This window comes from Lysobacter concretionis Ko07 = DSM 16239 (assembly GCF_000768345.1).
GTDB lineage: Bacteria > Pseudomonadota > Gammaproteobacteria > Xanthomonadales > Xanthomonadaceae > Novilysobacter > Novilysobacter concretionis.
Map to the genome: position 1 here is coordinate 1 of NZ_AVPS01000008.1, position 57,064 is coordinate 57,064.

General features: G+C 68.3%; 49 protein-coding genes and 1 pseudogene (1 of these 50 cut by a window edge). 30 read left to right on the forward strand and 20 right to left on the reverse strand.

What is annotated here, in order from left to right; translation table 11 throughout:
• Positions 1-90: 90 nt before the first annotated feature.
• The 3 genes and pseudogenes from N792_RS10280 to N792_RS10290 form a co-directional block, all read right to left on the reverse strand.
• On the reverse strand, positions 91-486 hold the full coding sequence (locus N792_RS10280) for an MAPEG family protein (RefSeq protein WP_198025592.1): 396 nt from the start codon (positions 484-486) through the stop codon (positions 91-93).
• Between the two features lie 153 nt (positions 487-639).
• Positions 640-2,337 (reverse strand): annotated as a pseudogene (locus N792_RS10285) (M28 family metallopeptidase); the annotation flags it as partial.
• Positions 2,338-2,462: 125 nt separating this feature from the next.
• On the reverse strand, positions 2,463-3,143 hold the full coding sequence (locus tag N792_RS10290) for a DUF4097 family beta strand repeat-containing protein (RefSeq protein ID WP_036194799.1): 681 nt from the start codon (positions 3,141-3,143) through the stop codon (positions 2,463-2,465).
• Positions 3,144-3,325: 182 nt separating this feature from the next.
• On the opposite strand from N792_RS10290, the gene gpmI reads away from it, so the two are divergent.
• The 3 genes from gpmI to N792_RS10305 all read left to right on the forward strand — a co-directional run bounded on the left by gpmI (position 3,326) and on the right by N792_RS10305 (position 7,763).
• The gene (gpmI, locus tag N792_RS10295) at positions 3,326-4,879 is read left to right on the forward strand and encodes a 2,3-bisphosphoglycerate-independent phosphoglycerate mutase (RefSeq protein ID WP_036194802.1); all 1,554 of its coding nucleotides are present in this window, start codon (positions 3,326-3,328) and stop codon (positions 4,877-4,879) included.
• Positions 4,879-6,150, forward strand: coding sequence for a murein hydrolase activator EnvC family protein (locus N792_RS10300; protein WP_052103955.1), 1,272 nt, complete (start codon positions 4,879-4,881; stop codon positions 6,148-6,150). Before gpmI ends, N792_RS10300 begins: the two co-directional genes overlap by 1 nt.
• Positions 6,151-6,278: 128 nt before the next feature.
• Positions 6,279-7,763: a S41 family peptidase gene (locus tag N792_RS10305; protein ID WP_036194808.1), complete on the forward strand. Its 1,485-nt coding sequence runs from the start codon at positions 6,279-6,281 to the stop codon at positions 7,761-7,763.
• Positions 7,764-7,869: 106 nt separating this feature from the next.
• Here N792_RS10305 and N792_RS10310 read toward each other — a convergent pair whose 3' ends face one another.
• Positions 7,870-8,190, reverse strand: coding sequence for a DUF1820 family protein (locus N792_RS10310; RefSeq protein WP_036194811.1), 321 nt, complete (start codon positions 8,188-8,190; stop codon positions 7,870-7,872).
• 50 nt (positions 8,191-8,240) lie between these two features.
• Complete coding sequence (locus tag N792_RS10315) at positions 8,241-8,933, reverse strand: rhomboid family intramembrane serine protease (RefSeq protein WP_036194814.1); 693 nt, start codon at positions 8,931-8,933, stop codon at positions 8,241-8,243.
• A gap of 228 nt (positions 8,934-9,161) precedes the next feature.
• Between N792_RS10315 and N792_RS10320 the strand changes: the two genes are divergently transcribed.
• Positions 9,162-10,505, forward strand: coding sequence for an OmpP1/FadL family transporter (locus N792_RS10320; protein WP_052103957.1), 1,344 nt, complete (start codon positions 9,162-9,164; stop codon positions 10,503-10,505).
• Positions 10,506-10,613: 108 nt separating this feature from the next.
• Here the strand turns inward: N792_RS10320 and putA are convergent, their stop codons facing one another.
• The gene (gene putA / locus N792_RS10325; protein WP_036194817.1) at positions 10,614-13,841 is read right to left on the reverse strand and encodes a bifunctional proline dehydrogenase/L-glutamate gamma-semialdehyde dehydrogenase PutA; all 3,228 of its coding nucleotides are present in this window, start codon (positions 13,839-13,841) and stop codon (positions 10,614-10,616) included.
• A 417-nt stretch (positions 13,842-14,258) separates the two neighbouring features.
• Between putA and coxB the strand changes: the two genes are divergently transcribed.
• The 5 genes from coxB to N792_RS10345 are packed head-to-tail and all read left to right on the forward strand — an operon-like array spanning position 14,259 to position 18,487.
• A complete protein-coding gene (coxB, locus tag N792_RS10330) occupies positions 14,259-15,140 on the forward strand; it encodes a cytochrome c oxidase subunit II (RefSeq protein WP_084105739.1) in 882 nt (293 codons plus the stop codon).
• A 43-nt stretch (positions 15,141-15,183) separates the two neighbouring features.
• Entirely contained in the window at positions 15,184-16,800 is a 1,617-nt protein-coding gene (ctaD, locus tag N792_RS10335; RefSeq protein ID WP_036194821.1) for a cytochrome c oxidase subunit I, read from the forward strand.
• Between the two features lie 27 nt (positions 16,801-16,827).
• Positions 16,828-16,962, forward strand: a complete 135-nt coding sequence (locus N792_RS14285) for a hypothetical protein (RefSeq protein ID WP_255516693.1) — start codon at positions 16,828-16,830, stop codon at positions 16,960-16,962.
• A complete protein-coding gene (locus N792_RS10340; RefSeq protein ID WP_036194824.1) occupies positions 16,959-17,564 on the forward strand; it encodes a cytochrome c oxidase assembly protein in 606 nt (201 codons plus the stop codon). Before N792_RS14285 ends, N792_RS10340 begins: the two co-directional genes overlap by 4 nt.
• Before the next feature lie 38 nt (positions 17,565-17,602).
• Positions 17,603-18,487, forward strand: a complete 885-nt coding sequence (locus N792_RS10345) for a cytochrome c oxidase subunit 3 (protein WP_036194826.1) — start codon at positions 17,603-17,605, stop codon at positions 18,485-18,487.
• A 189-nt stretch (positions 18,488-18,676) separates the two neighbouring features.
• On the opposite strand, the gene N792_RS10350 is transcribed toward N792_RS10345, so the two are convergent.
• Entirely contained in the window at positions 18,677-18,883 is a 207-nt protein-coding gene (locus tag N792_RS10350; protein ID WP_036194829.1) for a twin transmembrane helix small protein, read from the reverse strand.
• 84 nt (positions 18,884-18,967) lie between these two features.
• Between N792_RS10350 and N792_RS10355 the strand changes: the two genes are divergently transcribed.
• The 5 genes from N792_RS10355 to N792_RS10375 all read left to right on the forward strand — a co-directional run bounded on the left by N792_RS10355 (position 18,968) and on the right by N792_RS10375 (position 23,360).
• Entirely contained in the window at positions 18,968-19,699 is a 732-nt protein-coding gene (locus tag N792_RS10355; protein WP_036194832.1) for an SURF1 family protein, read from the forward strand.
• Positions 19,700-19,712: 13 nt separating this feature from the next.
• The gene (locus tag N792_RS10360) at positions 19,713-20,318 is read left to right on the forward strand and encodes a hypothetical protein (RefSeq protein WP_036194835.1); all 606 of its coding nucleotides are present in this window, start codon (positions 19,713-19,715) and stop codon (positions 20,316-20,318) included.
• A 50-nt stretch (positions 20,319-20,368) separates the two neighbouring features.
• Positions 20,369-21,526, forward strand: coding sequence for a COX15/CtaA family protein (locus N792_RS10365; protein ID WP_036194840.1), 1,158 nt, complete (start codon positions 20,369-20,371; stop codon positions 21,524-21,526).
• Complete coding sequence (gene cyoE, locus N792_RS10370; protein WP_036194844.1) at positions 21,526-22,446, forward strand: heme o synthase; 921 nt, start codon at positions 21,526-21,528, stop codon at positions 22,444-22,446. Before N792_RS10365 ends, cyoE begins: the two co-directional genes overlap by 1 nt.
• A 62-nt stretch (positions 22,447-22,508) precedes the next feature.
• Positions 22,509-23,360, forward strand: coding sequence for a TraB/GumN family protein (locus N792_RS10375; RefSeq protein ID WP_036194847.1), 852 nt, complete (start codon positions 22,509-22,511; stop codon positions 23,358-23,360).
• A gap of 150 nt (positions 23,361-23,510) precedes the next feature.
• On the opposite strand, the gene dnaG is transcribed toward N792_RS10375, so the two are convergent.
• From dnaG to rpsU, 3 genes are all read right to left on the reverse strand, one after another.
• Positions 23,511-25,247, reverse strand: coding sequence for a DNA primase (dnaG, locus tag N792_RS10380; RefSeq protein WP_036194851.1), 1,737 nt, complete (start codon positions 25,245-25,247; stop codon positions 23,511-23,513).
• A gap of 170 nt (positions 25,248-25,417) precedes the next feature.
• Positions 25,418-25,864, reverse strand: coding sequence for a GatB/YqeY domain-containing protein (locus tag N792_RS10385; protein WP_036194854.1), 447 nt, complete (start codon positions 25,862-25,864; stop codon positions 25,418-25,420).
• Between the two features lie 152 nt (positions 25,865-26,016).
• Positions 26,017-26,232, reverse strand: coding sequence for a 30S ribosomal protein S21 (gene rpsU, locus N792_RS10390; protein ID WP_036194857.1), 216 nt, complete (start codon positions 26,230-26,232; stop codon positions 26,017-26,019).
• Between the two features lie 172 nt (positions 26,233-26,404).
• On the opposite strand from rpsU, the gene tsaD reads away from it, so the two are divergent.
• From tsaD to N792_RS10415, 5 genes are all read left to right on the forward strand, one after another.
• A complete protein-coding gene (tsaD, locus tag N792_RS10395) occupies positions 26,405-27,427 on the forward strand; it encodes a tRNA (adenosine(37)-N6)-threonylcarbamoyltransferase complex transferase subunit TsaD (RefSeq protein ID WP_036194860.1) in 1,023 nt (340 codons plus the stop codon).
• 129 nt (positions 27,428-27,556) lie between these two features.
• Entirely contained in the window at positions 27,557-27,922 is a 366-nt protein-coding gene (folB, locus tag N792_RS10400) for a dihydroneopterin aldolase (protein WP_036194863.1), read from the forward strand.
• On the forward strand, positions 27,919-29,238 hold the full coding sequence (locus N792_RS10405; RefSeq protein WP_084105707.1) for a mechanosensitive ion channel family protein: 1,320 nt from the start codon (positions 27,919-27,921) through the stop codon (positions 29,236-29,238). Before folB ends, N792_RS10405 begins: the two co-directional genes overlap by 4 nt.
• Positions 29,235-29,735, forward strand: coding sequence for a 2-amino-4-hydroxy-6-hydroxymethyldihydropteridine diphosphokinase (folK, locus tag N792_RS10410; protein WP_036194865.1), 501 nt, complete (start codon positions 29,235-29,237; stop codon positions 29,733-29,735). The genes N792_RS10405 and folK overlap by 4 nt, the downstream gene beginning before the upstream one ends.
• A 71-nt stretch (positions 29,736-29,806) precedes the next feature.
• Positions 29,807-30,001: a hypothetical protein gene (locus N792_RS10415; protein ID WP_036194868.1), complete on the forward strand. Its 195-nt coding sequence runs from the start codon at positions 29,807-29,809 to the stop codon at positions 29,999-30,001.
• A gap of 232 nt (positions 30,002-30,233) precedes the next feature.
• Here the strand turns inward: N792_RS10415 and N792_RS10420 are convergent, their stop codons facing one another.
• Positions 30,234-30,980 carry a pteridine reductase gene (locus tag N792_RS10420; protein ID WP_036194872.1) on the reverse strand — a complete coding sequence of 249 codons (747 nt, stop codon included), beginning with the start codon at positions 30,978-30,980 and terminating at the stop codon, positions 30,234-30,236.
• 129 nt (positions 30,981-31,109) lie between these two features.
• Between N792_RS10420 and N792_RS10425 the strand changes: the two genes are divergently transcribed.
• Both N792_RS10425 and N792_RS10430 read left to right on the forward strand, forming a co-directional pair.
• Positions 31,110-32,294 (forward strand): class I SAM-dependent methyltransferase, encoded by a 1,185-nt coding sequence (locus tag N792_RS10425; protein ID WP_036194875.1) that lies wholly within the window; start codon positions 31,110-31,112, stop codon positions 32,292-32,294.
• Entirely contained in the window at positions 32,291-32,707 is a 417-nt protein-coding gene (locus tag N792_RS10430) for a VanZ family protein (protein WP_036194877.1), read from the forward strand. The genes N792_RS10425 and N792_RS10430 overlap by 4 nt, the downstream gene beginning before the upstream one ends.
• 531 nt (positions 32,708-33,238) lie before the next feature.
• Here the strand turns inward: N792_RS10430 and N792_RS10435 are convergent.
• Positions 33,239-34,465 (reverse strand): multifunctional CCA addition/repair protein, encoded by a 1,227-nt coding sequence (locus N792_RS10435; RefSeq protein WP_036194880.1) that lies wholly within the window; start codon positions 34,463-34,465, stop codon positions 33,239-33,241.
• Between the two features lie 16 nt (positions 34,466-34,481).
• Positions 34,482-36,530, reverse strand: coding sequence for a lytic transglycosylase domain-containing protein (locus tag N792_RS10440; RefSeq protein WP_052103959.1), 2,049 nt, complete (start codon positions 36,528-36,530; stop codon positions 34,482-34,484).
• A 223-nt stretch (positions 36,531-36,753) separates the two neighbouring features.
• Between N792_RS10440 and N792_RS10445 the strand changes: the two genes are divergently transcribed.
• The 3 genes from N792_RS10445 (at position 36,754) to N792_RS10455 (ending at position 41,306) form a co-directional block, all read left to right on the forward strand.
• Complete coding sequence (locus tag N792_RS10445) at positions 36,754-37,566, forward strand: sulfite exporter TauE/SafE family protein (RefSeq protein WP_036194883.1); 813 nt, start codon at positions 36,754-36,756, stop codon at positions 37,564-37,566.
• A gap of 115 nt (positions 37,567-37,681) precedes the next feature.
• Positions 37,682-38,068 carry a DUF6165 family protein gene (locus tag N792_RS10450; protein ID WP_036194887.1) on the forward strand — a complete coding sequence of 129 codons (387 nt, stop codon included), beginning with the start codon at positions 37,682-37,684 and terminating at the stop codon, positions 38,066-38,068.
• 265 nt (positions 38,069-38,333) lie between these two features.
• Positions 38,334-41,306, forward strand: coding sequence for a TonB-dependent receptor (locus N792_RS10455; protein WP_036194890.1), 2,973 nt, complete (start codon positions 38,334-38,336; stop codon positions 41,304-41,306).
• Positions 41,307-41,411: 105 nt separating this feature from the next.
• On the opposite strand, the gene N792_RS10460 is transcribed toward N792_RS10455, so the two are convergent.
• The 4 genes from N792_RS10460 to N792_RS10475 form a co-directional block, all read right to left on the reverse strand.
• A complete protein-coding gene (locus tag N792_RS10460) occupies positions 41,412-42,149 on the reverse strand; it encodes an endonuclease/exonuclease/phosphatase family protein (RefSeq protein ID WP_036195129.1) in 738 nt (245 codons plus the stop codon).
• A 122-nt stretch (positions 42,150-42,271) separates the two neighbouring features.
• On the reverse strand, positions 42,272-43,108 hold the full coding sequence (locus N792_RS10465; protein ID WP_052104005.1) for a thiol:disulfide interchange protein DsbA/DsbL: 837 nt from the start codon (positions 43,106-43,108) through the stop codon (positions 42,272-42,274).
• A gap of 116 nt (positions 43,109-43,224) precedes the next feature.
• The gene (locus tag N792_RS10470) at positions 43,225-43,992 is read right to left on the reverse strand and encodes a thiol:disulfide interchange protein DsbA/DsbL (protein WP_084105711.1); all 768 of its coding nucleotides are present in this window, start codon (positions 43,990-43,992) and stop codon (positions 43,225-43,227) included.
• Between the two features lie 94 nt (positions 43,993-44,086).
• Positions 44,087-45,016: a c-type cytochrome gene (locus N792_RS10475; protein ID WP_052103962.1), complete on the reverse strand. Its 930-nt coding sequence runs from the start codon at positions 45,014-45,016 to the stop codon at positions 44,087-44,089.
• Positions 45,017-45,272: 256 nt separating this feature from the next.
• Here N792_RS10475 and yihA point away from each other — a divergent pair, with 256 nt between their 5' ends.
• The 3 genes from yihA to ppc all read left to right on the forward strand — a co-directional run bounded on the left by yihA (position 45,273) and on the right by ppc (position 50,422).
• Positions 45,273-45,878 (forward strand): ribosome biogenesis GTP-binding protein YihA/YsxC, encoded by a 606-nt coding sequence (gene yihA, locus N792_RS10480; protein ID WP_036194893.1) that lies wholly within the window; start codon positions 45,273-45,275, stop codon positions 45,876-45,878.
• 180 nt (positions 45,879-46,058) lie between these two features.
• Positions 46,059-47,438 carry a glutamate--cysteine ligase gene (locus N792_RS10485; protein ID WP_036195140.1) on the forward strand — a complete coding sequence of 460 codons (1,380 nt, stop codon included), beginning with the start codon at positions 46,059-46,061 and terminating at the stop codon, positions 47,436-47,438.
• Positions 47,439-47,653: 215 nt separating this feature from the next.
• A complete protein-coding gene (gene ppc / locus N792_RS10490) occupies positions 47,654-50,422 on the forward strand; it encodes a phosphoenolpyruvate carboxylase (RefSeq protein WP_052103964.1) in 2,769 nt (922 codons plus the stop codon).
• Positions 50,423-50,486: 64 nt separating this feature from the next.
• Here the strand turns inward: ppc and N792_RS10495 are convergent, their stop codons facing one another.
• Complete coding sequence (locus N792_RS10495) at positions 50,487-52,766, reverse strand: NADP-dependent malic enzyme (protein ID WP_036194896.1); 2,280 nt, start codon at positions 52,764-52,766, stop codon at positions 50,487-50,489.
• Between the two features lie 77 nt (positions 52,767-52,843).
• On the opposite strand from N792_RS10495, the gene N792_RS10500 reads away from it, so the two are divergent.
• Genes N792_RS10500 through N792_RS10510 form a run of 3 tightly spaced genes read left to right on the forward strand, consistent with a single transcriptional unit; the run spans position 52,844 to position 55,660 of the window.
• Positions 52,844-53,131, forward strand: a complete 288-nt coding sequence (locus tag N792_RS10500; RefSeq protein ID WP_191150480.1) for a hypothetical protein — start codon at positions 52,844-52,846, stop codon at positions 53,129-53,131.
• A 51-nt stretch (positions 53,132-53,182) separates the two neighbouring features.
• Positions 53,183-54,382: a sodium/glutamate symporter gene (gene gltS / locus N792_RS10505; protein WP_036194901.1), complete on the forward strand. Its 1,200-nt coding sequence runs from the start codon at positions 53,183-53,185 to the stop codon at positions 54,380-54,382.
• A gap of 60 nt (positions 54,383-54,442) precedes the next feature.
• Positions 54,443-55,660 carry an FAD-dependent oxidoreductase gene (locus tag N792_RS10510; protein ID WP_036194905.1) on the forward strand — a complete coding sequence of 406 codons (1,218 nt, stop codon included), beginning with the start codon at positions 54,443-54,445 and terminating at the stop codon, positions 55,658-55,660.
• A 36-nt stretch (positions 55,661-55,696) separates the two neighbouring features.
• On the opposite strand, the gene N792_RS10515 is transcribed toward N792_RS10510, so the two are convergent.
• The gene (locus N792_RS10515) at positions 55,697-56,962 is read right to left on the reverse strand and encodes a peptidase MATCAP family protein (RefSeq protein ID WP_036194909.1); all 1,266 of its coding nucleotides are present in this window, start codon (positions 56,960-56,962) and stop codon (positions 55,697-55,699) included.
• On the reverse strand, positions 56,943-57,064 hold the 3' end of the coding sequence (rsgA, locus tag N792_RS10520; RefSeq protein WP_224743880.1) for a ribosome small subunit-dependent GTPase A. 1,069 nt of this gene lie beyond the right edge of the window; only the last 122 of its 1,191 coding nucleotides appear in the window; its start codon lies beyond the right edge, outside the window; its stop codon occupies positions 56,943-56,945. The genes N792_RS10515 and rsgA overlap by 20 nt, the downstream gene beginning before the upstream one ends.

The following is a 57,064-nucleotide window of genomic DNA, read 5'->3' on the forward strand; positions in this document are numbered from 1 at the left end:
CACCACGGCGCCCCGGAACGAGGCGCCTGGTGGTACCGGATTGGAAGATCGAACTTTGCTGGTGGCGGGCACAGCGGGCATGAGCGGCGATCAGTTGGCAAGCAGAGCGGCTTGAACCAGCAAAGCGACGACGCAGACCAACCCGCCGGTCCAGCTCAGGCTGCGGAAGGTGGGCTTGTCGGCAAGGTAAAACACGCCGTGCAGGACCCTGCAGACGATGAAGATGATCGACAGCACGGCGATCGTGTGGTGCTCGACGCCTGCGAGTTGGGCCAGCACGACACCGGCGGCAAACGGTGCGAAGGCTTCGAACGCGTTGAGCTGGGCGGCATTGGCGTGGATCGAGCGGGGGTTTTTCTGGCGGGCCAGCCAGCCGCGCGGGTCGCGGTTGTCGAGTTTCTCGCCGCTCGCTTTCGCAATCACTGCCCACGGATAAGGCAGGAGGGCCGCGATGGCTACACACCAGTAGGCGATGGACAAGGTCATGGCGCGCACTCCGATCGTGAGGAGGCGCCAGGGTAGCGGGAAACGACTACGGCACCCATCAGGTGCCGTAGTCGTGGAGCAAGGCCGGATCTCGCCGGTCCCTGCTGATTTCCGGTGGGCTTGCCGATATTACGGCGTCTTGTCTGCCTTCCCCATCATGTCGTCCCGTGCGGCGCGGAAGGCGTTGCCCGGATACCAGTTCGGCCACTGGTCACTGCCGGCCAGTTCGCGGCCGACGCCATACAGCGCCTGCAGATCCTGCACCACGCCATCGAGCTTCCACGATGGATCGAACTCGTCCCCCGGCTTGTGGTAACGGTGGTCGCGGTAGTCGATTTCCGCTTTCTGGCCGGCGGCCTGACCGCCTTCGATCAGGTCGTTGCCGCCCTTCGCGTAGAGCGCCGGCACGCCGGCCTTGGCGAAGTTGAAGTGGTCGGAGCGGAAATAGAATCCGCTCTCCGGGGTGGATTCCGGCAGCAGTACGCGACCCTGCTGTTCGGCGATCCCGGCCAGGAGATCTTCCAGCTCCGAACTGCCCATGCCGACGACTGTCATGTCGCGCGAGCGGCCGATCACCGACATCGCGTCCAGGTTGATCACCGCGACCGTCTTGTCCAACGGGATGCTGGGATGGGCGACGTAGTACTTGGAACCAAGCAGTCCGGACTCTTCCAGGGTGACCGCGAGGAACAGCACCGAGCGTTCCGGCGCGGGCTGCTGGGTGGCGAATGCCTGCGCGATGCCGAGGATGCCGGCCACGCCGGTCGCGTTGTCGACGGCACCGTTGTAGATGTTGTCGACGGCCGGGCCATCGCCGTTCTGGCCTTCGTGGCCGTGGTCGCCCAGATGGTCCCAGTGCGCCATGTACACCACCGCCTCGTCCGGGCGCGTGGTGCCGGGCAGCAGGGCGACGACGTTGCGCGAGGACTTCTCGGTGATCGTGCTCTTGAGGTCCAGTGACAGCGAGGCGTTCAGCGGGATCGCCTTGAAGCCCGGCTGGTTGGCGGCCTGGTACAGCGTGTCCAGGTTCTGGCCGAGCTCACCAAGTACCTGGCGGGCGACGTCGCCGGTGATCCAGCCCTGCGCGGGCAGGCGCGGCTCCGGATCGTCGGCGACGGCGAGGTCGAACTGCGCGCCCGACCAGGAGTTCTTCACCACGTCCCAGCCATAGGACGCGCCGTCGGTGTCGTGGATGATCAGCGCCGCCGCGGCACCCTGGCGTGCGGCCTCTTCGAATTTGTAGACCCAGCGGCCGTAATAGGTCATCCGCTTGCCTTCGAACAACTCCGCATCCTGCACATGGAAGCCGGGATCGTTGATGAACATCACCACGGTCTTGCCCTTGACGTCGACACCGGCGTAATCGTTCCAGCCCAGCTCCGGTGCGTTGACGCCGTAGCCGACGAACACCAGATCGCTGTCGGCGATCTTGACCTCGGTCTGGCCGCTGCGGGTGCCGATCACCATGTCGTCGCCGAACTTCAGGTCGCGCGGCTTGCCGTCGACGACCAGATGCAGCCGGGTCGATTCGTCGGCGGTCGTTTCCACCATCGGCACGGTCTGGAAGTAGCTGTCGCCGTTGCCCGGCTTCAGGCCGAGGCGCTCGAACTCCGCCTTCAGGTACTCGACGGTCTTCTCCTCGCCGATGCTGCCGGGCGCGCGGCCGGCGAAGTCATCGGAGGCCAGCGTCTTCACCCGTTCGGCGAAGTCGGCGGCGTTGATCGGTGCATCCGATGACGTGGCAGCGATGCCGGATGGGGCGGCCGGCGCATCGGCCGGCTTGTTGCAGGCCGCCAGCACCAGTGCGGCGGCGACCAGCGAGGTGGCGGGCAGGAGCGGAATGCGGGACATGCGTCCTCCAGGGTCAGCGGGGATTGTCGATACTAGCAGCGGCGCATCGGCAACGACCCGGCTTCGCACGCCGCTGCACCTGCGGCCGGTCCGCGCGCCGCCACCGCGCGACCGTACCGTTGTCGTCAGTCGCCGGCGGGCACCTGGGTGCCGGAATACTTCACGGCGGTGGCACCGGTGACAGTCCCGATTCTGGCGCTGTCATGGACATGGAGGGTGACCTTGCGCTCGAACACCAGCGGCCCGTCGACCTGCGCGTTCGGCCCGATCACCACCCGCGGGTCGTGCTTGCGGATGCTGATCCATTGCGGCTTCGACTTCTGGTAATGGATCCCGCCGTGCACATGCGAATCGGCGCCTACGGTGAGGTTGCCGGCGACCATGTCGATATTGCCGTGGATCTGCGTCCCAACGACGCCGACCGCGCCGTTGACGGTGCTGACATCGCCGCGGACCACGCCGCCACGATCGATGAACACCTGGCCGTTGACGGTTTCCACGTCGTCGTTGACCTGCACATTGCGGCCGGCTCGGATGCTGCCGTTGACCGTGGACAGGTCGCCGACCCGTGAGTCGTCGTCGACCTTGATGCTGCCGTTCACCGTTTCCGCATCGCCGGTGACGGCGCGCGCACCGATCGTGATCGAGCCGTTGACGGTGTCCAGATTGCCGACATTCCGGTTGTCGGCGTCGACCTGGATTGCCCCGTTGACCTTGCTGATATCGCCTTCGGCAGCGGATGCCGTGGCGGGAACGAGCAGGGCCAACGCAAGCGGGAGGGCAAGGCTGGTTTGGCGTAGTGTCATGGTGGGGCTCCGGTAATGAGGGGGCGAAGCATCTGGGATGCGGCGCAGGCACGGGAGGTTGAAGCCGCAGGCCCGAACCCGGCCGGCTGCGGTTGCGATCCGCGCCGGGTGGCCTCCCGATACGAGCTTGATACGCCCCTTCGCTACAATCCACCCCTGTCCAAAGTCATCGGGTCCATACCGTGCCAGTTTCCCCGCCGTCCGCCATCCGCCCCGTCGTGCTGTTGATCCTCGATGGCTGGGGACACCGCGAGGAAACCGCCGACAACGCGATCGCGCAAGCACGTTTGCCGAACTGGGATGCGTTGCTGGCGTCCTCGCCGCACACGCTGATCCACACCGAGGGTCGTCATGTGGGCCTGCCCGACGGACAGATGGGCAACTCCGAGGTCGGCCACATGAACCTCGGTGCCGGGCGCATCGTCTACCAGGACCTGACCCGGATCGACGCCGCGGTCGAGGACGGCAGTTTTTTCACCAACCCCGAACTGCGCGCCGCCTGCGCCGCGGTCAAGGCCAACGGCGGCACCCTGCATCTGCTCGGACTGATGTCGCCGGGCGGCGTGCACAGCCACGAAGCCCACATCGCCGCAATGCTGGAGCTGGCACGTCGCGAAGGGGTGGCGAAGGTCGCCGTGCACGCATTCCTGGATGGACGGGACGTGCCGCCACGTTCGGCGCGGCCGAGCCTGCAGAAGTTGCAGCAGGCCTGCGCACAGGCCGGCAACGCGCACATCGCCAGCGTCTGCGGGCGCTATTACGCCATGGATCGCGACCAGCGCTGGGATCGCCTGCGCAAGGCCTGGGACGCGATCGTCGAAGGCCGGGCCGATCATCGTGCCGCCGATGCCTTGACCGCACTGGATGAGGCCTATGCGCGCGGCGAGAACGACGAGTTCGTCGATCCGACCGTGATCGGCGAGTCGTTGCCCATGGCCGATGGCGATGCGGTGGTGTTCATGAATTTCCGCGCCGATCGCGCCCGTCAACTGGCGGCGGCGTTCGTGTCGCCGGCGTTCACCGGGTTCCAGGCGCGGCGGCCGGCGTTGTCGCGCTTCGTGTGCCTGACCGAGTACGACGCCCGCTTGCCGGCCCAGGTCGCGTTCGCCCCGGATGACCTGCGCAACACGCTGGGCGAGGTGTTGTCGGACAACGGCATGCGCCAGCTGCGCATCGCCGAGACCGAGAAATACGCGCACGTGACGTTCTTCTTCAGCGGCGGCCGCGAGGACGCCTATGCCGGCGAGACGCGCATCCTGGTGCCCAGTCCGAACGTCGCCACCTACGACCTGCAGCCGGAAATGAGCTGCCCGGAGGTCACCGAAAAGCTCACCGCCGCGATCCGCTCGGGCGACATCGACGTCGCCATCTGCAACATCGCCAACCCCGACATGGTCGGCCACAGCGGCAATCTGGCAGCGGCGGTGAAGGCGGTCGAGGCGGTCGATATCGCGATCGGCGCGATCGTCGCGGCGGTGCGCGACACCGGCGGCGCGATCCTGGTGACGGCCGACCACGGCAACGTGGAAATGATGCGCGACCCCGTCACCGGGCAACCGCATACCTCGCACACCGTCGGCCCGGTGCCGCTGGTGTATGTCGGTCCGCGCTCCGCGGATCTGCGGGCGGGCGGCTCGCTGCGGGACGTCGCCCCGACCCTGCTCGATCTGCTCGGTCTGCCCAAGCCGGCGGAGATGACCGGCCACAGCCTGCTGCTGGACGGACGCCTCGACTGATGCCCCGCTCGCGCGCAGGCGTCGGCAGTGGGTCCGCGAGGGTCGTGCGGGTTGCCGTCGTGCTGACGGCCGCCTGGCTGGTGGCGACGCCGGTGCACGCGCAGAACAGCCGCGATACCGAGCGCAGGCTGCAGACGATCAAGAAGGAGCTCAAATCGGTCGCCGGGGAGCGCCGGGAGATCGAGACCCGGCGCGGTGCGGCGACCCGGCAATTGCGTCAGGCCGATGAGCGGGTCGCCGGATCCAGCCGCCAGTTGCGTGACGCAGAGCGCGAACTGGCGGCCAGCCAGACGCAGCTGGAGCAGGTACAGCAGCGTCGGGACGGCTTGCAGAAGAACCTCGGCAATCGCCGTGACGAGCTCGCCCGCCTGCTGCGTGCCGCCTACACCCAAGGCGAGGCCGCGCCATTGAAGCTGATGCTGGCGCAGGACCGCGTCGCCGATGCGAACCGCCTGCTGACCTACCACCGTTACCTGCAGGCCGACCGCGCCGGGCGCATCGCGTCCTTGTCCGCCGAACTGGCCGAGGTGGATGCGCTGGAGCAGGAGATCGTCGCCCGCCGCACCGAACTCGACGCGGCCCGCGCGCGCCAGCAGGCCCGGCTGGTGCAGCTGGAGAAAGACCGGAAAGCGCGCCAGCAACTGGTCGCCGAACTCGACCAGCGCTACCAGGACCGGCAGCAACGCGAACAGGCCCTGGGCCGCGATGCCCAGGGGCTGGAACAGGTGCTGAAGAAACTGCGCGCCGCGGCGGCCCGTGCGGCCGCCGAGCGCCGTGCGGCGGCCGCCAAGGCCGAGCGCGAAGCCCGGGCCGCACAAGAGGCGGCCAAGCGCGCCGGGCAACCGCCACCGCGTGCCCCGAGTGCTCCCGCGTCGATCGCCGGCGGCCCCGCGGTCGGCGGCGCCGGCTGGCCCCTGGCCGGCAGCCTGATAGCCGGTTACGGCGCCAAGCTCCCCGACGGTCGGGCCAGCCACGGGCTGCTGATCGGGGCGGCGGCCGGCACCCCGGTCCGCGCCGTCGCCGACGGCAGCGTGGTCTACGCCGAGTGGATGAGTGGCTTCGGCCTGATCCTGATCGTCGATCACGGCAACGGCTACATGAGCCTTTACGCGCACAACGATTCGGTCCTGCACGATGCCGGCGACACCGTCCGGCGTGGCGATCCGGTCGCCACCGTCGGCACGTCCGGCGGTCACGGCCGGCCGGCGCTGTATTTCGAACTGCGCCGCAATGGCGATCCGGTCAATCCGGATGTCTGGCTCAAGCGTTGATGCCCGCGGCTTCACCCGCGATTCGGTGGTCGCGGCTTACCGTGGCGGGCGTCTTTGCCTGCGCGGCCCATGCGCGCGACATAATCGACGTCGCCTGTCCTGACGCCACCCGTCTTCGGAGTTCGCCCATGTCCCTGCGTCGCCTGAGCCCGCTCGCCCTCGCCATTGCGCTGGCATTTTGCCTCCCGATGGCGGTTGCGCAGGAGCGCCAGCCTGCCGCGCCGGTTCCTGCCCTGCCAGCCCCGGAGGCCGCACCGCAAAACACCGGCGAACATCCGTCCGCGTCACCGGTCCAGGGCCATCCCGTGCAGGAGGGTGAGCAGGCCACCCCCGCGGCCAATGAGGAGCCGCCGGCCGGTCAGGACGAGCCCCGCGGTGGACAGCCCAGGACGGACGAGTCGAGCGCCGACAGCCCCGGCAGCAGCGATTCGAATATCCCGCTGGATGAAATCCGCCGCTACGTGGCGGTCTACAAGGCGATCAAGGCCGCTTATGTCGAACCGGTCGGTGACCACAAGCTGATGCAGTCGGCGATCCGCGGCCTGCTGCTCGATCTGGATCCCCACAGCGCCTACCTGGAAGGCGATGCGGCGGTGAACTTCGACGAGCAATCGCGTGGCAACTACGAAGGCATCGGGGTGGAGATCCTGCGCCAGGCGGACGGCACCCTGCGCGTGATCGCGCCGATCGACGACACGCCGGCCGCGCGGGCGGGGATCAAGGCCGGCGACGTGATCGTCGCCGTGGACGGCGTGCCATTGACACCATCGGACGACGACAACTCCGCCTCGTTGCGCGGCAAGGCCGGCACCAAGCTCGAGCTGACGGTCCTGCGCGAAGGCGAGGCGGAGCCGCTGAAGCTGATCGTGGAGCGGCAGACGATCCGCATTGCCAGCGTGCGCGGCCGGATGCTCGAGCCGGGTTACGGCTACATCCGCATCAGCGCTTTCCAGGCCGACACCGCGGCGGATTTCGAGCGCCAGCTGGAGGCGCTCAACCAGCAGGCCGGCGGCCGTCTGCGCGGACTGGTCATGGACCTGCGCAGCAACCCCGGCGGCCTGCTGACCGCGGCGGTGCAGATCGCCGATGCGTTGCTGGACAGCGGCACCATCGTCAGCACCCGCGGTCGCATCCCGATCAGCGACGCGATGTTCAGCGCCACCCCGGGCGACCGCCTGCAGGGTGCGCCGGTGGTGGTGCTGGTGGATGCCGGATCGGCGAGCGCATCGGAAGTGCTCGCCGGCGCCCTGAGCGACAACGGCCGCGCAGTTGTGGTCGGCAGCCGCACCTTCGGCAAGGGTTCGGTGCAGACCGTGCTGCCGCTGGACAACGGCGACTCGGTCAAGCTCACCACCGCGCGCTACTACACGCCCAGTGGCAAGTCGATCCAGGCCCTGGGTGTGGTTCCGGCGGTGCTCCTGCATGCCGACCAGTCCGCCGGTCACGGTGGTCGGATGGGCTATACCGAGGCCAGCCTTCCCGGCCATCTGGATGGCGAGGGTGACCAGCGTTCCGGCGAACAGGCCGGCGAAGTGCTGGAGGGCGACTCCTACATCACCGCCGCGCTGGGGGAGCTGAAGAAACTGGCGACGAAGCCGAAGCCGAAACGCTGATCCCGACGCGGTCCCGGGCGACCGCGGCTTTCTGCGACGGACTCATCCGGCAGAAGAGCACCGGTTTGCGGCTTCGGAAGGCTCGTTGCGCGGTCTTTCCCCGCAATCAGCGCGGCTTGCCCGGCAGCGGGAACGGGGTAACGACCTTCTCCCCGGTGGTCGCGTCGCGGATCGCCGAGGCGCCTTTGCGTTCGACTTCCTCGATGCGCACGATGCTCTGCATCGGCAGGTGCAACACTTTGGTGCCGCCGAATTCATCGCGCAGGCGCTCCTCGGTCGGATCGACCACCAGCCCTTCGTGGACGTCGAACACCAGCTCGGCGACTTCGGTGAATCCCCACAGCGCGCTTGAACCGACCCGCCGGGCATACAGCTCGTACACCTTGCCGGCGTTGAAAAACGTGATCTTGTAAAGCGTCTTGGCCATGCGCGGATTGTACGGTGCGGGTGTGCGGATCGTTGCCGTCCGAGGTGCGGTCAGTACCCGCGCCGGCGGCGCAGGCGGCGGGCGATCCCGGCGCGCGTGAGCAACGCGAACACGCCGCCAAACGCGAAACCGGCCAGGTGGGCCGACCACGCCACCGCACCGAAGGCCGGGCCGATATAGGTGAACACCACCTGCAGCAGCGCCCACACCCCGATCAGCAGCGGCGCAGGTACTTTCACGAACTGCAGGAACAATCCCAGCGGCACCACCACCCCGAGCCGGGCCCCGGGAAACAGCGCCAGATAGGCGCCGATCAATGCCGACACCGCGCCGCTGGCGCCGATGATCAGGCGGTCCGGGGTGGAGATCGCCAGCACCGCGGCGAGGTTGGCCACCGCCCCGCCGAGCAGGAACAGCAGCACGAACCGCCACGGCCCCATGGCGCGCTCGGCCGGCAGGCCGAAGATCAGCAGGAACACCAGGTTGCCCAGCAGATGGGCCCAGTCGGCATGCAGGAACAACGCGCTGACCAGCCGCACCAGGTTGCCGTCCGACAGCGACTGCTGCCAGGCCACCGGCGTGGTCAGGCCGCCCGACAGCGCGCCCCATTCCAGCAGCAGATGGCGCTGCGAGGCCTCGGGCGCCAGCGCCAGCCACGTGAAGCAGATCCACAATGCTGCGAACAGCAGCGGCGTCGCCCAGCGCAGCGGTGCCTTCTGGCGGGATGGAATCGCAATGAACACGTTGCAGGAACCCAGGAGAGGCCGAAGCGGCCTGATGAAACGGGTGGAAAGGGCGACGCGACGAGCGCTGAACCGGTTCAGCGTGGCCGGCAGATTGTTAGCGTGAGGTTAATCGGCAGGCTATAGTGGACACGGTGCCGTATGGCGGCAGCCTCCGGTATCCGCCGGTGACCGGCGAGACCGGCGCTGCAGACCAGATCAAAAACAATGCCATTGGAGATTACACGCATGCAACACGCACATCGCATTACACGCCTGTCCGCCCTTGCCCTGGGTATCACCGGCGCACTGGCGCTGGGGCAGGTCCACGCCTCCGGCTTCCAGCTCAAGGAAAACAGCGTCAAGGGCCTGGGCAGCGCGTTTGCCGGGGCTGGCGTGAAGACCGGCGACACCGCGGTGGTGGTCAACAACCCGGCCACCATGACCCAGTTTGAAGGCACCGCGGCGCAGTTCGACGTCACCATGATCGACCTGAACTACGAGTTCCAGGGCTCCGGCTCTGACGTGCTCGGCCGCCCGCTCAGCGGCGGCGACGGTGGCAACGCCGGCGATTTCACTCCGATCCCCGCGTTCTCGCTGGTGCACAAGTTCGACAACGGTACCGCGATCGGCGCGATGGTCAGTGCCCCGTTCGGCTTGGCGACCAAGTACGACAATGACTGGGTCGGCCGCTACTACGCGGTCGAGTCGGACGTGAAGATCGTCGAACTGGCGCTGTCGGGCGCGGTCGACATCATCCCCGACCGCCTGTCGGTGGGGCTGGGTCTGACCTTCTCCAAGGCCGACGTGACCCTGTCCAAGGGCGTGGATTTCGGCACGGCGCTGATGGGCGCCGGCGTGCCGGGCTTCCTGCCGCAGGGCGCCGACGGTTTTGCCGAGGTGCAGGGCGATGACACCGGCATGGGTTGGATCGCGGGCGTCAATTTCCGCCCGACCGACAAGCTCAGCATCGGCCTCAACCACCGCTCCGAGGTGAAGTACGACCTGAGCGGCAAGGTCGACTGGACGGTGCCGGCCCCGGCCCGCGCCACCTTCGATGCAGTCGGTCGCGGCGCGTTCTTCGTCGACGGCGACGCGTCCGCCAAGCTGACCACCCCGGGCATGACCACCGTCGACGTGAACTACCAGTTCACCGACCGGTTCTCGATGGCCGCGACCTACTCCGAGACCAAATGGGAGTCGCTGCGCGAGGTCCGCATCAACTTCGCCGGTCCGGATCCGGACAGCGTCGAACCGTTCGAGTGGAGCGAGACCCGCTTCGCCTCGATCGGCGGCGAGTACAAGTTCAGCGATGCCTGGACCTTCCGCGCCGGCTACGCGTATGACGAGACCCCGACCACGTTCGCGCACCGCACCCCGCGCCTGCCGGACGAGGATCGCCAGTGGTACTCGGTCGGCGCGACCTGGAACTTCAGCCCGAATCTGGAGTTCAGCCTCGCTTACACCCGGCTGGAGCCGGACACCCCGAAGATCGGCATCATCACCGCGCCGCAGGCCGGTGGCCAGCGCCTGTTCGGCGAGTTCGACGGCGGTGCGGACCTGTACGGCATCTCCGCGCAATACAAGTTCTGATCGCTGGAACAAGGACAAAAAAACCCCGCTTCGGCGGGGTTTTTTTTGGGCGTTGGGTCGGGGCGACCCAGACCACGCCGATGGCGACGTGGCCTGGTCTGGCGGTCGTTACTCGCCCAGGGTCAGCAACGATGCGTTGCCGCCCGACGCGGTGGTGTTGATGGTGATCGTCTTCTCGGTGACGAAGCGCGGCAGGTAGTGCGAGCCGCCGGCCTTCGGGCCGGTGCCGGACAGGCCCTGGCCGCCGAACGGCTGCACGCCGACCACCGCGCCGATCTGGTTGCGGTTGACGTAGCAGTTGCCGACCCGCGTGTTGGCGGCGATCTTTTCCACCGTGGCGTCGATGCGCGAATGCACGCCCAGGGTGAGGCCGTAGCCGGTGGCGTTGATCGCGTCGATGACCTGGTCGAGCTGGCCGCCCTTCCAGCGGATCACGTGCAGGACCGGTCCGAACACTTCCCTGTCGAGCTGGTCGAGCGACTTCAGCGCATACGCGCGCGGGGCGAAGTAGCTGCCGTGGGCGGTGTCGTCATCCATCTCGACGGCCGCGATCAGGGTCGCCTCGCGGTCCATGCGCTCGGCATGCGCCTGCAGCATCTCCAGTGCGTCCTCGTCGATCACCGGACCGACGTCGGTCGACAGCAGGCCGGGGTCGCCGACCTTCAACTCGGCCATCGCGCCGGCCAGCATGGTAGTGACCTTGTCGGCGATGTCTTCCTGCACGAACAGCACGCGCGCGGCCGAGCAGCGCTGGCCGGCCGAGGTGAAGGCCGACGACAGCGCGTCCTTGACCAGCTGCTCGGGCAGGGCGGAGGAGTCGGCGATCAGCGCGTTCTGGCCGCCGGTCTCGGCGATCAGCACGCCGATCGCGCCATCGCGCGAAGCCAGCGAGCGGTTGATCGCCGAGGCGGTCTCGTTGGAACCGGTGAATGCGACGCCGGCCACGCGCGGGTCACGGGTCAGGGCCGCGCCGACGGTAATGCCGTCGCCGGGCACGAACTGCAGCACGTCCTCGGGCACGCCGGCCTCGTGCATCAAGCGGGTCGCGTAGTAGCCGACCAGGTTGGTCTGCTCGGCCGGCTTGGCGATCACGCTGTTGCCGGTCGCCAGGGCGGCGGCGACCTGGCCGATATAGATCGCCAGCGGGAAGTTCCACGGGCTGATGCACACGAACACGCCGCGGCCGTTGAGCTGCAGGACATTGCTCTCGCCGGTCGGTCCCGGCAGGGCCTGCGGGGTGAACATTGTGCGCGCCTGGGCGGCGTAATAACGCAGGAAGTCGACCGCCTCGCGGACCTCGCCGACGCCGTCGGCAATCGTCTTGCCGGCGTCCTTGGTGCACAGCGCGATGAACTGCGCGGTGCGCGATTCCAGCAGGTCGGAGGCGTGTTCGAGGATCGCCGCGCGGCTCGCGGCCGGGGTCGCGTTCCACTTCGGCTGCGCGGCGACGGCGTTCTGCAGCGCCTGCTCCACCACGCCGGCATCGGCCGGCAGCCACTGGCCGACGATCTCGCGGCGATCGGCCGGGTTGGTCACCGGCAGGCGCTCGCCGGTCAGGGTCGCGCCGGGCACCAGCGGTTCGGCCTGCCAGTCGCTGCGCGCGGCGGCATTGATCTGCTCGGCCAGCGTGCGCAGCTGGTTGTCGTCGGCAAGGTTGACGCCCATCGAATTGCTCCTGTCGCAGTATTTCATCGTGTCCGCATGGCTCCGGAACAGCTCGACCGGCAGCGGGATGCGGGGGTGCGGAATGGTCTGGAAATCGGCTACGGTCTGCAGCGGGTCGCGGACGAGGTCGTCGATGGCGACGTCCTCGTCGGTGATGCTGTTGACGAAGCTGGAGTTGGCGCCGTTTTCCAGCAGGCGGCGCACCAGGTACGGCAGCAGGTCCTCGTGGCTGCCGACCGGCGCATACACGCGGCACGGCACGTCCAGGCGGTCGGCGGGGATCACCTCGGCATACAGGTCGTCGCCCATGCCGTGCAGCTTCTGGAATTCGAACTCGACCTTGCGCCCGCCCAGGTTCGCCATCGCATGCACGACGGCGATGGTCTGCGCGTTGTGGGTGGCGAACATCGGGTAGATCGCATCGGCCGCGTCGAGCATCCGGCGTGCGTTGGCAAGGTAGGACACGTCGGTGTTCGGCTTGCGGGTGAAGACCGGGTAGCCGGGGTAGCCATCGACCTGCGCACGCTTGATCTCGCTGTCCCAGTAGGCGCCCTTGACCAGTCGCACCGGAATCCGGCGGCCGGTCTGGCGGGCGAGGTCGGCGATGAACTCGATCGCCTCCGGTGCGCGCTTCTGGTACGCCTGGATCGCCAGACCACACCCGTTCCAGCCGTCCAGCGAGGCGTCGCGGAAGGCCGCGGCAAACACGTCCAGCGACAGCTCCAGCCGGTCGGCCTCCTCGGCGTCGACGGTGAAGCCGATGCCGTGCTGCCGGGCCAGCCGGGCCAGCTCCAGCACGCGCGGGACGAGTTCGGCCAGCACCCGCGCGCGCTTGGCGTGCTCGTAACGCGGGTGCAGGGCCGAAAGCTTCACCGAAATGCTGGGGGTGGCGAACACATCGGCGCCGGTGAAGTCGCCGCTGCCGCCGATCGCCTGGATCGCCTGCCGATAGGCATCCTGATAGCGCAGCGCGTCGGCCTGGGTCAGTGCCGCCTCGCCGAGCATGTCGTAGGAGTAGCGGTAATTGGCGTTGTTGCCCTTGCGGGCGCGCGCCAGGGCTTCATCGATGCTACGGCCCATGACGAACTGATGGCCCATGATCCGCATCGCCTGCCGTACGGCCAGACGGATCACCGGTTCGCCGACGCGCCCGACCAGACGCTTGAACGCGTTGTGGACGTCGCGCTTGGTGTCGTCCGCCAGGTCGACCAGTTGGCCGGTCAGCATCAGTCCCCAGGTGGACGCGTTGACCAGCACCGAATCGGACTGGCCCAGGTGGCGCTTCCAGTCCGCCTCGCCGAGCTTGTCGCGGATCAGCTTGTCGGCGGTGGCCTGGTCGGGAATGCGCAGCAGCGCTTCGGCCACGCACATCAGCAACACGCCCTCTTCGCTGCCCAGGTCGTACTGGCGCATGAAGGCCTCGATGGCGCCCTGATCGTGCGCGCGTGCTCGTACGCGCGTGACCAGGTCGGCGGCCACGGCCTGCGCGGCGGCGCGTTCGCTGTCCGGGAGTCGCGCCTGCTCGGCCAGTTGCCGTACGTGCGTGGTCTCGTCGCGAACCCAGCCGGCGGTGAGTGCGGCGCGCGTTCCGGCCGGGCTGACCGGCAGTTCGGGAGTGATCAACGCGCGCGGTGGTGCCGGGTTGCCGGAAGAAGCTGATTGAATGGTCATCGAGTCCGCGAAATCGGGCGGTGGAGGGATCGGGATAGTCTAGGCACAAAAGGCCGCGGATGCCTTAAGGCATGGGCGTTTCAGCGACCCGGTCGAGGTCGGCGACCGCCATCGACCAGAACCTGCAAAACAAGGTGGACTGATCCAGATCAAAGAGTTTTTCCGGCGATCCAGCTAGAGCATTGCTTGCTGCAAATCCTCCCGACGGATACCCTTTGGCAGCTATCCGTAGCGCCGATACCGGCGTGACGGGCCCCAGGGGGCTCGCCAGCCACCTGTCCACGACTCGTTCCAGCGCCGCCGCGCAGGGCCGTAGTGGCAGGCAGCTCGCGGAGCGGGAACACAGCCAACTCTATGATCAACCAGCGGACTTTGGGGCTCGAATTGATGAAAGCCGGTCGTTTCAAGCAATGGACCATGGGGCTTGCCGCCATGGCGATGCCGATGCTGGCCTTCGCGCAAAGCGCGGACCCGCAGCCCTGGCAACTCAACATGGGTCGTGGCGTCACCCACCTGTCCAACAACGCGTATGAAGCGCACATGCTGGCGTTGTGGATCTGCGTCGGCATCGGCGTGGCGGTGTTCATCGCCATGGCGATCGCGATGTTCCGTTTCCGCAAGTCGCGCGGCGCGGTGGCGGACACGACGTTCGTCCACAACACCCGGCTGGAGATCCTGTGGACCGCGATCCCGGCGGTGCTGCTGGTGGCGATGGCGGCGCCGGCGACCACCAAGCTGGTGCAGATGTACGACGTCCGCGATTCGGAAATGACGGTCAAGGTGACCGGCTACCAGTGGATGTGGGAATACGAATACCTCGGTGAGAGCGTGAAGTTCACCAGCCGCCTGGACCGCAAGAGCGACCAGCTCCGCCAAAGTGGCGTGGTGCCGACGGCGGACGATCACCAGCACTACCTGCTCGATGTCGACAACCCGCTGGTGCTGCCGGTCGACACCAAGGTCCGTTTCGTGATCACCGCCGACGACGTGATCCACTCCTGGTGGGTGCCGGCGCTGGGCTGGAAGCAGGACGCGGTGCCGGGCATCGTCAACGAGGCCTGGGCCGACATCTCCACCCCGGGCCTCTACCGCGGCCAGTGCGCCGAGTTGTGCGGCAAGGACCACGGCTTCATGCCGATCGTGGTCAAGGCGCTGCCCAAGGACGAGTTCGCCCAGTGGCTGGCGGCGCAGAAGAGCGCGAGCGCGCCTGCTCCGGCCGCTCCGGCCGAAGCAACCCCGGACACTCCCGAAGCAACCCCCGAATCCGACGCCGCGGCCGCTGTTGCGGTCGCCGGCTGACCGGCGCGCCGGCTTTTCACCACACGAATCCAGAGGTTAGGCCATGGCTGCCACGCACCCCGTTACCGAGTCCCACGATGAGCATGCCTACAAGCAGGGCTTCGTCGAGCGCTGGTTGCTTTCGACCAACCACAAGGACATCGGCACCCTGTACCTGCTTTTCAGCTTCACGATGTTCATCATCGGCGGCGCGTTCTCGGTCGTGATCCGCAGCGAGCTGGCCCAGCCGGGCCTGCAGTTCGTCGATCCGCAGTTCTTCAACCAGATGACCTCGATGCACGCGCTGGTGATGATCTTCGGTGGCGTGATGCCGGCCTTCGTCGGCCTCGCCAACTGGATGATCCCGCTGCAGATCGGCGCGCCGGACATGGCGCTGCCACGCATGAACAACTGGTCGTTCTGGATTCTGCCGTTCGCGTTCATCATGTTGCTGGGGACGCTGTTCCTGCCCGGTGGCGCGATGGGCGGAGGCTGGACGATGTACCCGCCGCTGTCGCTGCAGGGCGGTTCCAACGTGGCCTTCCAGATCTTCGCCATCCACATGATGGGCGTCAGCTCGATCATGGGTGCGATCAACGTCATCGCCACCGTGCTCAACATGCGCGCGCCGGGCATGGACCTGATGAAGATGCCGATCTTCACCTGGACCTGGCTGATCACCGCGTTCCTGCTGATCGCGGTGATGCCGGTGCTGGCCGGCGCGGTCACGATGCTGCTGACCGACAAGTTCTTCGCGACCTCGTTCTTCAACGCTGCCGGCGGCGGCGACCCGGTGATGTACCAGCACATCTTCTGGTTCTTCGGGCACCCGGAGGTCTACATCATGATCCTGCCGGCGTTCGGCATCGTCTCGGAGGTCATCCCGACCTACAGCCGCAAGCCGCTGTTCGGTTACCAGGCGATGGTGTACGCGACCACCGCGATCGCGTTCCTGTCGTTCATCGTCTGGGCGCACCACATGTTCACCGCCGGCATGCCGCTGGGCGGCGAGCTGTTCTTCATGTACGCCACGATGCTGATCTCGATCCCGACCGGGGTGAAGATCTTCAACTGGGTCACCACGATGTGGCGCGGTTCGCTCACCTTCGAGACGCCGATGCTGTTCTCGGTCGCGTTCGTGATCCTGTTCACCATCGGCGGATTCTCCGGCCTGATGCTGGCGATCGTGCCGGCCGATTTCCAGTACCACGACACCTACTTCGTGGTCGCCCACTTCCACTACGTGCTGGTGACCGGTTCGGTGCTGGCGCTGATCTCGGCGGTCTATTACTGGTGGCCGAAGTGGACCGGCCGGATGTACAACGAGGCCTGGGGCAAGTTCCATTTCTGGTGGACGATGGTGTTCGTCAACCTGCTGTTCTTCCCGCAGCACTTCCTCGGCCTGGCCGGCATGCCGCGCCGCATCCCGGACTACAACGTGGTGTTCGCGGACTGGAACCTGGTCAGCTCGATCGGCGCGTTCGGCATGTTCCTGACCCCGTTCATGATGATCGTCATCCTGGGCCACTCGAAGAAGTACGGCGCGAAGGCCGAAGCGCGCGCCTGGGAAGGTGCCCGTGGACTGGAGTGGACCGTGCCGAGCCCGGCGCCGCACCATACCTTCACCGTGCCGCCGGTGATCCACGATGGCGATCTCGCCCACGGCGACGTCAGCCACTGATCGGCGAAGGAAGAGCGATAGAAGGCCATGGCCCCGACCCCCGGATCCCCTGACGAGATCGCCGCGCGCCGCAAGGCCGCACGGCGGACCGCGCTGTGGATCGCGTTGGTCGCGGCCGCGGTGTATGTGGGTTTCATCCTGACCGGGGTGATCGGGCGATGAGCTCCGGGCAGCCACCGGTGAAGGAAGAACGCAAGGCGACGGCCGGCATCGCCAAGATGCTGGTGGCCGCGCTGCTCGCGTTCGCTTTCAGTTTCAGCCTGGTACCGCTGTACCGGATCGCCTGCCAGAAGGTGTTCGGGATCCGCCTGGACAACAGCGCGGTCGAGCACGTCGCCGACGCCGGGGAGGCGCTCGACCGCATGGTCACGGTGCAGTTCGACGGCGGCGTGAACTCCAAGCTGCCGTGGTCGTTCAAGCCCAACCAGTTGAACATGCAGGTGCGTCCGGGCGTGCAGTACGAGACCACCTACTACGCGCACAACAACAGCGACCGGACCATCGTCGGAAGTGCGGTTCCGTCGGTGGCCCCGGCACGCGCTTCGGGCTTCTTCAGCAAGACCGAATGCTTCTGTTTCACCGCACAGACCATGGCCGCAGGGGAAACACGCGACATGCCGGTGCGTTTCATCATCGATCCGAATTTGCCCAAAGACATCAAGACGGTCACGCTGTCGTACACGTTCTTCAAGAATGACGCGCTGACCGCGCAGCAGGCATCCAGCGCCCATCCGGTCGCTGCGACACCTGCATCCGCACCCTGATCGCTTCATCGCATCCAACGCATAACGGAACCGCCGCCATGGCCCAAGCCCAAGCCTCGTCGCCAGACGCCAACGTCTACTTTGTCCCGCACCACAGCCGTTGGCCGATCCTGGGGTCGGTCGCCCTGTTCGTGATGATGAGCGGGGCCGGCGGCTGGCTCAATGCCACCAGTTGGGGGCGCTGGACGTTCATAGTCGGCGTCGCGCTGCTGGTGGCGGTGTTTTTCGGCTGGTTCGGCGACGTCATCCGCGAATCGGTGAGCGGCAAGTACAACCGCCAGGTCGATGTGTCCTTCCGGATGGGGATGATCTGGTTCATCTTCTCGGAAGTGATGTTCTTCGGCGCATTCTTCGGCGCGCTGTTCTATGCGCGCCAGCTGTCCCTGCAGTGGCTGGGCGGCGCCGGCGACGGCGCGATGACCAACGCCCTGTTGTGGGACACATTCACCACCGCCTGGCCGAGCAACGGCCCCGGCGATGTCGGCGGCGCCTACCAGACCGTGCCCGCCTGGGGCCTGCCACTGGTCAACACGCTGATCCTGCTGAGCTCCGGTGTGACCATCACTGCCGCGCACCATGCGCTCAAGGCCGGTCGGCGCACGGCGCTGCTGGTCGGGCTCGGCCTGACGGTATTGCTGGGCTGCATGTTCCTGTTCTTCCAGGCCGAGGAATACGTGCATGCGTATTCCGAGCTGAACCTGACTTTGGGTTCCGGCATCTACGGCTCGACGTTCTACATGCTGACCGGCTTCCACGGCGCGCACGTCACCCTGGGCACGATCATGCTGATCGTGATCTGGTTCCGCTGCCTGAAGGGCCATTTCACCAAGGACAACCACTTCGGTTTCGAGGCGGTGGCGTGGTACTGGCACTTCGTCGACGTGGTGTGGCTGATGCTGTTCGTGTTCGTCTACGTGCTGTAAGGACACGTCAGGAACGACCCCGCCATCTGCTTATCGCGGCCGGGTTGCGCACATCGCCGGATCGACGGGATTGTCCGGAAGGTTGCAGCAACGCTGGCCGTGATCCGTGCGGTTGGCCAAGTGCGACAGGCAAGATCCCCCGACGCGTCGCGTGCCGGCCGCCGAACTCCTTGTATGCAGGCGGCAACGCTAGCCGTTGATGCCGTGGAACTGGATCCAGCCCATCTTGGCGGCGATCACCACCATCACGATCAGCGCAATGGACAGCGCGACGCGTCGGGTCAGGGCATTGACGGTTCGTTTGCTCTCGCTTTTGTCGACCAGCATGTAGTACAGGCCGGCACCGAGGTTCCAGAGAATCAGGATCAGGAAGCCGACGATCAACAGGGTCTTCATCAATTTGCTCCGGCGCCGCAACGCCCCGCCCGGCGTGGCAGCCGGTGTGGGCGCATTATTGCAGCCTGCCACGGTGGGTGAGGGATGAGCCGGCGCGCGACGTTGCTGATTGGCTGGTTGCTGGCCCTGGCGACCATCGCCGTGTTTACCAGCCTTGGTTTCTGGCAGTTGCGCCGCGCGGTCGAGAAGCAGGCGATGCTGGATGCCGCCGTGCAGGTCGTGACGGAACGCCGGGCGGCGCCGCTTGCCGCCGCGGCCCGGACGGACGGCATCGACCGGTATGACTGGAGTTCGGGTACCGGCGAGTTCGCCGACAGCCCGGCCCTGCTGCTCGACAACCAGCAGCGCGAGGGGCGGGTGGGCGTGCGCGCGTACCGGATCTTCGATCCCGACCAGGGCCCGCCGCTGCTGGTCGACCTGGGCTGGTTGCCGTTGCCGGGTGATCGGACGATGCCGTCGGTGCCGCGGCCGGAGGGCCGGTTTATGTTGCAAGGCCTGTTGGCGCCGCCGCCATCGAGCGGCATCGCGCTGGGGCCCGGCATCGCGCGCAGTGACGATGCCTGGTTGCTGATGCGGGTCGACATCCCGGCGATCCGGGCTGCAACCGGCGTGTCCCTGTCGCCGCGCGTGCTGCGGCTGGATCCGGCGTCGCCGCTGGGTTACGCGCGAGACCTGGAGCTGCTGCCCAACACCCTGCCGCCGGACAAGCATCGCGGTTACGCCCTGCAATGGTTCGGGCTGGCGCTGGCGGTATTCGTTACGGCACTGATCCTCACTTTCAAGCAACCACGGCGCGCCACGAAGGCCGCTGCATGACGGGCAATCCATGATGAGCAACGAGCAACCGGCGGCGACACCGCCGATCGACACCAGGGCCCGCAATCGCAACCGCGCGATGCTGGTCGCGATCTTCGTGCTGTTTTTCGGCAGCATGCTGGTGGCCGGACTGCTGCGGTTCTCGGGTTGGCAGCCGGAAGGCCGGAAGAACCACGGCGAACTGCTGCAGCCGCCGACCGACCTGCGTGCCGTCACGCCGGTGCTGATGGACGGCACGCCCTACCCCTGGAACCCGGGCGAGCGGACCTGGCGCATCGTGCTGGCGCCGCCGACGCAATGCGGCGCCGAATGCGCGCGCCTGGGCCATGACCTGGACACCGTCTGGCAGCTGTTCGGCAAGGACGCCGACCGCGTCCACGTGCTGTGGATCTGCGCGGAAGCCAGCTGCATGCCGCCCACCGAGGTCGTGCTGCCGCGCACCCTGCGGCAGGTCCGGCCGGACCCCCAATGGCGCGCATCGTTGCCCGGCGTGGACGATCCGGCCGGCGTGCCGGTGTACGTGATCGATCCCAATGGCTTCGTGGTACTGCGCTACGCGCCTGGTTTCGATGCCGGCGGATTGCGCGCGGATCTGGCCAAACTGCTGAAACTGATCTGACTTCGCGCAAAGAGACCTGCATGACTGCCTCCTCCTTCCACCCGGCTTCCGTGTCGGCCGCTTCCCGGCCGGCGGTCGTCCGGCCGACCCGGAACTTCCACCGCCTGGCCTGGCTGGCCGTCGCGCTGGCCGTCGGTGTCATCGTGTTCGGTGCGTTCGTGCGCCTGTCCGATGCCGGCTTGAGTTGTCCCGACTGGCCGACCTGCTACGGCCGCGCCGCCTGGCCGACCCAGGCCCATCACGCGGCCGAGCACGCCGCCACTGCGATCCGGCCGGTGGAGGTCGACAAGGCCTGGCGCGAGCAGTTCCACCGCATGATCGCCGGCGCCCTCGGCGTGCTGACCCTGACCCTGGCGCTGCTCGCGGCACGCCGGCGCAGGCACGGCATCGCGCAGATCGTCGCCGCCGCGGTGCTGGTCGCGATCGCGATCCCGTTGTACATGCGCGGCAATCATGTGGGCGCGTCGATCCTGGCCATCGCCGGCGAGGCACTGTTGCTGTTCGCGGCGTTGCGATGGAGCAACCTCGACCTGGCGCGCGTGGCGGCATTCACGCTGGCGGTGATCATCTTCCAGGCCCTGCTGGGGATGTGGACGGTGACCTGGCTGCTCAAACCCATCGTGGTGATGGGGCATCTGCTGGGCGGCCTGCTGACGTTCTCGCTGCTGCTGTGGATGGCGTGGCGATCGACCAACCTGCCGATCCGGCTGGCCGACGCGATGAAGCTGCGCAAGCTGTTGATCGTCGGGTTGGCGCTGCTCGGGCTGCAGATCGCGCTGGGCGGCTGGACCAGTGCGAACTATGCCGCGCTGGCCTGCGGCACCGATTTTCCGACCTGCGTCGGCCGCTGGTGGCCGCCGACCGACTTCCGCGAAGGCTTCGTGCTGTGGCGCGGGATCGGCGTGGACTACGAAGGCGGCGTGCTGGACGGCGCCAGCCGGATCGCGATCCAGATGGCGCACCGGATGATGGCGGTGGCGGTGTTCGCCTGGCTGCTGTGGTTTGCGTGGCGCCTGCTGCGCACGCCGGGCATGCGCGGCTGGGCGAGCCTGCTGGCTTTGGCGACGATCGCCCAGGTCAGCCTGGGCATCGCCAACGTCAAGCTCGCGCTGCCGTTGTGGACGGCCGTGCTGCACAACGCCGGCGCGGTCCTGCTGCTGTTCGTGCTGGTGTCCCTGCTTGCGCGGCTTCGCGCGCCGGAGGCGTGATGGCGCATTCCTTCCGCCAGACCTGCCGCGAGTACTGGGATCTCACCAAGCCGCGCGTGGTCGCACTGATCATCTTCACCGCGGCGATCGGCATGTTCCTGGCGGTGCCGGGCCTGCCGCCGCTGCAGGAGTCGGTGCTCGGCTTTCTCGGCATCTGGCTGGCAGCGGCGTCGGCGGCGACCATCAACCAGCTGCTCGATGCGCGCATCGACGCGAAGATGGCGCGCACGTCGTGGCGGCCGATCGTGGTCGGCCAGGTCACCCCGCGCCAGGCGTTGCTGTTCGCGCTGGCGCTGGCGGCGCTGTCGATGCTGATCCTGCTGGTGTGGGTGAACGTGCTGACCGCGGTGCTGACGTTCGCCTCGATGATCGGCTACGCGGTGATCTACACCGTGTACCTCAAGCACGCGACACCGCAGAACATCGTGATCGGCGGACTCGCCGGCGCGGCCCCGCCGGCGCTGGGCTGGACCGCGGTCACCGGCCAGCTCGACCCGCACGCACTGTTGCTGGTGCTGATCATCTTCATCTGGACGCCGCCGCATTTCTGGGCGCTGGCGATCTTCCGCCGCGAGGACTACCGCAAGGCGATGGTGCCGATGCTGCCGGTCACCCACGGGGTGGAGTACACCCGCTGGCAGATCCTGTTCTATACGGTGTTGCTGGTGCTGGTGACCGTGCTGCCATGGGCGACCGGCATGAGCGGGCTGTTCTACCTCGGCGGCGCGCTGGTGCTCGGCGTGGCGTTCCTGTACTACGCGTGGCGCCTGATGGACCCACCGGACGAACGCTACGCGATGAAGGTGTTCGGCTTCTCGATCGTGTACCTGATGGCGCTGTTCGCGTTCCTGCTGGTCGACCACTGGCTGCTGCCGTTCCTGCAGCCGGCGGCGGCGATGGAGTTCCGTGCGATGGGGTGAGGGGCGACCTGCTTTGCCGGTTGCCTGACCCACATCGGATGCCGCCCCTGAGGAGTTCTGCCATGTCATGGATCTGCTGGAATGCGGTGCTTGCCGTTTACCTGCTGCTGTCGATGCCGGCGCATGCGGCTGACAGGTGGTTGGATGAAGGCATCGCCGCGGCGTCGGAGCTGATCCGCAGCCAGGCGGGCGAACATCGCCTTTTGCTGTTGGGAGAGAAACACGGCACGCGGGAGATCCCGGTCCTGGTGGAGACGCTCGTCGCCGCCTATGCGGACGGCGCGCCTGTGGTGCTCGGGCTGGAAGTGCCGCATGGCGAGCATGGGGCACTGAAGTCCTACATGGATTCCGACGGCGGCGTCGCGGCGCGTGCGCGACTGCAATCGACGTCGTTCTGGTCACGTGCCGACGACCAGCACGACGGTCGCCGCAGCCACGACATGCTGGATCTGGTCGACGCGTTGCGTGTGATGCGTCAGCGTGGCCGCGATGTGGCCGTGCTGCCTTACGATCTCGGCCCCGATGATGCGCGGGACCATCACGCGCGCGACGCGGCGATGGCCGACACCTTGCGGGCGGCATTCGCGGCGCTGCCGGTGGGGCGTCTGGTCGTGCTGACCGGCAACGTCCACGCCATGCGGGAGAAGCCCCGCGACGCGCCACCGCAGATGCAGCGACCGATGGGCTCGTACCTGCGCGACCTGGATCCGTTTTCCGTGGATATCGTCGCCCGGCAAGGCGAGTTCTGGGCCTGTACCAACCGCTGTGGCCCGATCAGGGAATCCGCGGGTGCGCACCTCAATCAGGTGGATGGCAGCGGCGCTTGGGATTTCCGGATAGTGCTGCCGCGATTCAGCGTGGCGCGCCTGATCGGCGCAGGCCCGGCCGGGGAGGGACGGCCGCCAAGCGGTTGATCGTTCCCGCGCGCCAGGAAAGGTCTCAACAACTGCCGTCGTCCCCGCGAAAGCGGGGACCCAGCGACTTCAGTTCATCGACAGCAAAAGGCGCTGGGTTCCCGCATTCGCGGGAATGACAAGCAGAAGGTCGAGTTGTACGGATATTTCCTAATCGAAGCGCGCGTTCAACAGCCCGCGCAGTTCGTCCTTGTCGTCGTCGTCCAGTCCGCTCTGGCGCTGTTTGGCGAGCAGCTCGTCGATGCGTTGCTGCAGTGTCTGCCGGTTGAGCTGGGCGATCGTGTCGAGCAGTTCCTCGCGCAACGTGGTTGCGTCGCCGGGCAGGGTCACGGCGGCGAGTTTCTGCAGGGCGGCGTGTTCTTCGCGGTCGGCAAAGTGCTCGACCAGCGCACCGGTGCCGATGTCGGGCCGGTCGTAGATCAGTCCGAGCAGGTCGACCAGCAGTTCGATGCCGGGTTGCCGCAGTCCGGCGAAGCGGAACGGCGGCTCCAGCTCCAGCGCGAGCGCGGGCTGTTGCAGCAGCAACAGGATCGCGCTGCGTACCAGGCTGCGTCGCGGGGCGGTGATGCCGTGGCCGATGCGTCCACGCTGCACGCGCTGTACCGGCACGTGGGTAGCGGGGTCGCTCGAGCGGGCACCCACGCCGGTCAACTCGGTCAGGCGCTGCTGCATCAGGTCGGCGAACGCGCCATCGGGAATCTGCGCGAGCAGCGGTTTGGCGCGCTCGGCCAGCCGGCCCTTGCCTTCCAGCGTGCCCAGGTTGACGTCGGCCGACAGCGAGTCGAACAGGAACTGCGACAACGGCGTGGCCGCCTGCAGACGGGCGTCGAAACCGGCGGCGCCTTCGGTCCGCACGATGCTGTCGGGGTCCTCGCCATCGGGCAGGAACAGGAAGAAGCCCTGGCGGCCGTCCTTCATGCGCGGCAGCACCGACTCGACCGCCTTCCACGCCGCGGCGCGGCCGGCGCGGTCGCCGTCGAAACAGAAGTACACATCGGGCGCGTTGCGGAACAGCAGCTCGGCGTGGTCGGGCGTGGTCGCGGTGCCGAGGGTGGCGACGGCGGTGTCGACGCCGTGCTGGAACAGCGCGATCACGTCCATGTAGCCCTCCACCACCACCAGCCGCGGGATCTTGTTGTGCGCTTGGCGAACCTGCCACAGGCCATAGAGCTCGCGGCCCTTGTGGAACAGCTCGGTCTCCGGCGAGTTGAGGTACTTCGGGCTGGCGTCGGCGTCCAGCACGCGGCCGCCGAAACCGATCGCGCGGCCGCGGCGGTCGTGGATCGGGAACATCACCCGGTCGCGGAACTTGTCGTAGATGCGGCCGCTGTCGTTCCTGGAGAACAGGCCGCCGCGCTCGAGCAGGCCGAGCTGGCGCTGGTCGGTGCCGAGCGCGTCGCGCAGCGCGTTGAAACCGTCCGGCGCGTAGCCGATGCCGAAGCGTGCGCGGATGTCGGTATCCACGCCGCGATCGTCGAGATAGGACTGCGCCTTCGGGCTGCCGAGCAGCTGTTTCTGGAAGAACGCCGAAGCCGCCGCCATCGCATCGAACAGCGCCTGGCCGTCGGGATTGGCATTGCGCTGGACGGTGTCGCGCGGCACTTCCATGCCGGTCTGCTTGGCAAGCTCGTCGATCGCGTCGAGGAACTCGAGCCGGTCGTAGTTCATCAGGAAGCTGATCGCGGTGCCATGCGCACCGCAACCGAAGCAGTGGTAGAACTGCTTGGCCGGCGAGACCGTGAAGCTCGGCGAGCGCTCGTCGTGGAACGGGCAGCACGCCGCATACTCCTTGCCCTGCCGCTTCAACGGCACGCGCGCGCCGATCAGCTCGACGAGGTCGGCGCGGGCGAGCAGGTCATCGATGAATGCGTCCGGGATGCGGGCCATGGCCTAGAGATCGACTCCAAACCGGCAGGCGGGTTCCGCCAGCGCGCGGCGGCGCGTTGAGACAGGTTCGCAAGCGAGGTTTCTCGTTGCGCGGTCATCGATGAATGCGTCTGGGATGCGGGCCATGGTCTGGGTGGGCCGAGCCGGGGCGGGATCGGCGGAACCGGTGCTCAGGCGCTCAGGCGCTGCTTGACCAGTTTGGACACCAGGCCCATGTCGGCCTGTCCCGCGAGCCGGGGCTTGAGCGCGCCCATCAGCTTGCCGATGTCGGCGGGGCCGGCGGCACCGGTTTCGGCGATCGCGGCATCGATCGCGGCGACGATGGCGGGCTCGTCCAGCTTGGCCGGCAGGTAACGCTCGATCACCACGATCTCGTCGCGCTCGATGACGGCCAGATCCTCGCGGGCGGCGGCTTCGAACTGGCTGACCGAATCGCGACGCTGCTTGACCATCTTGTCCAGGATCGCGAGCACCTGGGCGTCGTCCAGCTCGATGCGCTCGTCGACTTCCCGCTGCTTGATGGCCGCCAGCATCAGCCGGATCACGCCGAGGCCGTGCTTGTCGCCGGCCTTCATGGCGGCCTTCATGTCATCGGTGAGTTGCTGCTTGAGCGTCATGGCGGTGCCTCGCTGTGTGAATGGGGCCAATGCAAAAAGCCGACTGCGCATCATGGCGCGGCCGGCTTGCTGCGGACAAACACGCACCAAGCCGCGAAGGCCGGTGCGGTGGCGCGACCGGGAGCGTCGATCAAACGCTTCCGGTCAGGCGATCAGTACAGGCGCTGACGCTTGGTCACATCGCGCGAGGCGCGACGGGACTGGCGCTTCACTGCGGCTGCAGCCTTGCGCTTGCGCTCCTGGGTCGGCTTCTCGTAGTACTCGCGCTTGCGGGTCTCGGCGAGGACGCCGGCTTTCTCGCAGGTGCGCTTGAAGCGACGCAGGGCAAACTCGAAGGGCTCGTTTTCGCGGACTTTGACGGCGGGCATGCGGAATCTCGGTTCGGGTGAACTGCCCGGCAAGTCCGGGCGAGCCGCGTATGATAGCGAAACCAGCCGCGGTGGTGCAAGTCCGGGGGCCTTTGTGGCGTGAGCCGGGCAGGACGCAGCCGGGTGCTGGCGTACCCTTTCCGGTTCCCTGAACCGTCACGTGGCCGCATTCATGAAAGTCCTGGGCATCGAAACCAGTTGCGACGAGACCGGTGTGGCCGTGTACGACACGCGGTCCGGCCTGCTCGCGCATGCGCTGTACAGCCAGATCGCGCTGCATGCCGAATACGGCGGCGTGGTGCCGGAACTGGCCAGCCGCGACCACGTGCGCAAGCTGCTGCCGCTGATCCGCCAGGCCCTGGCCGAGGCCGGGATGACAGTCGGGGGCATCGATGGCGTGGCCTACACCGCCGGGCCTGGGCTGGTCGGTGCGCTGCTGGTGGGCGCGGGGGTGGCGCGTTCGCTGGCGTGGGCGCTGGACATACCGGCGGTTGCGGTTCACCACATGGAAGGCCACCTGCTGGCGCCGCTGCTGGAAGACGACCCGCTGGGCCGCCCCGAGCCGCCATTCGTCGCACTGCTGGTGTCCGGCGGGCATACCCAGTTGATCGCCGTGGATGCGATCGGCCGCTACCGCCTGCTCGGCGAGACGCTGGACGACGCGGCCGGCGAGGCGTTCGACAAGACCGCCAAGCTGATGGGCCTGCCATACCCGGGCGGGCCGCAGCTGGCGATGCTGGCCGGGCAGGGGCGGGCGGGAGCCTATAAATTTCCGCGGCCGATGACCAACCGGCCGGGGCTGGATTTCAGTTTCAGCGGACTCAAGACCCAGGTGATGCTGGCCTGGCGCGACGGCGACCAGTCCGACCAGACGCGCGCCGACATCGCCCGCGCGTTCGAGGAGGCGGTCGTGGATACGCTGGCGATCAAGTGCGAGCGTGCGCTGGAGGCAGCCGGCTGCGAAACGCTGGTGGTGGCCGGCGGTGTCGGCGCGAACCTGCGACTGCGCGCGAAGCTGGGCGAGATGGCGGCCCGGCGCGGCGGCCGGGTCAGCTTCCCGCGGCCGGCGTTCTGCACCGACAACGGCGCGATGATCGCCTTCGCCGGCGCGCTGCGGCTGCAGGCCGGCCAACACGAGGACGCGGCAGTGAGGGTGCTGCCGCGCTGGGACATGGCGACCCTGCCGGCCGTGTGATCGCGGGGTTTTTGTCGGAGCGACGTAAGTCGCGACCCGGAACGATATGGACGTCGCGACTGACGTCGCTCCCACAAGGGCAAGACTCTTCTGAGCAAGGGCATCCATCAACGAGGCACCGGAATCGCAATGGACAAGGTTTTCATCGAGGGTCTGCAGGTCGATGCGCTGATCGGCATCTACGACTGGGAGCGGCGCATCCGCCAGCCGCTGGTGTTCGACATCGAGATGGCGTTCGACAACCGCATCCCGGCCGCCAGCGATGCGATCGGCGACACGCTCAACTACAAGGCGGTCAGCAAGCGGATCATCGCCTACGTGTCGCAATCCGGGTTCGGCCTGGTGGAGACGCTGGCCGAGCGGGTGGCGGCGATCATCCTGGAGGAATTCGGGGTGCGGCACGTCCGGCTGAAGCTCAGCAAGCCCGGCGCGGTGCGTGGCGCGCGCGCGGTGGGGGTGATGATCGAGCGCTCCGCGGCTACCCTGCAGCAATGAATTTTCTTGCCGATGTCGAGTTTCTGCGGCCGCTGATGGCCATTCCCCATATGACCATGCTGATCGGCCTCACCGGCCTGCTGCTGCTGGCCTGGGTGGCGAACTGGCTGACCCGGCAGGTCCTGATCCGGGTGGTCGGCGGGCTGGTCAAGGCCTCGCCGATGAAGTGGGACGACGCGGTGATGTCGCGCCGGGTGCTGGCGCGGCTGGCCAACATGGTGCCGGCGTTGATCATTGTCGTGGGCATCGGCGGTATCGACGGCCTGTCGGACGGTATGGTCACGGTGGTGCGCAACGTGGCGCTGGCGTTCGTCGCGCTGACCATCGCGCTGGCGATCAGCAACGTGCTCGACGCGGTCAATGACCTGTACGTGGCGAACAGCCGCCGCGCCAACGAGCGGCCGATCAAGGGCTACCTGCAGGTGGTCAAGATCGTGGTGTTCGTGTTCGCGCTGGTGGTCATGGTGGCGACCCTGATCGATCGCTCGCCGCTGCTGCTGCTGTCGGGGTTCGGCGCGATGAGCGCGGTGCTGATGCTGGTGTTCAAGGACACCATCCTGTCGCTGGTGGCCAGCGTGCAGTTGAGCAGCAACGACATGCTGCGGGTCGGCGACTGGATCGAGATGCCCTCGCTGCAGGCCGATGGCGACGTGATCGACATGGCCCTGAACACGGTCAAGGTGCAGAACTGGGACAAGACCGTCACCACCATCCCGACCTACCGGCTGATCAGCGACAGCTTCAAGAACTGGCGCGGCATGCAGGAATCGGGCGGCCGCCGGATCAAGCGCGCGCTGCTGATCGACCAGTCGTCGGTGCGCTTCCTGGAACCCGACGAGCGCACCCGCCTGCACCGGATCGCGCTGATCGACGGCTACCTGGACGACAAGCGCCAGGAACTGGAGGCCTACAACGCGACCCTGCTGTCGGCCGGCAAGGACCCGATCAACACCCGTCGGGTCACCAACATCGGCACCTTCCGCGCCTACGTCAGCCATTACCTGCGCGTGCATCCGGGCATCAACCAGCAGATGACCCAGATCGTGCGCCAGCTCGCGCCCGGCCCGACCGGGCTGCCGCTGGAGCTGTACTGCTTCACCGACACCGTGTCGTGGGTGCCGTACGAGGGCATCCAGGCCGACATCTTCGACCACCTGATCGCGATGCTGCCGGAGTTCGGCCTGCGCCTGTACCAGGCGCCGGGCGGCGCGGATGTGGCGGCGCTGGCCGGGGCGGGCGCGGATGCGCGCGCGGGAGCTGCCGCCAGAACCAACGCCGAAACCGGCACCGAAACCGGCACCGAAACCAGCGCATGAGTCGCGCCTACCTGAGCCTGGGCAGCAACCAGGACGCGGAGTGGCATCTGCGTGAAGCGGTGGACGAGCTGCGCGCGCGGTTCGGCCCGTTGGTGCTGTCGCCGGTGTACCGCACCCGTGCGGTCGGCTTCGACGGTCATGATTTCCTCAACGCGGCGGCGGTGATCGAGACCGACCTCGACCCGGTCGAACTGCACGACTGGCTGCACGCGCTGGAGGACGCCCACGGCCGCGATCGCAGCGGCCCGCGCTATGGCGACCGCACGCTGGATATCGACATCGTGCTGTTCGACGACCGGGAGTTCGTCGGCCCCGGCAACCTGCGCATACCGCGTCCGGACCTGCAGCACGCGTTCGTGCTGCGTCCGTTGGCCGATATCGCGCCCGACGTGGTGGTGCCCGGCGATGGCCGCAGCCTGGCGCAATGCTGGGCCGCGCATCCCGACCGCGATGTGGTGCTGGAAACCGTGCGGCTGCAGCCTCCCGCGGGGATTTGATCCTGCTCAAGCCCGGCCCGCTGCGATCGGGCAGGATGATGGCATTGACACCGCCACAAAGGAGGGGCGCGATGCATCCGATCTGGGTTGAACTGTTGACCAAGCCGGTGGGCTGGCTGTCGCTTGGCGGCTCGATTTTCCTGCTGGTATTGCTGCCACTGGGCATCCACCTGTTTCTGCGCAAGCAGATCCGTGACAACGAAGGCGGGGCCGAGGCGGAAGCCTACGAGCGCCGCCGCCGGGGCGAGCTGCCACCGGAGGACTGATCCGTCGGCGAGCGACTGTGGAGGTGTGCAGGCTTCGGTCGTCCGACTGGACTTCCTTTGTAGGAGCGACTGTAGGAGCGACGTGAGTCGCGAAGCTGCGAATTTCGGACACGATGGCCAGGTCGCGACTGACGTCGCTCCTACATAGAGCGTGGTGGCGGTGATCGTTACCGTAAGGAACGGCGTCAGCCGCGAGCGCGCAGCGACCGCGCTCAAGGGCGCAGGCGCGACCTCAGCCGGCGAGCATCCGTCCGCCATCCAGGTACAGCACCTGGCCGGTGCAGTAGCTCGCGTCCTGCAGCAGCCAGCGCACGGCTTCGGCCACTTCGGCGGGGGTGCCGGTGCGGCGCAGGGGCGTGCGCGCCAGTTTTTCCGCCTGCGCCGCCGCATCGGGCGCATGTTCGCCGGGATTCTGCGGCCACAGGATCGCGCCCGGCGAGACCGCATTGACGCGCACGTCCGGCCCCAGCTCGATCGCCAATGACCGGGTCGCCATCAGCAGCGCGGCCTTGGCCATGCAGTAGATCGTGTGCCCGGCCAGCGGGCGTTCGGCGTAGATGTCGGTCATGTTGACGATCGCGCCGCCGCGTGCGGCCAGGTGCGGGGCGGCGGCCTGGGCCAGGAACAACGGCGCGCGCGCGTTGCTGGCGAACAACACATCCCACTGCGCCGGGGTGGCGCTGCCGATCGGTGTGGGGATGAAACCCGAGGCGTTGTTGACCAGCGCATCCAGCCGGTCGAAACGGCCGATCGTGCGCGCGACCATCTCGGGCAGGCGGTCGAACTCGGCCAGGTCCGCCTGCAGTATCAGGGTGCTGCCGGCGCGTGCGGCTTCCAGCTCCGCCACCAGCGCGTCGAGTTCCGCCCGCGAGCGGCGGTAATGCAGGGCCAGGTCGTAACCGGCCGCGTGCAGCGTGCGGGCGGTCACCGCGCCGATGCGGTGGGCACTGCCGGTGATCAGGGCGACGGGTCGTGACAAGGCGAGTCTCCACGCGGGGAAGGCCCCGGTCAGCGGGCAGAGGCGGACGAACCGTTATCCTGCGCGACTGCAACGCGCAATGCCAACGAACGGTGCCCTTGTGAGTGACGATCCCGTGAGTGATGCCCAGTGAGCGATTTCGACCTTCCCCCACCCGATGCCGATGCACTGGCCCACAGCGGGCGGCTGCAGGCGTTGATCCGCCAGCAGATTGCCGGCAGCGGCGGATCGATCCCGTTTTCGCGCTTCATGGAACTGGCGTTGTACGCGCCGGGACTGGGGTATTACAGCGCCGGGGCGAGCAAGTTCGGCGAGGCCGGTGATTTCGTCACCGCGCCGGAACTGGGGTCGGTGTTCGCCCGCTGCATCGCCAATGCGCTGGCGCCGGTGATCGCGCAATGCGGCCCGCAGGCGCGGATGCTGGAGCTGGGCGGCGGCACGGGTGCGTTTGCCGAGGCTGCGCTCGGGCGCCTGAGCGAGCTGGATGCGCTGCCGCTGCGTTACGCGATCCTCGAACCCAGCGCGCAGTTGCGCCAGCGCCAGCGCGAGCGCCTGCAGCGGCGGCTGGAGGCGTCGGTGTTCGCGCGGGTCGAGTGGCTGGACAGGCCGTTCGAGGATGACTGGACCGGCGTGCTGTTTGCCAACGAAGTGCTCGATGCGCTGCCGACCCCGCGTTTCGCGATCGATCGCGGACAGGTCTGTGAGGAGCATGTCGTGGTGGGCGATGCGGGCTTCGCGCGCGAGTTGCGGCCGGCCGACGCGTTCCTGGAAAGCGCGGTGCGCCATCTGGAACGGGGGTTGGGGTGCGCGCTGCCCGAAGGCTACCGCTCCGAGGTGCTGCCGCAGTTGCCGTACTGGATCCAGGCGGTCGTCGGCGGCATGCAGCGCGGCGCGATGCTGTTTGCCGACTACGGTTACCCGCGTGCGGAGTTCTACCTGCCCGAGCGGGATGACGGCACCCTGCGCGCGTATTACCGCCACCGCATGCACGCCGATCCGATGCTGTGGCCGGGCCTGCAGGACATCACCGCGTCGGTCGATTTCACCGCGCTGGCGGAGGCCGGTACGGGAGCGGGTTTTGATTTTTCCGGCTATTGCCACCAGGCCGGCTTCCTGCTCGGAAACGGGCTCGGTGACGTGCTCGAAGAACTCGGCGGGATCGAGGACGATGCCGAGCGCCAGTGCCGCATCAACGAGGTCAAGCGGCTGACCCTGCCGAGCGAGATGGGCGAGCGGTTCCAGCTCATGGGGTTCGCCATGGAGGTCAATTTCGAGGATGCGTTCATCGATGGCGACCTGAGTTTCCGCCTGTGATCGAGCGCGGCACGGACGCGCGCTGGCTGCGCGGGTTCGAGCGGCCGGGGCTGTGGCTGGCGCTCTGGTTCGGTCTGTTCGGACTGGTCGCGACCGGCTCGCTGGTGTCGTCCGCTGACTTGCCGGAGGTGTCGATCGCGCACTTCGACAAGGTGCAGCATTTCGTCGGCTACGCGGCGCTGTCGGGATACGCGGTCATGCTGTTCGCGCGTCTGCGCACCCAGGCCTTGATGGCATTGGCCGTTATCGGTTTCGGCATCGCGCTGGAGGTTGCCCAGGCCACCCTGACTCCGGACCGCATGGGCGATGCCGCCGATGTGGTGGCCAATAGCCTGGGCGCGCTGGCGGGCCTGTTGCTCTCGGCGACACCGGTGGCGCACTGGCTGCAGCGGCTGGATGCGCGACTGGGTTAGTCGTCGGGTTGCGGATGTTTCAGCCGATTGATCACCGCGCGGCCGGTCAGAGTGAGCGCGAGTAACGACGATCTTTCCTGAAGCCGGTACACAAAAATGCGTGTCATTGCGCTGAAGCGCCTGCCGGGTATCCCGCTCAGTCGCTCCACGAAATTCGCTTGGTGATCGGGACACCCGGCAGGCGCCACCGGGATCCTCCGGTAGCTGAGAGGAAATCAAAAGCACAACCTGATTAGCGCCGCCGCTCAGCTGGCTCTGGCCGAAACCACATCAAACACGGGCCGATGCGGCGTCCTGGCGGGGTGTTGCGGACAGCGGGCCATGGATGGTCCGCGGCGGTGAGTGCGACCATGGATGGTCGCCCGAACCGGGCAGCAAGCACCCCGCCAGGGCGACGCTCCTGCCGGAGTCGACGAGCTCGTCCCACTCGAGCCGGGCAGCACCACCCCTGCCCGGCGACGCCGTCACCGAAGCAATCAATACCGCTGTTGCTGTTGCTGTTGCTCGTTGAGCCCGTGCCAGTTGGTGGGGTTACGGCTTTTTCCCGGTTGCAGCAGCCACCGCCGCGATCCGGGCGTCGCGCATGGCCTCGCCGATAGCAGGGCCGGTGAGGCCTTCGGGCAGGTCGCTGGCCCGCACCGCGCAGGCGGCGGCGTGGGCGGCGCGCAGCGCATCGGCCTGGGGGTAGGCGTCTTCGGCGTGGCCGGTGCGGCCGCGCTTGTCGGCTTCGCAGACGGTGGCGAGCTGGTCGATCCGGCCGGGTTTGCGGAAGCCGTCGCAACGCTCGATCAGCCGCACCACGGTGGTCGCGCGCAGCTCGTCGAAACGGTGGATGTTGAGGTGTTCGCGGCAGGCGATCTCGCCCAGCAGGCGGTGTTCGACGGGGACTTTCAGGCGTTCGCACAGCGCCTGCAGCGGGGCGACGCCGGCCTGCTCGTGGCCGATGTGGCGCGGCAGTACGTGCGCCGGCGTCAGCGCCTTGCCCAGGTCGTGGGTAAGGGCGGCGAAGCCGATCAGGTCGTCGCCGGGCGCGAGCCGAGCGGCCATGTCGCAGACCAGTTCGGCGTGCACGCCGGTGTCGACTTCCGGGTGGAACTCGGCGCGCTGCGGGACGCCGTACAGCGCATCCACTTCCGGCAGCACCACCGCCAGCGCGCCGGCGTCGCGCAGGGTGCGCAGGAAGGCCGACGGGCGCTGGCTGGCGATCGCGCGCCGCAACTCCTGCCAGATCCGCTCGGGCACCAGGTCGGCCAGTTCGCCGGAGGCGACCATCTGCCGCATCAGGGCCATGGTCTCGTCGGCGACGGTAAAGCCCAGCGGCGCGAAGCGGGCCATGAACCGTGCCGCGCGCAGCACCCGCAACGGGTCTTCCACGAACGCGTCGCCGACATGGCGCAGCACCCGCGCCTGCAGGTCGGCCGCGCCGCCGAGGGGATCCACCAGTTCGCCTTGGGCGTCCTGGGCCATCGCGTTGATGGTGAAGTCGCGGCGGCCGAGATCCTCCTCCAGCGTCACCGACGGGTCGGCGTCCACCACGAAGCCGCGGTAGCCGCGGCCGGACTTGCGCTCGGTGCGGGCCAGCGCGTACTCCTCGCCGGTGTCGGGGTGCAGGAAGACCGGGAAATCGCGCCCCACCGACTTGAAGCCGGCGGCTTCCATCGAGGCCTGGGTCTCGCCGACGACGACCCAGTCGCGGTCGCCGGGAGCGAGGCCGAGCAGCCGGTCGCGCACCGCGCCGCCGACCAGGTAGATCTTCATCACCAAGCCGCCTGCATCACGAAGCCGCCACCGCATGGGGCAGCGGGCACATGAACGGCTTGCGTGGTGCATTGGTGCGGCCTTCGAGGCGGTCGCTGAGGCGCAATGCATCGCCGTCCAGCCGCCAGTCGTAGATCACGCTGAAGGCGAGCACGCGGGCGACGTATTCGCGGGTTTCCTTGTAGCTGATGGTTTCGATCCAGAAGTCCGGATCCATCCCCGGGCGCTGCGATTGCCAGCGGCCCAGCGGCGCCGGACCGGCGTTGTAGCCGGCGATCGCGAAGTACGGTTTGCCGCCGTACTGGTCGAGCATCTGACGCAGGTAGGCGGTGCCCAGCGCGATGTTGGTGTCGGGCTCGTACAGGCTGTCTGCGCCGGTCCAGGCCTGGCCGATGCGGCGGGCGACGGCGGCGCCGGTGGCCGGGATGACCTGCATCAGGCCCATCGCATTCGCGCCCGAACGTGCCTTCGGATTGAAGATGCTCTCGGCGCGGATCTCGGCCGCGACCCAGGCCGGATCAATGCCGTTGCGTTTCGCTTCACGCCGGATCGAGGCATCGTGGTGCAGCGGGAAGCGCAGGTCGTACAGCTGCATCTCGCCGGGGGCCTTGCCCAGCGAAAACACCGCGCGATCGAACCAGCCGTTGGCCTGTGCGATCTGCACCGCGACCTGGCGCTGGGTGTCGTTGAATCCGGCGATGGCGTCGCTCCACTCCTTCACCGCCCAACCGTGGCGACCGAGCAGGTGCAGGCCGATCGCACGCTGCAAGGCGGGGTTGGCGGCCACCGCGTTTCTGGTTGCGGGATCGGCATCGATGCTCGACGGGCACAGCGCGTACGGCTGGCCGATCCGGTCGGCCGCGAGGAAACCGTGGAATTCGGCGTGGCGCGCGGCGGCCCGGTACTTTGCCTGCGCAGTGCTCCGGTCGCCGGTCAACTCGGCCAGGCGAGCCTCGAAATAGGCGTAGCGCGAATCGTTGCGCTGGCTGTCACCCATCTGGCGGATCGCGGCCAACGCAGCCGGCCAGTCCGAACGCGACAGCGCTTCGCGCACGCGCCACTCGTGCAGGCGCTCGTCATAACTGGCCGCAGGCACCAGGTTGAGCCGGCGTGCGGAGTCGGGCAGGTAGGAGGCCACCGTCCACAGCGCGATCTGGTACAGCACCCGCCCGCGATCGGCCTCGCTGAAACCCAGCGCGCTGGCGTACTGCGGCAGCAGCGCCTCGGCGCGGTCGGGATCGGATTTGCCCAGCTTGGCCAGTCCTTGCGAGGCGATCAGGCGGCTGCGGTCGGTCTTCGGCCAGTTCAACGCGCGCGGATGCGGTGCCTCCAGGAAAGATGCGTATTCCTCGGCCAGCCCGCGCTCGCCCGCCGGCAGGCCGCGCGAGGCGCTGCGCATCACCCCGGGTTGCCATTCGGTGGCGGCCTTCTCGATCCGGCTCCAGCGCATGGCCGGTGGCAGCCCGCCGCGCGCGTCCAGGGCGGCGAATACCGGATCGCATTCGTCGGGCAGCGACCTGCCGCTGCTGTTCCAGATCGCCTGCGCCTCCTGTGTCCACGGCGCGTCGGTCCGGCCCAGCGACAGCTGTGCATCGAGTCGCACGCAACGCAGCCGGGGCGCGGTGAGCCGGTCGCTCCAGGCGGCGAGCACCGAGGCCGGATCGTCGCGACGGGCGCTGGCGGCCAGCCACAGCGGGCGGAATTCCGCACCGACCGCAGTGTCCCGGTACTGCTGCAGGAAGGCGTTGGCCTGGGCCGCTGGCAGGCGGTCGATGTCGCGGCGCAGGTTGGCGTATTCGACCCAGCGGAACAGCGGATGGTCGGCGAGGTCGACGTACTGGGCGGCATCGAAGCGGCCCTGCTCGGCGGCCTCGATCGCCGCGCCGATCCGCAGCCGCTGCAGGTCGATCAGCGGCTGGACGGGTGTGGTCGCGGCCGTTGTCGATACCGCCGTCGTGGTGGGCGCGGCCGTCGGCGATGCTGTGGGGGTGGAGCGTGCGCAGGCACTGGTGGCGAACGAGGTCGCCAGCGTGGCGAGTACGATGGGCAGGATTCTGGGCAGCATCGGGCGACTATAGCCCAGCCCCGATGAACCCTTTATCGGTGGCCTGCGGGGCTGCGTGGGCCGTGCGGGTGGGGTGCAGAGCCGGCGCAGCATGGCTTTGGGTCGGCGTCCGGGAGTCGGCGTCCGGGTGCGGACTCCGGCTGGCGTCGGCCCTGGTTCGTGGTTTCTGTCCGGTATTCTCCGCCCTGTTTTTTTCTTGCCGGGTGCACCCTCTGGAGTGTCGATGAGCGCGTTATGGCTGCTGTTTCCCCTGCTCGGCATCGTGGCCGGCGTGCTGGCGGGCCTGTTGGGTGTCGGTGGCGGCCTGGTGCTGGTGGCGGCGTTGGCGTGGCTGCTGCCGTTGATGGGCATCCCGACCGAGGCGGCGATGCATGCGGCGCTGGCCAGTTCGCTGGCCAGCATCGTGATGACCGCGGCGGCCTCGGCGCGCGCGCACTCGCGTCGTGGCAGCGTGCTGTGGCCGACGGTCGCGTGGATGGTGCCGGGCCTGTTGCTGGGCGGCTGGCTGGGCAGCGCCACCGCGGTGCGGCTCGACGACGACGTATTGCGCTACATCGTCGCCGGCTACTGCCTGCTGGCGGCGGCGCAGTTGCAGTACGGCCGTTCACGGCTGCGGACCGGCGATGCGGGCGACACGCCCGTGCCCCGCGGGGTGCCGATGACGGTGGCCGGTGGCGGGATCGGCGCGCTGTCGGCGGTGGTCGGCATCGGTGGCGGCAGCATGACCGTGCCGCTGCTGGTGTGGCACGGCGTCACCCCGGTGCGTGCGGTCGGCACCTCGTCGGCGTGTGGCGTCGCGATCGGCCTGGCCAGCGCGCTGGGGTACGCCCTGCATGCACCGGCCGGGGCGCTGCCCGACCACGCGGTCGGCTACGTCTACCTGCCCGCGGCGATCGGCGTGGCGTTCGCGTCGGTACTGGCCGCTCCACTGGGCACCCGGCTCGCGCACCGGCTGCACGGCGACATGCTCAAGCGGATCTTCGCGCTGTTCCTGGTGGCGGTGGCGGTGAGCCTGCTGGTGGCCGGCTGGTTTTGACTGGTCCGTTTTGACTGGTCCGTTCTGACCCGCCAGCCGTGACCGGCTTGTTTCGACCCGGCGCGCGTACGGCCATTACCATGGGCGCCTCAACACACCGCCATGCGAGGCACCCGTGGAAGCCGTCCTGACCCCTGTATCGATCGGTGAGCTGATCGACAAAATCACCATCCTCCAGATCAAGGCCGAGCGCATCGGGGATCCGTCCAAGCTGGCCAATGTCCGCGCCGAGCTCGCCGGCCTGCTGCCGCTGTGGCAGCCGCTGGAAGACGGTATGCCCGCGCTGGCCACTCTCAAGGATGAGCTCAAGGCGATCAACGAGCGGATGTGGGACATCCAGGACGGGCTGCGGAACAAGGAGGCAGCACAGCAGTTCGACGCCGAGTTCATCCGGCTCGCGCGCGGCGTCCATGCCACCAATGAAGCCCGCGTCAACGTCAAGAACACCGTCAACCGGCTGGCGGGGTCGCGGTTTGTCGAGGAGAAGCAGTACAAGGCCTGATCGGATCGGTGTTCAACCCGCCCGGCGCCCCGTTCAAGCCGGGAGTGTCCTGAGGCGGGATTGAATGACTGCGTGACCGCCGCAGACCTGCGTCCCGCCGACACCTCGACCCGGTTCACGACTCCATTTGGCGCCGCCTTCCGGTATTTGCCAAAGCGGGGGTTTTGATTTGCCACTTGTGGCGGCTTTACGGATTGTTTACAACGGTGCTTCGTCGCAGACAGGGGAGCGACGCCTCGAAATACTCTTATGGAGAGAGCAGTCGATGAACGCACCTCGTCGTCACCCGTTGGCGAAAGCCGTCTCGTTGTGCCTGCTGATCGGGTTGCCCTTGCTGGCCGCCGCGCAGGAACCGTCCACCCCCACTGACCAGACCCGTCGCGGCGCGACCACGCTCGACAGCATCCAGGTTACCGGCACCCGCATCAGGAAAGCGGAGATCGAGACCCAGACGCCGGTGCAGACGCTCACCCGCGAGGACATCGAGCGCACCGGCCTGACCTCGATCGGCGACATCCTGCAGGAGCTCACCGGCTCGGGCTCGGCGCTCAACACCAAGTTCAACTCGTCGGGCAACTTCGGCTTCTCGCCCAACGGCGACGGCGTGGGCGCGGGTTCGGCCCAGGTCGACCTGCGCAACCTCGGCCCCAAGCGGGTGCTGGTGCTGGTCGACGGCATGCGCTGGGTCAACGAGGCCTCGGCCTCCGGCGTCGGTGCGGCCACCGACCTCAACACGATCCCGCTGGCCCTGATCGAACGTATCGATGTGCTCGAGGACGGCGCCTCGTCGCTGTACGGCTCCGATGCGATCGGCGGCGTGGTCAACATCATCACCCGGCGCAATTTCGAAGGCGGCCAGGTCACGCTGAACTACGGCCAGTACGGCGAGGGCGACGGCACCCAGAAGGGCGCCGACATCGCGTGGGGCTTCAACACCGACCGCAGCAACCTGTTCGTCGGCATCAGCCACGTCGACCAGGAGGAGATCCTGTCGAAGACGCGCGCGCAGTCGCGCTTCCCCGTACCGGGCACCGGCCTGACCTTCGCCAGCTCGGGTACCCCCAACGGTCGTTTCATCTTCTTCCCCGGCACGGCCAGCAGCGCCTGCCCGCTGACCGATGTCGACGACAACCCGGCGACCGCGCCGGTGCCGTTCTGCAACATCACCACGCCCAACGGCAGCAGCTACGCGCCGATCCCCGCTTATCCGGGCGACTTCATCGGCTTCGGCACCGCCAACCGCTTCAACTTCTCCGAATACAACATGCTGCTGACGCCGTCCGAGCGCACCGGCGTGTTCGGCCAGTACCGGTTCTACTTCAACGACAAGGTCCACGCCTACGCCAAGGCGCTGTACAACCGCCGCGAGTCGACCAACCAGGCCGCCCCGGAGCCGATCTTCCTCGGCCCCGATGCCGGTACCGGCAACCCGTATGCGGACGACATCACCATCCCCGGCTCGCACCCGTACAACCCGTTCGACATCGACCTGGTCTCCAGCGGGCCGGGCGCGAACCTGGTGCTGATCGGCCGCCGTCCGGTCGAGGGCGGCGCGCGGGTGTACGAGCAGAAGGTCGACACGAAGTACTTCGCCGCAGGCCTGGAAGGCAGCTTCGGCAACGAGCAGACCTTCTTCTGGGACATCAACGTGGCCACCAGCGAGAACGAGGCCGAGCAGACCAACTACGGCTCCTACAACATCCGCAACATCGCCCTCGCGCTGGGCGACACCGACAGCAGCGGCGCCACCTGCGCGGGCACGCCGGGCTGCGTGCCGCTGAACATCTTCGGCGGGCCGGGCACGATCACGCCCGAGATGCTGGCCTGGATCCAGCCGGTGGTGCGCGACCGCAGCGAGCAGAGCCTGGACCTGGTCACGGCCAACCTGTCCGGCGACCTGTTCGATCTGTGGGCCGGGCCGGTCTCGTTCGCGGCCGGCGCCGAACACCGCCGCTACGAGGGCTCGTACACCCCCGATCCGATCAACTACGTGACCATGCCGGACGGTTCGGTGGAGAGCCACTACAACGGCGTGCCGTCGCTGCCGACCGCGGGCAAGTACGACGTCAGCGAGGCCTACGTGGAACTCAATGTGCCTCTGATCCGCGAAGGCACGTTCGGCAAGAGCCTGGACCTGAGCCTGGCGGGCCGCTACTCGGACTACTCGACCTTCGGCAGCCAGTTCACGCCCAAGTACGGCCTGCGCTGGCAGGTGGCCGACGAGTTGTTGCTGCGGGCGACCTATGCCGAAGGCTTCCGCGCGCCGTCGATCGGCGAGCTGTTCGGCTCCGCCAGCCGCGGCGACCTGCAGATCGACGACCCGTGCCTGGTCGGCCTGGACGGCTCGCCGCCGACCGGCAGCGCGGCCAACTGCGCCGCGCTCGGCGTGCCGCCGGGGTCGGCCCAGTCGAACTCGCAGATCTCGGTCACCACCGGCGGCAACCCGGATCTGGACCCGGAAACCGCGCGCAGCTTCAGCGCCGGCCTGGTGTTCAGCCCGGCGTTCGCGTCCGGCGCGGCGTGGTCGGACCGGCTCGATTTCGAGCTGACCTTCTACCGCCACAGCCTGGAGGGCGCGGTGCAGGCGATCGACGCCCAGACCCAGCTCGACCTGTGCGTGGAGACGTTGAACCCGTTGTACTGCGACGGCATCACTCGCTCGTCGGTGGGCAGCATCAACGGTTTCAACAACCGGTTGACCAACCTGGGCTCGATCAAGACCGACGGCTGGGATGCGGATGTGTTCTGGACGCTGCCGGAAACCGCGGCGGGTCGCTTCAAGCTGAGCTGGCAGAACACCATCGTCACCCGCTACGAGGCGGTCGGCGCGGCCGGGCAAGTGCAGCCGCGCGGGGTCGGGATCGAGGTCACCGACAGCGCGATCCCGGAATGGACGTCCACGGCGAACCTGGATTGGCGACGCGACAACTGGAACGCATCGTGGAGCGTGCGCCACATCAGCGAACTGGAGGAGCAGTGCGGGGATGCGGTGTCGTTCCCGGTCTGCAGCGACCCGGCCAAGGGCACCAACACCCTGGACGCGATCACCTACCACGACCTGCAGCTGGGTTACCGGATCGAGTGGTTCAAGGGCCTGCAGCTGACCGCCGGAGCCAACAACGTGTTCGACAAGGATCCGCCGATCTGCCTGTCGTGCTCGCTCAACGGTTATGACGCCTCCACCTACGACATCCCCGGCGGCCGTTATTTCTACCTGCGCGCCGACCTGCGCTTCTGATCGCCGAGCGGGGAGGGGCGGCGTCGATGACGCCCTCCCGAAAACAACAACGGCCGACGGGAAACCCTCGGCCGTTGTTGTTGCTGCGTCGTCCGTGCGCCGGGCTCAGCCCAGCGCCTTGTCCGGCACGTCCAGCTCCAGCGACAACGCCAGATGGTCCGACTGCGCGGCCGACATCGCGCGGGCGCCAGAGCAGCCCAACCCGTCGCTGATCAGGATGTGGTCGATTGCACGCTGCGGCTGCCAGCTGGGGAACGTCGGCACCGCAAAGGCCGGCGGCTGCAGGCGGGTGTTGCGGAACAACGCCTGCATCTCGGGACGGTCGACCGCGCAGTTGAAGTCGCCCATCAACACCGCATGGCGATGGTCCTGCAGCAGCTCGGCGATGAAACCCAGCTGCACGCTGCGCGAGTTGGCGCCCAGCGACAGGTGGGCGATCGCGATCATCAGCCCGTCGTCGCCGCTGCCGAACCGGGCCAGCAACACGCCGCGGCCGGAAATCCGGCCCGGCAACGCGTGGTCGGTCACCTCGATCGGTTCCAGCTTGCTGAGCAGGCCGTTGGCGCTGGACGCCACGCCCGCCATGCGGCGGTTGGGCTGGTGGCTCCAGTAGTCGAAGCCGCCGTGCTGGGCCAGGTACTGGGTCTGGTTGGTGAAACCCGAGCGCAGGCTGCCGGGATCGGCCTCGTTGAGACCGACGATGTCGTACTGGCCGGCCAGTTGTGCGATCAAGTCCAGGCTGCCGCGCTTGTTGCCGGCCGGCAGCACGTGCGACCAGCTGCGCGCGACGTAGTCGTGGTAGCCGCGCGTGCTGGATCCGGCCTGGATGTTGGCGCTGAGCAGGCGCAGCCGTCGCGACCCCGCCGGAGCGGCCCGGGGGCCGTCGGCATGGGGAGCGTTGACGGGTAATGCGACGGTGTCTGCCTGCGACATGGCGTTGGTGCGTGTTCCGATCAGTGTTCCGCTCAGCCGCCGTCGCCGGCCGGCTGGGCGCTGGCGACACCGGCCGCGCGCTCGGCGGCGATCAGGTGCTCGGCGACGCGCAGGCTCTCCTCCCAGCTCTTGTTGATGATCCGGTACTTGCCGTCCACCACCAGGGTCGGGGTGGAGTCCACGCCACTGCGCTGCAGGAACTGCTGCGCGCGGCTCATCTTGGCGTTGATCGCGAAGCTCGCCATGGTGCTGGCGAACTGCTTCGGGTCGGCGCCGTACTGGGCGTAGAACTGGGCGATCTGCTGGTCGTTGGCGTCGTGGGCGAGGGAGCGGTCGAGATGGATCGCCTTGAACATCGCTTCGTGGCTCTGGGCCAGCAGGCCGGTGGACTGGGCGGTGTAGAACGCCTTGGCGTACGGCATCCAGAAGCCGCCGAACGGCGCCGCCAGCGGGGTGAACTCGACATCGGCCGGCAGCTTGGCTGCCCAGGCGGAGACCAGCGGCTCGAAGTTCGCGCACGCCGGGCAGGTGTAACCGAACACCTCGACCACTTCGATCTTGCCGCTGTTGGGCTGGAACGGCTGGCCGCCGGCGATCTCGACGTAATCGGAACCGGCGACCGGCGCCGGGCCGGTGGGCGGCACGATCGGCCCGGGGGTACGGACGATGGCTTCCGAGCCGGTGGCGGTAGCGGCAGCCGGGGCGGGCGGGGCCACGGTACCGGCGGCGTCGGCCGGCGCGTTGGCGGCCGGTGCGCCAGTGGTGGCCGGGGCCGCCGGCGTGGGCGCTTCGGAAGAGCACGCGGCGAGGGCGAGGGCGGCGGCCAGGGTCAGGCCGAGACGGAACAGCGAAGCCGGGCGCAAAGTCATGGGAAGGATCTCCAGGAGTGGGTCGGTGCTGCCGACGGCGCGATGTCTGCCGGCGCGGAAAATATCGACCAAGGATACTCAGCGGTACCCGAGGAATGGAGGAGCGTTGTCGCGGTTCAAGTGCCGGTGACGGGTTTTCGCGTCGGCCGTTCAGTTTTGGGGCGCGCTTGTGCGGCGCGTTCGCGCTGGATCAATGCGTCGGCGATGCGCAGCATGTCCTGGGCACTGTTGCCCAGCACCCGGTACTTGCCGGCGACGATCAGCGACGGAGTGCCCTCGACCCCGCTGCGTTGCAGGAAGTCGCGCGCCTGCACCAGTTTGGCCTGGGTCTGCGGGCTGGCCATCGCCTGCGCGAATTTCTCCGGGTCCGCGCCGTAATCGGCATAGAAGCCGGCGATCTGCGTGGGTGTCACGCCACCGATCGGCAGGCGGCGCTGCTCGTGGATGGCGCGGAACATCGCCGAATGGCTGCGTTCCAGCAGGCCCATCGACTGGGCGGCGTAGAACGCCTGGGCGTAGGGAATCCAGTAGCCGCCAAACGGCGCCGGCACCGCGACGACCTCGACATCGGCCGGCAGCTTGGCCTTCCAGGCGCGCAGCAACGGTTCGAAATGGGCGCAATGGGGGCAGGTGTAGCCGAACACCTCGACCACTTCGATCTTTCCGGGCTGCGGCGCAAAGGCGGTACCGCCGGGCATGTCCACGTAGTCGACGCCGGCCACCAGTCCCTGCGCGGCGGGCGTGGCCGCCGCTGCGAACAGTGGCAGCGTCGCCAGCGCGACAAGCGAGACAACGGCGAGCCAGGTCCGGCGCACGCGGCGACGCGATGGCGAAGGGCGCGTGGGCGAAGGGAGCGTGGTGGACGGGGTGGGATCGTGCTGCATCGGGTGGTCCTCAAACAAAAGCGCCGACCGTAACGATACGGCCGGCGCAATGAACAACCGCAGGAAGCCTCCGGGCCGGGCCGGTGCCGCCCCCTCAGCCTTCGGGTGTCGCCGGCGCGCTGGCGTCCGGTGCAGTCTCCGCTTCCGGTGCGGCCGTCGCTTCCGCGCCTTCGGCGGGCGCCTCGGCCGCGCTCCCCGCATCCGGGGTTTCGGTGCTGGCCGGCGCAGCTGCGGCCACGGGAGCGGCGGCGACATTGCCGGCGCCGACATCATTGGCGGCCGGGTGCAGGCCCTGCAGGTAGCTCGCCAGACTGCCGATTTCCTCGTCGGTGAGCTGCTTGCTGATGCTCGCCATCATGTTGAACAGGTGCGGATCCTGCCGCGTGGTGACGCCGGCGCGGTAGATCTCCAGCCGTTGCTGGGTGTAGCTGGCCTGCTGGCCGGCCACGTGCGGGTAGGCAGGGCCGGGATTGCCGCCGCCGTCGGGGCCGTGGCACGCCATGCAGGCCGGGATGCCGCGCGCCGCGTCACCGCCCATGAACAGCTGCTCGCCGATCTGGTAGAACTTCTTATCCTTGTACGGTCCTGACGTCACCACGGTGTCGTCGGCGACGCCGGCGCCCGAGGTCTGGGTCGCGAAGTACGCGCCAACGTCGCGCGCATCCTGCGCGCTGAGCATGTCGGCGAACGGCTTCATCACCGCGGCCATGCCGTCGCTGCGTTCGCCGCTCTTGAACAGGGCCAGCTGGTGGGCGATGTAGCGCTCGCTCTGGCCGGCCAGGCGCGGGTACATCTCGATGGGCGGGTTGCCGTCCAGCCCGTGACAGGCCGCGCAGGTGCCGGCCAGGGCCTGGCCGTTCTGCGCATCGCCCCAGGTGGCCTTCTCCGCAGCGGCGGTGTCCAGCGGCGCGGTCTCCACCGGTGCGGTATCGGGGATCGGGGTGACCGTGGTCTGGGCGTAGGCGACAGCGGCGGCCGCGAGAACGGCAAGACCGATGAAACCTAGGGCGCGGGCGTGGCTCATGGGGCTGGGCTCCGGAAAACACTGAAGTGACGGTCCGTGAACGGCCGCCGAACCGCAGAATTATCATCGGCGGCGGCGGTGGGGTCAACGCGAGCCCGCCGGAGCGGCGATCCGGAGCGCGATCCGGACGGGGCTTGCGGGTCGGTTTCCGGATCCGGTTCTTGCGCCAGTTCCCATACCGGTCTCGCTGTCCGCTTCCGGCCGGCCGCTGGACGCGGTCCGCGCGGCGCCGGCCATGGCGTGCGATCCTAGCGCGATGGCCAATCCTCTTATCCGCGCCCAGTACCTGCTGTCGGCGCACACTCCGCAACAGCTGCCGCCCGATGGCGGCTTCGAAGTCGCGTTCGCGGGACGCTCCAACGCCGGCAAGTCCAGCGCGTTGAATGCGATCTGCCAGCAGAACGCGTTGGCGCGGGTGTCCAAGACGCCCGGACGGACCCAGCAGCTGGTGTTCTTCAACATTCCGCCGACCACCGACCGCTTCCTGGTCGACCTGCCCGGCTACGGGTACGCGAAGGTGCCCAAGGACCTGCAGGCGCATTGGCAGGCGTTCCTGGACCGCTACTTCCGCACCCGCGAGGCGCTCAAGGGTCTGGTGGTGGTGATGGACATCCGTCATCCGCTGAAGGAGTACGACAGGCAGATGCTCGGCTATGCGGTCAGCCGGGGCCTGCCCGCGCACGCGATCCTGACCAAGGCCGACAAGCTCAGCCGCGGTGCCCAGGGCACCGCATTGCTGGAAGTTCGCAAGCTGCTGCAGGCCGAGCACGGCGATGCGGTCAGCGTGCAGCTGTTCTCCGGCGAGTCGAAGCTGGGTGTCGACGTCGCGCGCGGCGTGATCGGCGGGTGGCTGGAGCTGTAGCGGGTGGCGGCTGCCTTGCAGCGCCTGCAGGCGTTGCCTGGAGCAATGCAGTGTTTCATTGCCCGGCGGTATCGGTTGGGTGCGCGTTCTAAACTGCGGGTCTTGTGTACGCCGGTGTGGTCCCGCATATCGTCGTCCGGCATTTAGCCACCCCTTACCAACGACCCCAACGAGGTGCGCGTGTCCGGCCCCAGTCATGTCAAGGATGTTTTGATCGAGTCGCGCCAGCAACTGGTCGAGTACCTCAGCTCCGGCGCACGCGAGCGGGATGACTGGCGGATCGGCACCGAGCACGAGAAATTCGGCTTCCGGGTCGATGACCTGCGGCCGCCGACCTTCGATGGCGAGCGTGGCATCGAGGCGTTGCTCAAGGGCCTGGTCCAGTTCGGCTGGACGCCGGTGGAGGAGCATGGCCGGGTGATCGCGCTGACCCGCGACGATGCGTCGGTGTCGCTGGAGCCGGCCGGGCAGCTGGAATTGTCCGGCGCGCCGCTGGCGACCCTGCACGAGACCTGCCGCGAGGCGTCGACGCACCTGCGCGAAGTGCGCGCGGTGGCCGAGCCGATGGGACTGGGCTTCCTCGGCATGGGCTTCCAGCCCAAGTGGCGCCGCGACGAGATGCCGTGGATGCCGAAAGGCCGCTACAGGATCATGCGCGAGTACATGCCCAAGGTCGGCACGCTCGGCCTGGACATGATGACCCGCACCTGCACCGTGCAGGTCAACCTGGACGTCGGTTCGGAAGCCGACATGGTGAAGAAGTTCCGCGTCTCGCTGGCCCTGCAGCCGGTCGCGACCGCACTGTTCGCCGACTCGCCGTTCACCGAAGGCCAGCCGAACGGGTTCCTGTCGTACCGCTCGCACATCTGGACCGACACCGACAACGACCGCTCCGGCTTGCTGGATTTCGTGTTCGAGGACGGTTTCGGCTACGAGCGCTACGTCGATTACCTGCTCGACGTGCCGATGTACTTCATCTACCGCGAAGGTGAGGCTTCCGGACAGAATTACATCGATGCCTCCGGCCAGTCGTTCCGCGACTACATGGCCGGCAAGCTGCCGGCGCGTCCGGGCCAGCTGCCGACCCTGCAGGACTGGGCCGACCACACCACCACCGCGTTCCCCGAGGTGCGGCTGAAGAAGTACCTGGAGATGCGCGGTGCCGACGCCGGGCCGTGGAACCGGATCTGCGCGCTGCCGGCGTTCTGGACGGGTCTGCTGTACGACGACACCGCGCTGGATGCGGCCTGGGATCTGGTCAAGGACTTCAGCCTCGCGGAGATCCACGCCCTGCGCGACGGCGTGCCGCGGCAGGCGCTCAAACTGCCGTTCCGTGGCGGCACCGTGCTCGATCTCGCCCGCCGCGCGGTGCAGATTTCCGCCCACGGACTGGCGCGCCGCGCCCGCCTCAACGGCAACGGCAGCGACGAGTCGATCTTCCTCGGCCCACTGATGGAGCTGGTCGAGGCGGGCGAGACGCCGGCCGAGCGCAAGCTCGCGCTGTTCCATGGCGTATGGGGCGGCAACATCGACCCGGTATTCCGCGAGTTCGCGTACTGAGGCGGCCGCCGCTGGCGGAGTGATCCAAGCTCACCCGCGACTGCGTGCAACCGGATGCAGGAGCGGTTTCGGCGGCCGCGACCAGCACGTTCCGTCCCGCGCGGAAATTCCGCCAGCAAGTAGCGACGTGCCGAGCCCGCGGGAGCGGTAAGGCCCAAGCGCGTTCCAGACGCGCAGGCACGTCCCACCGGCAGGCGCTGGGGTAGCCTTGGGCAATGAGCGACCCATCCGATACCACCGACGACTCCCTGCGCACGGTCGAGTTCGCGCCGGTCGATACGCTGCTGCGCGAGGACGTGAAACTGCTGGGCGCGCTGGTCGGCGAGATCCTGGCCGAGCAACGCAGTCCGGCGTTCCTGGCCGAGGTCGAGCGCCTGCGCCGCGCGGCGATCCTGCGCCGCGAGAACGACCGCCCGGTGACCGGACTGGCCGACGCGCTGGCCGGTCACGAACTGATCCATGCCGGCGATCTGTCGCGTGCGTTTTCGACCTATTTCCAGGCGGTCAACCTGGCCGAACGCGTGCACCGCATCCGTCGCCGACGCGAGCACGAGCGCGCCGAGCACGGTGCCCAGCCCGGTGGCTTGAGGGATGTCATCGGCGCGCTGGCCGCCCAGGGCGTGGGCGTGGAGGAGTGGGCCGGGCTGCTGCCGCGGTTGCGGATCGAGCCGGTGTTCACCGCCCATCCGACCGAGGCGGTGCGGCGGGTGCTGCTGCACAAGGAGCGCGAGATCGTGCGCAGCCTGGTCAACGACATCGACCGTGGCCGCACACCGACCGAGCGCCGTGCCGATCGCGGCCGCATGCGCATGGCGCTGACCGCCAGCTGGCAGACCGTCGAGGCACCGGCCGCCAAGCCCAGCGTCGCCGACGAGTTCGAGCACGTCGGCTTCTACCTGTCGGAGGTGTTGTACCGGGTGCTGCCGGTGTTCTTCGAGGTGTTCGAGACCGCGCTGCGCGAGCAGTACGGCGACGCCCTGGCGCTGCCCGACGTGCTGGGTTTCGGCAGCTGGGTCGGTGGCGACATGGACGGCAATCCGAATGTCGGTGCCGACACCATTGCCGCGACCCTGGCCGGGCAACGCGCGCTGGTGCTGGCCGCGTACCGGCGCGATATCGACCGGCTGGCCGACCTGTTGAGCCAGTCGCTGAGCCGGGTGGATTTCAGCGATGACGTCCTGCAGCGCATCGCGCAGTACCGCGAACTGCTGCCGCAGGCGGCCGCCAGACTGCACCCGCGCCACGCCGACATGCCATACCGCAACCTGCTCACGCTGATGGGCGCGCGGTTGCGGGCGACCAGCCACGACGAGGCGGCCGGCTATCCGGACGCGGCGGCGTTCGTGGCCGACATCGAATGCATCCACGCCAGCCTGCTGGCCCATCGCGGCGAGTACGCCGGGGATTTCGTGCTGCGCCGGCTGCTGCGGCGCGCGCGCTGTTTCGGCTTCCACCTGGCCAGCCTCGACCTGCGGCAAGACTCGGCGATGCACGATCTCGCCCTGGCCGGCCTGCTGGGCGATCCGCAGTGGGAGGCGCGCGATCCGGCCGACCGTGCGGCACGGCTGCACGGGCTGATCGACGGTCATACCGCGCCGGTGGATGCGGACCACGCAGAAGCGCGCGCAACGCTGGAGGTCTTCCGCGCCGTGGCCCGGCTGCGCCCGCGCTACGGCGACCGTGTGTTCGGTCCGTACATCGTCAGCATGAGCCGCAGCGCCGCCGATGCCTTGGCGGTGCTGGCGCTGGCGCGCATCGCCGGTTGTGTGGAGCCGGGCGATGACGGCGATGTGGTGCCGCTGGACGTCGCGCCGCTGTTCGAGACGGTGGCCGACCTGGAGGCCGCGGCCGACACCATGCGCGCGTTGTTCGACGACCCGGTCTACCGCACGCACCTGGCCGCGCGCGGTCACCGACAGGTGGTGATGCTGGGCTATTCCGACAGCGCCAAAGACGGCGGCATCATCGCCTCGCGCTGGGCGCTGCAGCAGACCCAGGTCGCGTTGACCGCGCTGGCCCAGGACAGCGGCGTGCGGATCGTGTTCTTCCACGGCCGTGGCGGGTCGGCCAGTCGCGGCGGCAGCAAGACCGAGCGGGCGGTGATCGCCGCGCCGCGCGGCTCGGTGGACGGCGTGCTGCGCCTGACCGAGCAGGGCGAGGTGATCCATCGCAAGTACGGCATCCGCGCGCTGGCGCTGCGCAACCTGGAGCAGGCCACCGGCGCGGTGCTGCGCACGACCCTGCGCCCGCGTCCGCCCGAACCGCGCGCGCCGCGCTGGAAGCAACTGGCCGCCGAGCTCGCGCGCGATTCCAGTGCCCACTACCGCGCGCTGGTCCACGAGCATCCGGATTTTCCCGCGTATTTCCGTGCGGCCACGCCGATCGACGTGATCGAGCGCCTGCGGATCGGTTCGCGTCCGGCCAAGCGCATCGGCACTGGCGGGGTGGAATCCCTGCGCGCGATTCCGTGGGTGTTTTCCTGGGCCCAGAACCGTTCCGGGCTGACCGCCTGGTACGGCGTCGGCACGGCGCTGGAGCGTGGCCTGGCGCTGCATGGTCGCGACGCCTACGCCGAGATGGTGCGCGACTGGCCGTTCTTCGCGACCCTGGTCGACGATGTCGAGATGGTGCTGGCGAAGTCCGACCTGGGCATCTTCGAATGCTATTCGCGACTGGCCGCGGACCTGGCGTCGGCCTCGGGCCGGCCCGATCTGCATGCGCAGATGCACCCCGGCATCGTCGCCGAGTTCCGGCGCACGCGCGCTGCGGTGCTGGCGATCAAGGGCGAGGACGAGCTGCTGGCAGGCGACCTGCGCCTGCGGCAGTCGATCCGCCTGCGCAACCCGTATGTCGATCCGATCAGCCTGTTGCAGGTCGACCTGCTGCAGCGCTGGCGGGCCGGTGACCGCAGCGACGATGGGTTGCTGCAGGTGCTGATGGCGACCGTGAACGGCATCGCCGCGGGGATCCAGAACACCGGTTGAGTGCGCCGGACATGGCGGACCCGGAGGCACCGGCCCGGCATGCACCGGGCCGGCGATGCGGCACTCAGCGGCCGCGCGAGGCGCGGATCTGCGCGTCCACCGCCGCGATCGCGGTCAGGTTGACCACCCGGCGCGAGGTCGAATCCGGCGTCAGGATGTGCGCCGGCTTGTCCAGGCCCATCAGGATCGGACCGATCGCCACGCCGTCGGTCGCGACCCGGAACATGTTGTAGGTGATGTTGGCCGCGTCCAGGTTGGGCAGCACGAACAGGTTCGCGCGGCCGCTCAGGGTGGTGTTGGGGAAGATGCGCTTGCGCAGGGCCTCGTTCCACGCCGTGTCGGCCATCATCTCGCCATCGACTTCGAGCTTCGGCACGCGCGCCTTGAGGATCTCGCGCACCTTGCGCATCTTCGCCGCCGACGGGTTGTCGTGGCTGCCGTAGTTGGAGTGCGACAGCAGCGCGACCTTCGGCTCCACCCCGAACAGCTTCAGCCGGTAGGTCGCCTGCATGGTCGCCTCGGCGATCTGCTCGGCGCTGGGGTCGAGCTGGACGTGGGTGTCGAGGAAGAACCACGCGCCGGCGTCGTTGATCACGCCGGTCATCGCGGCAGTGCCGGTGATGCCGCGGTCGAAGGCGAAGATGCTGCGCAGGTAGCCCAGCTTCTTGTGGAAGCGGCCGACGATGCCGCAGATCATCGCGTCCGCCTCGCCGCGCTCGACCATCAGCGCGGCGATCAGGGTCGGACGCGAGCGGATCAGGCTCTTGGCCGCCTCGATGGTCACGCCGCGACGCTCGGTCAGCGTGTGGTACTGCTGCCAGTAGTCGTGGAAGCGCGGGTCGTCGTTGATGTTGGTCAGCTCGAAGTCGACCCCCTGGCGCATCCGCAGGCCGAGACGGTCGATGCGGGTCTGGATCACTTCCGGGCGGCCGACCAGGATCGGCGTGGCCAGGCCCTCGTCGATCACCGTCTGCACCGCGCGCAGCACCACTTCCTCTTCGCCCTCGGCGTACACCACGCGTTTGCGGTCGCTGCGGGCGCGGTCGTAGACCGGCTTCATCAGCAGGCCGGTGCGGTGGACGAACTGGCCGAGCGTCTCCTCGTAGGCCGCCATGTCCTCGATCGGGCGCGTGGCCACGCCGGAGTCCATCGCGGCGCGGGCGACGGCGGACGACACCATCACCATCAGGCGCGGGTCGAACGGGCGCGGGATCAGGTACTCGGGGCCGAAGGTCGGCACGTCGCCGCCGTAGGCCGAGGCGAGGTCGCCAGCTTCCATCCGCGCCAGTTGCGCGATCGCGTGCACGCAGGCGAGCTTCATCTCCTCGTTGATCACCGTCGCGCCGACGTCCAGCGCGCCGCGGAAGATGTACGGGAAACAGACCGCGTTGTTGACCTGGTTGGGGTAGTCCGAGCGGCCGGTGGCGAGGATCGCGTCGGGACGGACCGCCTTGGCGACGTCGGGCAGGATCTCGGGATAGGGATTGGCCAGCGCCAGGATGACCGGCCGGTCGGCCATGGTCGCGACCATCTCCGCGGTCAGGATGCCGCCGGCGGACAGGCCCAGGAACACGTCGGCGCCGTGCACGATTTCGGCCAGTTCGCGCTTGTCGGTGTCGCGCGCGTAGCGGGCCTTCTCGGTGTCCAGTCCCGGGCGGTTGCTGTACAGCACGCCGTCGCGGTCGAACGCCAGGATGTTCTCCGGCCGTGCGCCCAGCGCGACCAGCATGTCGAGGCAGGCGATGCCCGCCGCGCCGACGCCGGTGGTGGCGATGCGCACGTCCTCGATCTTCTTGCCGACCACTTCCAGCGCGTTGTAGATCGCCGCGCCGACGATGATCGCGGTGCCGTGCTGGTCGTCGTGGAACACCGGGATCTTCATGCGCTCGCGCAGTTTGCGCTCGACGATGAAGCACTCCGGCGCCTTGATGTCTTCCAGGTTGATGCCGCCGAAGGTCGGTTCCATCGAGGCGATGATGTCGACCAGCTTGTCCGGGTCGCGCTCGTCGATCTCGATGTCGAACACGTCGATGCCGGCGAACTTCTGGAACAGCACGCCCTTGCCTTCCATCACCGGCTTGCCCGCCAGCGGGCCGATGTCGCCCAGGCCGAGCACCGCGGTGCCGTTGGTGACCACCGCGACCAGATTGCCGCGCGCGGTGTAGTCGCGGGCGGCGTTGGGATCGGCGACGATCGCCTCGCAGGCGTAGGCGACTCCCGGCGAGTACGCCAGCGCCAGGTCGCGCTGGGTCACCATCGCCTTGGTCGCGGCGACCTTGATCTTGCCGGGCGGGTGCTGGCGGTGGTAGTCGAGGGCGGCTTGCTTGAGATCGTCGTTGGACATTGCGGGCGCGTGGCGAAAGGGACCTCCGATTCTATCCGTCTGCGACCGCTTGGCCACCGGCCGGAGGCTGGCCTTCCATGGGGCATGGCTACGGAAGGTCATGTTGCGACCGTTTGCCGGCTGCCAACGAGTTGTCGCGGATGCGCGATCTGGCGGCGACGGCCTGGTGCGCGGGCACTGTTGGCCTGCCCGCCGGGATTTTCCATGTGTCCCGCCGCCATGTCGATGCCGACGGACCGGTCGCCACCGAAGCCGCGCGCCGCGCGGGAAAGCCGGTGCGCAGCGCCCACATCAAGGCGCCGGGGCAGATGCACTTGCCGGAAGGGCTGCTTGGCCACGGCCCAACCAACGGGACTTGCCCGTGATGGCGAATACGCGTCTGATCACCTGTCGCAAAAAGCAGGGGAAGAAACCAGGTGCTTCAACTTGACGCGGTGGAAACGGTCGCCCTGGGCGGCCTGGCTCTCCTTGGTGGGTACGCGCTGTGCCGCGCCATTCCTTTTTTGCGGCGCTACAACATTCCCGAGCCGGTGGTGGGCGGGTTGGTCGTCGCCCTGATCGTGCTGTTCGCCCACCGGCAGGGCACCACGCTGTTCGAGCTGGACACCTCGCTGCAGACGCCGCTGATGGTGGCGTTCTTCACCACGCTGGGCGTCAACGCGAGCATTTCGCTGATGCGGGTCAGCGGTCGCCAGGTGGGCATCTTCCTGGCGCTGGCGACCGGCTTTGCGGTGCTGCAGAACGTGATCGGACTGGGCGTGGCGTCGCTGTTCGACCTGCACCCGCTGTTCGGCGTGCTGGTGGGCTCGGCGACGATGGCCGGCGGGCCTGCCACCGGCCTGGCGTTTGCGCCGCTGTTCGAGGAGGCCGGGCTGGTGGGCGCGGAGTCGATCGCGATCACCTCGGCGATGGCCGGCATCGTGGCCGGCGGGCTGATCGGCGGGCCGGCGGCGACCGTGCTGATCCGGCGCTGGCGCCTGAAGACGCCGGGCGACCATCCAGTCGAGGTGGCGGACCCGACCGAGATCGTGCTGGAGCCGGGGCAAAGCGAGGCGCAACGGGAGTTCGGTGCGCTCAAGAGCATCGTCTTCATCCTCGTGGCGATGTGGCTGGGCGCCTGGATCGGCAAGGGCTTCGCGGCGCTGGGCCTGACCCTGCCGGCCTACATCGGCGCGATGCTGGTCGGTGCGGCGGTGCGCAACATCGACGACGTCACCGGCTGGATCGGCCTGTCGGTGCCCACCGTCGAGCTGATCGGCAACGTCAGCCTGGCGTTGTTCCTGTCCATTGCGCTGATGAACCTGAAACTGTGGGAACTGGCCGGCATGGCGGTGCCGCTGGCGTTCAACCTGTTCGTGCAGGCGGCGGCGGTGGTGGCGTTCTGCGTGGTCGTGTTCCGTGCGATGGGCAAGGACTACGACGCGGCGGTGATGGGCGGCGGCTTCGTCGGCTTCATGCTCGGCACCTCGGCCAACGCGATCGCGGTCATGCGCACGCTGGTGCTGCGTTACGGCTCGGCGCCGCGTGCCTTCCTGGTCGCGCCGCTGGTGGGGGCGTTCTTCATCGACTTCAGCAACGCCCTGATCATCACCGGCTTCATGAACTTCCTGAAATAAAGGCGCGCTGAGCGATGTGCCGACGATTTTCCCTCCCACCATCTGCCGGGTCCGCACGCCATGGATGACACCGCTGTCGACCTGACCGTGCTGGGTGCCGGTGTGGTCGGCGTGGCCACGGCGTATGCCGCGGCCCGGCGTGGCCTGTCGGTGCGGATCGTGGAGCGCGCATCCGCGCCGGCGCTGGGCGCGTCGTTCGCCAACGGCGGACAGCTGAGTTACGCCTACACCGAAGCCATGGCCAGCCCGTCGCTGTGGGCAAAGCTGCCCGCGGTGGCGCTGGGCAGGGATCCGGCACTGCGCCTGCAGTGGTCGCTGGATCCCGACTTCTTCCGCTGGGGGCTGTCGTTCCTGCGCAACACCGGTGCCGGCCAGTTCCAGCGCAACACCCTGGCGGTGCTGCGGCTGGCGCTGGAATCGCGCACTGCGATGGCCGCCCTGCTGGACCGTCATCCGCTCCGGTTCGACCACCTTGCGCCCGGCAAGATGCACCTCTACCGCGATGCCAAGGCGTTCGCGGCGGCCCGGACGATGGTGGACATCAAGCGCGCGCACGGCGTGGAGCAGCACGTCCTGAGCGCGTCCGAGGCGATCGCGATCGAACCGGCGCTGGCCGACGCCACGGGGCTGATCGGAGTGATCCATTCCCCGACGGAGGAGGTGGGTGACACGCACCGGTTCTGCGAGGAACTGCTCGCGGTCCTGCGGGAGCAATATGGGGTGCGCACGGATTTCGACTTCGATGTCGCCCGCGTCGAGGAAACGCCGCAGGGCGTGATGCTTACCGCCCGGGATGGCCAGCAGCGGACATCGCGCTCGCTGGTGGTGTGTGCCGGCGTGCAGGCGGTCTCGCTGGCGAAACAACTCGGGGTGTACCTGCCACTGATGCCGATGAAGGGCTACTCGCTGACCGCTCCACCGGGCGGGAACGCTCCCTCGGTCAGCATCACCGACACCGACCGCAAGATCGTGTTCTGCCGGCTCGGCGGCAGGATGCGGATCGCCGGAATGGCCGAGGTCGGCAATCACCGGGTGGACGTCGATCCGGCGCGGTCGAAGCAGCTGATCGCGATGGCGCGCGCGTCGCTGCCGGACGCCGCGCGCTACGACGCGATCGAAAGCCTGTGGGCCGGTCTGCGGCCGATGACGCCGGAATCGGTGCCGATCATCCGCCGCGAGCGCGGCAACATCGCCTTCAACGTGGGTCACGGAATGCTCGGCTGGACCCTGGCGATGGGCGCCGGCGAGCGGGCGGTCGCGTTGTTGCTGGATCAGTAAAAGGCGTTCCCCGGCAGCGGTTCCCGTCGAATCCGATCAGATATCCGCGAAACCCGTGTCCTCGATCGTGTCCAGCCGGATCTGGTTGGCGAACAGCGAGAACGCGAGCATGCCGGCCAGGCCGTTCGCGCGGGCGACCCAGGTCGGCAGCCAGCGCGGCGGGTGCAGTACGCCGGACTCGAACAGCGGCGCCAGCCGCTGCACGTCGCCCAGGGTCATCTTGCCGGCGAACAGCCAGCGGCACAGGCGCAGCTGGCGTTGGCGCAGGGCCCAGCGGAAGAAGGTGTGCACGCCGATCAGGCCGCGCAGGTAGACGGTGTCCTTGGTGAATGCGTCGCCGCCGCCGGTCGGCACGCCGCGGAACACGCGCTGGGCGGAAGCGAAGCCCTCCTGCGGGGTCTGGCCGGCGTCGAGGAAGAAACGGAACACCTCGATGAAATCCGCGCCTTCCAGCGCGCGGGCGATCGCCTCGATGCGCAGGCTGAGCCGCTTCATCCGGGCGATGTCAATCGTGCCGGTGATCTGCTCGGCGAACGTGGCCAGGCCTTCCTGGGTCGCGGTGGTGCGCGGCGAAGCCAGCGCCAGGCTGCCCAGCACCGGTTGTTCGCGGCCGTTGAGCGCGCTCAAGGAGTGCACGAATGCCTCGTGCTGGAGCAGTTGCTGGCGGTCGTAGTCGGTGAACGCGGCGCCGCTGCGCAGGCGGATCCGGGTCGCGCCGGCGGCCGCCTTGGCGATCAGGTCGGGATCGAGCACGACCTCGATCCGGCGTTCGTTGAAATAGTCGTCCAGGTCCCGCTGCAGCTGCAGTTGCAGCGCGGTGGCGGAAATCTCGACCTGCTCGGCGGGGGAGACGAGCTCGCGGTTGAACTGGTCGGCGATGCCGATGAAGTGCTGCGCCGCCACGCGTGCGCTGGGGCCGTTGCCGGGCAGGGCGGCGTCGGGATCGCCGTACAGCTGCCGCGACAGGCCGGTGACCGCGCCGGTGCCCAGGGCCTCGCACAGGCGCGCGGCGGTTTCCCAGCTGCCGGTGGCGTCGATCAGGTACTGGCCCAGCGGGTGGTCGGGATCGGCCTGGCGGGCGATGGCGGCCAGTTCGGCGCGGGCCTCGCCGAAGTCGTGGCGCGGGTAGGCCACCTGCGGCAACCGCTCGACGCCGCGGGCGTGGTCGGCCAGGAACGCGGTCGCGTGCGCGGCCGGCCAGCTGGCGAGGGTCAGCACCTTGATCCCGCCCGCCGCCCGCACCATGCGCTCGTCCAGCGCGGCGTGGTGGGCGATGTCGGGGTCAGTCTTCCCCGTAGTCATCATCGGGCCGCGGCAGTTGCCGGGAGGGTTTGCCGGACGTCCTGCCTGCTGGCTTCGCGACCACTTTTTTTCCAGCGGTCTTGGCGGGTGGCGTGGCGGCGA

What these genes read in the sequence shown, in the direction of transcription:
- N792_RS10305 (WP_036194808.1), top strand. Translation starts at nt 6,279, where the DNA reads ATGTCCCTGCGTCGCCTGAGCCCGCTCGCCCTCGCCATTGCGCTGGCA.
- N792_RS10500 (WP_191150480.1), top strand. Translation starts at nt 52,844, where the DNA reads ATGGGGCATGGCTACGGAAGGTCATGTTGCGACCGTTTGCCGGCTGCC.
- N792_RS10360 (WP_036194835.1), top strand. Translation starts at nt 19,713, where the DNA reads ATGAGCAACGAGCAACCGGCGGCGACACCGCCGATCGACACCAGGGCC.
- N792_RS10375 (WP_036194847.1), top strand. Translation starts at nt 22,509, where the DNA reads ATGTCATGGATCTGCTGGAATGCGGTGCTTGCCGTTTACCTGCTGCTG.
- N792_RS10475 (WP_052103962.1), bottom strand. Translation starts at nt 45,016, where the DNA reads ATGAGCCACGCCCGCGCCCTAGGTTTCATCGGTCTTGCCGTTCTCGCG.
- coxB (WP_084105739.1), top strand. Translation starts at nt 14,259, where the DNA reads ATGGGGCTTGCCGCCATGGCGATGCCGATGCTGGCCTTCGCGCAAAGC.
- N792_RS10455 (WP_036194890.1), top strand. Translation starts at nt 38,334, where the DNA reads ATGAACGCACCTCGTCGTCACCCGTTGGCGAAAGCCGTCTCGTTGTGC.
- N792_RS10445 (WP_036194883.1), top strand. Translation starts at nt 36,754, where the DNA reads ATGAGCGCGTTATGGCTGCTGTTTCCCCTGCTCGGCATCGTGGCCGGC.
- N792_RS14285 (WP_255516693.1), top strand. Translation starts at nt 16,828, where the DNA reads ATGGCCCCGACCCCCGGATCCCCTGACGAGATCGCCGCGCGCCGCAAG.
- ctaD (WP_036194821.1), top strand. Translation starts at nt 15,184, where the DNA reads ATGGCTGCCACGCACCCCGTTACCGAGTCCCACGATGAGCATGCCTAC.
- N792_RS10350 (WP_036194829.1), bottom strand. Translation starts at nt 18,883, where the DNA reads ATGAAGACCCTGTTGATCGTCGGCTTCCTGATCCTGATTCTCTGGAAC.
- N792_RS10320 (WP_052103957.1), top strand. Translation starts at nt 9,162, where the DNA reads ATGCAACACGCACATCGCATTACACGCCTGTCCGCCCTTGCCCTGGGT.
- N792_RS10465 (WP_052104005.1), bottom strand. Translation starts at nt 43,108, where the DNA reads ATGACTTTGCGCCCGGCTTCGCTGTTCCGTCTCGGCCTGACCCTGGCC.
- N792_RS10415 (WP_036194868.1), top strand. Translation starts at nt 29,807, where the DNA reads ATGCATCCGATCTGGGTTGAACTGTTGACCAAGCCGGTGGGCTGGCTG.
- rpsU (WP_036194857.1), bottom strand. Translation starts at nt 26,232, where the DNA reads ATGCCCGCCGTCAAAGTCCGCGAAAACGAGCCCTTCGAGTTTGCCCTG.
- dnaG (WP_036194851.1), bottom strand. Translation starts at nt 25,247, where the DNA reads ATGGCCCGCATCCCGGACGCATTCATCGATGACCTGCTCGCCCGCGCC.
- N792_RS10510 (WP_036194905.1), top strand. Translation starts at nt 54,443, where the DNA reads ATGGATGACACCGCTGTCGACCTGACCGTGCTGGGTGCCGGTGTGGTC.
- putA (WP_036194817.1), bottom strand. Translation starts at nt 13,841, where the DNA reads ATGACCATTCAATCAGCTTCTTCCGGCAACCCGGCACCACCGCGCGCG.
- N792_RS10310 (WP_036194811.1), bottom strand. Translation starts at nt 8,190, where the DNA reads ATGGCCAAGACGCTTTACAAGATCACGTTTTTCAACGCCGGCAAGGTG.
- folB (WP_036194863.1), top strand. Translation starts at nt 27,557, where the DNA reads ATGGACAAGGTTTTCATCGAGGGTCTGCAGGTCGATGCGCTGATCGGC.
- ppc (WP_052103964.1), top strand. Translation starts at nt 47,654, where the DNA reads ATGAGCGACCCATCCGATACCACCGACGACTCCCTGCGCACGGTCGAG.
- N792_RS10495 (WP_036194896.1), bottom strand. Translation starts at nt 52,766, where the DNA reads ATGTCCAACGACGATCTCAAGCAAGCCGCCCTCGACTACCACCGCCAG.
- N792_RS10470 (WP_084105711.1), bottom strand. Translation starts at nt 43,992, where the DNA reads ATGCAGCACGATCCCACCCCGTCCACCACGCTCCCTTCGCCCACGCGC.
- N792_RS10355 (WP_036194832.1), top strand. Translation starts at nt 18,968, where the DNA reads ATGAGCCGGCGCGCGACGTTGCTGATTGGCTGGTTGCTGGCCCTGGCG.
- N792_RS10405 (WP_084105707.1), top strand. Translation starts at nt 27,919, where the DNA reads ATGAATTTTCTTGCCGATGTCGAGTTTCTGCGGCCGCTGATGGCCATT.
- N792_RS10345 (WP_036194826.1), top strand. Translation starts at nt 17,603, where the DNA reads ATGGCCCAAGCCCAAGCCTCGTCGCCAGACGCCAACGTCTACTTTGTC.
- N792_RS10515 (WP_036194909.1), bottom strand. Translation starts at nt 56,962, where the DNA reads ATGACTACGGGGAAGACTGACCCCGACATCGCCCACCACGCCGCGCTG.
- N792_RS10340 (WP_036194824.1), top strand. Translation starts at nt 16,959, where the DNA reads ATGAGCTCCGGGCAGCCACCGGTGAAGGAAGAACGCAAGGCGACGGCC.
- N792_RS10290 (WP_036194799.1), bottom strand. Translation starts at nt 3,143, where the DNA reads ATGACACTACGCCAAACCAGCCTTGCCCTCCCGCTTGCGTTGGCCCTG.
- N792_RS10440 (WP_052103959.1), bottom strand. Translation starts at nt 36,530, where the DNA reads ATGCTGCCCAGAATCCTGCCCATCGTACTCGCCACGCTGGCGACCTCG.
- yihA (WP_036194893.1), top strand. Translation starts at nt 45,273, where the DNA reads ATGGCCAATCCTCTTATCCGCGCCCAGTACCTGCTGTCGGCGCACACT.
- N792_RS10300 (WP_052103955.1), top strand. Translation starts at nt 4,879, where the DNA reads ATGCCCCGCTCGCGCGCAGGCGTCGGCAGTGGGTCCGCGAGGGTCGTG.
- tsaD (WP_036194860.1), top strand. Translation starts at nt 26,405, where the DNA reads ATGAAAGTCCTGGGCATCGAAACCAGTTGCGACGAGACCGGTGTGGCC.
- folK (WP_036194865.1), top strand. Translation starts at nt 29,235, where the DNA reads ATGAGTCGCGCCTACCTGAGCCTGGGCAGCAACCAGGACGCGGAGTGG.
- cyoE (WP_036194844.1), top strand. Translation starts at nt 21,526, where the DNA reads ATGGCGCATTCCTTCCGCCAGACCTGCCGCGAGTACTGGGATCTCACC.
- N792_RS10385 (WP_036194854.1), bottom strand. Translation starts at nt 25,864, where the DNA reads ATGACGCTCAAGCAGCAACTCACCGATGACATGAAGGCCGCCATGAAG.
- N792_RS10435 (WP_036194880.1), bottom strand. Translation starts at nt 34,465, where the DNA reads ATGAAGATCTACCTGGTCGGCGGCGCGGTGCGCGACCGGCTGCTCGGC.
- N792_RS10280 (WP_198025592.1), bottom strand. Translation starts at nt 486, where the DNA reads ATGACCTTGTCCATCGCCTACTGGTGTGTAGCCATCGCGGCCCTCCTG.